Origin of the sequence: Streptomyces sp. NPDC047982 (assembly GCF_043204165.1) — a bacterium.
Taxonomy (GTDB): Bacteria; Actinomycetota; Actinomycetes; order Streptomycetales; family Streptomycetaceae; genus Streptomyces.
In genome coordinates, this window is sequence record NZ_JBIDBS010000011.1 from 115225 (window position 1) to 171237 (window position 56013).

Annotated in this window: 56 protein-coding genes and 2 tRNA genes (2 of these 58 cut by a window edge); 9 read left to right on the forward strand and 49 right to left on the reverse strand. The window is 71.4% G+C overall.

The genetic code is table 11. The features are described 5' to 3' along the window. The 14 genes from ACGF2V_RS16070 to ACGF2V_RS16135 form a co-directional block, all read right to left on the reverse strand. Positions 1–454, reverse strand: the 5' portion of a protein-coding gene (locus ACGF2V_RS16070; protein ID WP_362618727.1) for a YifB family Mg chelatase-like AAA ATPase. Its footprint begins 1172 nt before the window's first position; the window shows 454 of its 1626 coding nt (coding positions 1–454); it begins with the start codon at positions 452–454; its stop codon lies beyond the left edge, outside the window. After that, positions 454–810 carry a YraN family protein gene (locus tag ACGF2V_RS16075; RefSeq protein ID WP_362618730.1) on the reverse strand — a complete coding sequence of 119 codons (357 nt, stop codon included), beginning with the start codon at positions 808–810 and terminating at the stop codon, positions 454–456. The genes ACGF2V_RS16070 and ACGF2V_RS16075 overlap by 1 nt, the downstream gene beginning before the upstream one ends. A 248-nt stretch (positions 811–1058) precedes the next feature. After that, positions 1059–1367, reverse strand: coding sequence for a DUF2469 domain-containing protein (locus ACGF2V_RS16080; protein ID WP_362618733.1), 309 nt, complete (start codon positions 1365–1367; stop codon positions 1059–1061). 63 nt (positions 1368–1430) lie between these two features. Continuing rightward, on the reverse strand, positions 1431–1919 hold the full coding sequence (locus ACGF2V_RS16085) for an NUDIX hydrolase (protein ID WP_362618735.1): 489 nt from the start codon (positions 1917–1919) through the stop codon (positions 1431–1433). Next, complete coding sequence (gene lepB / locus ACGF2V_RS16090) at positions 1909–2712, reverse strand: signal peptidase I (RefSeq protein WP_362618737.1); 804 nt, start codon at positions 2710–2712, stop codon at positions 1909–1911. The genes ACGF2V_RS16085 and lepB (ACGF2V_RS16090) overlap by 11 nt, the downstream gene beginning before the upstream one ends. Positions 2713–2764: 52 nt before the next feature. Next, complete coding sequence (gene lepB / locus ACGF2V_RS16095) at positions 2765–3670, reverse strand: signal peptidase I (RefSeq protein WP_362618957.1); 906 nt, start codon at positions 3668–3670, stop codon at positions 2765–2767. After that, positions 3570–4664: a signal peptidase I gene (gene lepB, locus ACGF2V_RS16100; RefSeq protein WP_362618738.1), complete on the reverse strand. Its 1095-nt coding sequence runs from the start codon at positions 4662–4664 to the stop codon at positions 3570–3572. The genes lepB (ACGF2V_RS16095) and lepB (ACGF2V_RS16100) overlap by 101 nt, the downstream gene beginning before the upstream one ends. Further along, positions 4657–5436, reverse strand: coding sequence for a signal peptidase I (gene lepB / locus ACGF2V_RS16105; RefSeq protein ID WP_362618740.1), 780 nt, complete (start codon positions 5434–5436; stop codon positions 4657–4659). Before lepB (ACGF2V_RS16105) ends, lepB (ACGF2V_RS16100) begins: the two co-directional genes overlap by 8 nt. A gap of 45 nt (positions 5437–5481) precedes the next feature. Continuing rightward, positions 5482–5832: a 50S ribosomal protein L19 gene (rplS, locus tag ACGF2V_RS16110; RefSeq protein WP_362618742.1), complete on the reverse strand. Its 351-nt coding sequence runs from the start codon at positions 5830–5832 to the stop codon at positions 5482–5484. A 163-nt stretch (positions 5833–5995) separates the two neighbouring features. Next, positions 5996–6817 (reverse strand): tRNA (guanosine(37)-N1)-methyltransferase TrmD, encoded by an 822-nt coding sequence (trmD, locus tag ACGF2V_RS16115; protein ID WP_362618744.1) that lies wholly within the window; start codon positions 6815–6817, stop codon positions 5996–5998. Beyond that, a complete protein-coding gene (rimM, locus tag ACGF2V_RS16120) occupies positions 6817–7425 on the reverse strand; it encodes a ribosome maturation factor RimM (protein ID WP_362618746.1) in 609 nt (202 codons plus the stop codon). The genes trmD and rimM overlap by 1 nt, the downstream gene beginning before the upstream one ends. Before the next feature lie 79 nt (positions 7426–7504). Further along, positions 7505–7744 carry an RNA-binding protein gene (locus ACGF2V_RS16125; RefSeq protein ID WP_005311361.1) on the reverse strand — a complete coding sequence of 80 codons (240 nt, stop codon included), beginning with the start codon at positions 7742–7744 and terminating at the stop codon, positions 7505–7507. Between the two features lie 2 nt (positions 7745–7746). Then, entirely contained in the window at positions 7747–8184 is a 438-nt protein-coding gene (rpsP, locus tag ACGF2V_RS16130) for a 30S ribosomal protein S16 (protein ID WP_362618750.1), read from the reverse strand. Positions 8185–8340: 156 nt separating this feature from the next. Then, positions 8341–8934: a hypothetical protein gene (locus ACGF2V_RS16135; protein WP_362618753.1), complete on the reverse strand. Its 594-nt coding sequence runs from the start codon at positions 8932–8934 to the stop codon at positions 8341–8343. Between the two features lie 656 nt (positions 8935–9590). On the opposite strand from ACGF2V_RS16135, the gene ACGF2V_RS16140 reads away from it, so the two are divergent. Beyond that, entirely contained in the window at positions 9591–10451 is an 861-nt protein-coding gene (locus ACGF2V_RS16140) for a class I SAM-dependent methyltransferase (protein WP_362707963.1), read from the forward strand. Between the two features lie 213 nt (positions 10452–10664). Here ACGF2V_RS16140 and ftsH read toward each other — a convergent pair whose 3' ends face one another. The 6 genes from ftsH to ACGF2V_RS16170 all read right to left on the reverse strand — a co-directional run bounded on the left by ftsH (position 10665) and on the right by ACGF2V_RS16170 (position 21080). Beyond that, positions 10665–12578 (reverse strand): ATP-dependent zinc metalloprotease FtsH, encoded by a 1914-nt coding sequence (gene ftsH, locus ACGF2V_RS16145; protein WP_362707960.1) that lies wholly within the window; start codon positions 12576–12578, stop codon positions 10665–10667. A gap of 267 nt (positions 12579–12845) precedes the next feature. Continuing rightward, positions 12846–14393, reverse strand: coding sequence for a signal recognition particle protein (ffh, locus tag ACGF2V_RS16150; RefSeq protein WP_362707957.1), 1548 nt, complete (start codon positions 14391–14393; stop codon positions 12846–12848). 328 nt (positions 14394–14721) lie between these two features. Continuing rightward, positions 14722–17259 (reverse strand): [protein-PII] uridylyltransferase, encoded by a 2538-nt coding sequence (locus ACGF2V_RS16155; RefSeq protein ID WP_362618760.1) that lies wholly within the window; start codon positions 17257–17259, stop codon positions 14722–14724. 150 nt (positions 17260–17409) lie between these two features. Continuing rightward, on the reverse strand, positions 17410–17748 hold the full coding sequence (locus ACGF2V_RS16160; protein WP_362618762.1) for a P-II family nitrogen regulator: 339 nt from the start codon (positions 17746–17748) through the stop codon (positions 17410–17412). Continuing rightward, a complete protein-coding gene (locus ACGF2V_RS16165; RefSeq protein ID WP_362707953.1) occupies positions 17745–19133 on the reverse strand; it encodes an ammonium transporter in 1389 nt (462 codons plus the stop codon). The genes ACGF2V_RS16160 and ACGF2V_RS16165 overlap by 4 nt, the downstream gene beginning before the upstream one ends. A gap of 471 nt (positions 19134–19604) precedes the next feature. Next, positions 19605–21080, reverse strand: coding sequence for a hypothetical protein (locus ACGF2V_RS16170; RefSeq protein WP_362618764.1), 1476 nt, complete (start codon positions 21078–21080; stop codon positions 19605–19607). A 444-nt stretch (positions 21081–21524) separates the two neighbouring features. Here ACGF2V_RS16170 and ACGF2V_RS16175 point away from each other — a divergent pair, with 444 nt between their 5' ends. Further along, a complete protein-coding gene (locus ACGF2V_RS16175) occupies positions 21525–22184 on the forward strand; it encodes a bifunctional DNA primase/polymerase (RefSeq protein WP_362618765.1) in 660 nt (219 codons plus the stop codon). A 234-nt stretch (positions 22185–22418) separates the two neighbouring features. On the opposite strand, the gene ftsY is transcribed toward ACGF2V_RS16175, so the two are convergent. After that, positions 22419–23630: a signal recognition particle-docking protein FtsY gene (gene ftsY, locus ACGF2V_RS16180; protein ID WP_362618767.1), complete on the reverse strand. Its 1212-nt coding sequence runs from the start codon at positions 23628–23630 to the stop codon at positions 22419–22421. A gap of 404 nt (positions 23631–24034) precedes the next feature. Here ftsY and ACGF2V_RS16185 point away from each other — a divergent pair, with 404 nt between their 5' ends. Next, the gene (locus ACGF2V_RS16185; RefSeq protein WP_362618770.1) at positions 24035–25003 is read left to right on the forward strand and encodes an LLM class flavin-dependent oxidoreductase; all 969 of its coding nucleotides are present in this window, start codon (positions 24035–24037) and stop codon (positions 25001–25003) included. A gap of 59 nt (positions 25004–25062) precedes the next feature. Here the strand turns inward: ACGF2V_RS16185 and ACGF2V_RS16190 are convergent, their stop codons facing one another. From ACGF2V_RS16190 to ACGF2V_RS16255, 14 genes are all read right to left on the reverse strand, one after another. Beyond that, a complete protein-coding gene (locus tag ACGF2V_RS16190) occupies positions 25063–26481 on the reverse strand; it encodes a sugar porter family MFS transporter (protein WP_362618773.1) in 1419 nt (472 codons plus the stop codon). Positions 26482–26725: 244 nt separating this feature from the next. Further along, positions 26726–30343, reverse strand: a complete 3618-nt coding sequence (gene smc, locus ACGF2V_RS16195) for a chromosome segregation protein SMC (protein ID WP_362707950.1) — start codon at positions 30341–30343, stop codon at positions 26726–26728. A gap of 410 nt (positions 30344–30753) precedes the next feature. Beyond that, positions 30754–30966, reverse strand: coding sequence for a hypothetical protein (locus tag ACGF2V_RS16200; RefSeq protein ID WP_362019063.1), 213 nt, complete (start codon positions 30964–30966; stop codon positions 30754–30756). A gap of 179 nt (positions 30967–31145) precedes the next feature. After that, the gene (locus ACGF2V_RS16205; protein ID WP_362618780.1) at positions 31146–31286 is read right to left on the reverse strand and encodes a hypothetical protein; all 141 of its coding nucleotides are present in this window, start codon (positions 31284–31286) and stop codon (positions 31146–31148) included. Positions 31287–31407: 121 nt separating this feature from the next. Then, positions 31408–31689, reverse strand: coding sequence for an acylphosphatase (locus tag ACGF2V_RS16210; protein WP_362618783.1), 282 nt, complete (start codon positions 31687–31689; stop codon positions 31408–31410). 675 nt (positions 31690–32364) lie between these two features. Continuing rightward, entirely contained in the window at positions 32365–33225 is an 861-nt protein-coding gene (mutM, locus tag ACGF2V_RS16215; protein WP_362618786.1) for a bifunctional DNA-formamidopyrimidine glycosylase/DNA-(apurinic or apyrimidinic site) lyase, read from the reverse strand. A gap of 82 nt (positions 33226–33307) precedes the next feature. Further along, positions 33308–34129 carry a ribonuclease III gene (gene rnc / locus ACGF2V_RS16220; protein ID WP_362707947.1) on the reverse strand — a complete coding sequence of 274 codons (822 nt, stop codon included), beginning with the start codon at positions 34127–34129 and terminating at the stop codon, positions 33308–33310. A gap of 19 nt (positions 34130–34148) precedes the next feature. Beyond that, on the reverse strand, positions 34149–34322 hold the full coding sequence (gene rpmF, locus ACGF2V_RS16225) for a 50S ribosomal protein L32 (protein WP_003965982.1): 174 nt from the start codon (positions 34320–34322) through the stop codon (positions 34149–34151). Positions 34323–34324: 2 nt separating this feature from the next. Further along, complete coding sequence (locus tag ACGF2V_RS16230; RefSeq protein WP_362618792.1) at positions 34325–34996, reverse strand: DUF177 domain-containing protein; 672 nt, start codon at positions 34994–34996, stop codon at positions 34325–34327. A 183-nt stretch (positions 34997–35179) separates the two neighbouring features. Beyond that, positions 35180–36262: a cell division initiation protein gene (locus ACGF2V_RS16235; RefSeq protein WP_362618795.1), complete on the reverse strand. Its 1083-nt coding sequence runs from the start codon at positions 36260–36262 to the stop codon at positions 35180–35182. Positions 36263–36360: 98 nt separating this feature from the next. Beyond that, positions 36361–36840, reverse strand: coding sequence for a pantetheine-phosphate adenylyltransferase (gene coaD, locus ACGF2V_RS16240; RefSeq protein ID WP_362618960.1), 480 nt, complete (start codon positions 36838–36840; stop codon positions 36361–36363). A 26-nt stretch (positions 36841–36866) separates the two neighbouring features. Beyond that, positions 36867–37451 (reverse strand): 16S rRNA (guanine(966)-N(2))-methyltransferase RsmD, encoded by a 585-nt coding sequence (gene rsmD, locus ACGF2V_RS16245; RefSeq protein WP_362618799.1) that lies wholly within the window; start codon positions 37449–37451, stop codon positions 36867–36869. A 172-nt stretch (positions 37452–37623) separates the two neighbouring features. After that, positions 37624–39930, reverse strand: coding sequence for an ATP-dependent DNA helicase RecG (gene recG / locus ACGF2V_RS16250; protein WP_362707943.1), 2307 nt, complete (start codon positions 39928–39930; stop codon positions 37624–37626). Positions 39931–40380: 450 nt separating this feature from the next. Further along, positions 40381–42003, reverse strand: a complete 1623-nt coding sequence (locus tag ACGF2V_RS16255; protein WP_362707941.1) for a DAK2 domain-containing protein — start codon at positions 42001–42003, stop codon at positions 40381–40383. 255 nt (positions 42004–42258) lie between these two features. On the opposite strand from ACGF2V_RS16255, the gene rpmB reads away from it, so the two are divergent. After that, entirely contained in the window at positions 42259–42444 is a 186-nt protein-coding gene (gene rpmB / locus ACGF2V_RS16260) for a 50S ribosomal protein L28 (protein WP_030928661.1), read from the forward strand. Positions 42445–42565: 121 nt separating this feature from the next. Here the strand turns inward: rpmB and thiD are convergent, their stop codons facing one another. Beyond that, positions 42566–43381: a bifunctional hydroxymethylpyrimidine kinase/phosphomethylpyrimidine kinase gene (gene thiD / locus ACGF2V_RS16265; protein ID WP_362618808.1), complete on the reverse strand. Its 816-nt coding sequence runs from the start codon at positions 43379–43381 to the stop codon at positions 42566–42568. A gap of 80 nt (positions 43382–43461) precedes the next feature. Then, on the reverse strand, positions 43462–44433 hold the full coding sequence (locus ACGF2V_RS16270; protein WP_362618810.1) for a thiamine-phosphate kinase: 972 nt from the start codon (positions 44431–44433) through the stop codon (positions 43462–43464). A 324-nt stretch (positions 44434–44757) separates the two neighbouring features. On the opposite strand from ACGF2V_RS16270, the gene ACGF2V_RS16275 reads away from it, so the two are divergent. Together ACGF2V_RS16275 and ACGF2V_RS16280 are read left to right on the forward strand one after the other, a co-directional pair. Continuing rightward, positions 44758–44991, forward strand: a complete 234-nt coding sequence (locus tag ACGF2V_RS16275; RefSeq protein WP_362618812.1) for an Lrp/AsnC ligand binding domain-containing protein — start codon at positions 44758–44760, stop codon at positions 44989–44991. 20 nt (positions 44992–45011) lie between these two features. After that, on the forward strand, positions 45012–45500 hold the full coding sequence (locus tag ACGF2V_RS16280; protein ID WP_362707939.1) for a DUF3515 domain-containing protein: 489 nt from the start codon (positions 45012–45014) through the stop codon (positions 45498–45500). A gap of 121 nt (positions 45501–45621) precedes the next feature. On the opposite strand, the gene ACGF2V_RS16285 is transcribed toward ACGF2V_RS16280, so the two are convergent. From ACGF2V_RS16285 to ACGF2V_RS16300, 4 genes are all read right to left on the reverse strand, one after another. Further along, positions 45622–46779, reverse strand: a complete 1158-nt coding sequence (locus ACGF2V_RS16285; RefSeq protein WP_362618818.1) for a D-alanine--D-alanine ligase family protein — start codon at positions 46777–46779, stop codon at positions 45622–45624. Positions 46780–46968: 189 nt separating this feature from the next. Then, positions 46969–47979 (reverse strand): NAD(P)H-dependent glycerol-3-phosphate dehydrogenase, encoded by a 1011-nt coding sequence (locus ACGF2V_RS16290; RefSeq protein ID WP_362618821.1) that lies wholly within the window; start codon positions 47977–47979, stop codon positions 46969–46971. Then, entirely contained in the window at positions 47976–48728 is a 753-nt protein-coding gene (locus tag ACGF2V_RS16295) for a lysophospholipid acyltransferase family protein (protein WP_362618824.1), read from the reverse strand. The genes ACGF2V_RS16290 and ACGF2V_RS16295 overlap by 4 nt, the downstream gene beginning before the upstream one ends. A 121-nt stretch (positions 48729–48849) precedes the next feature. Next, entirely contained in the window at positions 48850–48978 is a 129-nt protein-coding gene (locus ACGF2V_RS16300) for a hypothetical protein (protein WP_362618827.1), read from the reverse strand. Here ACGF2V_RS16300 and cofC point away from each other — a divergent pair. Continuing rightward, complete coding sequence (gene cofC / locus ACGF2V_RS16305; RefSeq protein WP_362618964.1) at positions 48932–49561, forward strand: 2-phospho-L-lactate guanylyltransferase; 630 nt, start codon at positions 48932–48934, stop codon at positions 49559–49561. The genes ACGF2V_RS16300 and cofC overlap by 47 nt on opposite strands. Before the next feature lie 10 nt (positions 49562–49571). Next, positions 49572–49775 (forward strand): hypothetical protein, encoded by a 204-nt coding sequence (locus tag ACGF2V_RS16310; protein ID WP_362019105.1) that lies wholly within the window; start codon positions 49572–49574, stop codon positions 49773–49775. Between the two features lie 278 nt (positions 49776–50053). Here the strand turns inward: ACGF2V_RS16310 and ACGF2V_RS16315 are convergent, their stop codons facing one another. The 4 genes from ACGF2V_RS16315 to leuC form a co-directional block, all read right to left on the reverse strand. Next, positions 50054–50668 carry an HU family DNA-binding protein gene (locus ACGF2V_RS16315; protein WP_362618830.1) on the reverse strand — a complete coding sequence of 205 codons (615 nt, stop codon included), beginning with the start codon at positions 50666–50668 and terminating at the stop codon, positions 50054–50056. A gap of 143 nt (positions 50669–50811) precedes the next feature. Beyond that, on the reverse strand, positions 50812–51039 hold the full coding sequence (locus ACGF2V_RS16320) for a hypothetical protein (protein ID WP_362618832.1): 228 nt from the start codon (positions 51037–51039) through the stop codon (positions 50812–50814). 104 nt (positions 51040–51143) lie between these two features. Further along, complete coding sequence (leuD, locus tag ACGF2V_RS16325) at positions 51144–51737, reverse strand: 3-isopropylmalate dehydratase small subunit (RefSeq protein ID WP_362618834.1); 594 nt, start codon at positions 51735–51737, stop codon at positions 51144–51146. A 5-nt stretch (positions 51738–51742) separates the two neighbouring features. After that, a complete protein-coding gene (gene leuC, locus ACGF2V_RS16330; RefSeq protein ID WP_362618836.1) occupies positions 51743–53173 on the reverse strand; it encodes a 3-isopropylmalate dehydratase large subunit in 1431 nt (476 codons plus the stop codon). A gap of 174 nt (positions 53174–53347) precedes the next feature. On the opposite strand from leuC, the gene ndgR reads away from it, so the two are divergent. After that, positions 53348–54064, forward strand: coding sequence for an IclR family transcriptional regulator NdgR (gene ndgR / locus ACGF2V_RS16335; protein ID WP_362618838.1), 717 nt, complete (start codon positions 53348–53350; stop codon positions 54062–54064). A gap of 245 nt (positions 54065–54309) precedes the next feature. Here ndgR and ACGF2V_RS16340 read toward each other — a convergent pair. From ACGF2V_RS16340 to gltX, 4 genes are all read right to left on the reverse strand, one after another. Next, positions 54310–54382: transfer RNA gene (locus ACGF2V_RS16340), tRNA-Glu, on the reverse strand. Between the two features lie 26 nt (positions 54383–54408). Beyond that, a tRNA-Gln gene (locus ACGF2V_RS16345) sits at positions 54409–54480 on the reverse strand. Positions 54481–54567: 87 nt separating this feature from the next. After that, on the reverse strand, positions 54568–55287 hold the full coding sequence (locus ACGF2V_RS16350) for an HAD family hydrolase (protein ID WP_362618841.1): 720 nt from the start codon (positions 55285–55287) through the stop codon (positions 54568–54570). Positions 55288–55875: 588 nt separating this feature from the next. Beyond that, positions 55876–56013, reverse strand: partial view of a glutamate--tRNA ligase gene (gltX, locus tag ACGF2V_RS16355; RefSeq protein ID WP_362618844.1) — the 3' end only. Its footprint extends 1338 nt past the window's final position; 138 of the gene's 1476 nt are visible here — the last part of the coding sequence; the start codon falls outside the window, past its right edge — the gene reads right to left on this strand; the stop codon is at positions 55876–55878.

The following is a 56013-nucleotide window of genomic DNA, read 5'->3' on the forward strand; positions in this document are numbered from 1 at the left end:
CGGGCACCAGCGCCGCCTCCCCCGCGGTCTGCTCGGGCACGACGACCTGGCGGTATCCGGCCTCCGCCGCCGCGAGCACGGCGGGCAGCACACCCCGCACCGGCCGAACCCGGCCGTCGAGCCCGAGTTCCCCGATCATCACCACATCGACGATGGACGCCGGGTCGATCCGCTCCGCCGCGCCCAGCACCGCGCAGGCGACCGCCAGGTCGAAACCCGAGCCGCCCTTCGGCACGGAGGCCGGCGAGAGCCCGACCGTGAGCTTCTTCTGCGGCCACTCGGCCCCGGAGTTCACCACCGCGGCCCTGACCCGGTCCCGGCTCTCCACCAGGCTCTTGTCCGGCAGACCCACCAGGGTGAACGCGGCCACCCCCGCCTCCAGGTCCGCCTGCACCTCCACCACCACGCCCTCGACGCCCACCAGCGCCACGGAGCACGCCCGCGCGAACCCCATCAGGCCACCCCCCGCACGTGCTCCATGACAGGTGCCCCGCGCCTGGGCAGCAGCACACCGACCAGGTCGATCCGGACCCCGCCGGCCGGACCACCGTGCCGGTGCAGCCAGACCTCGGCCAGATGGCGCAGCCGCTCCGCCTTGGCCGGCGTGACGGCGGCCATCGGGTGTTCGAACAGGCCCGCTCTGCGCGTCTTCACCTCGCACAGCACGAGCACGTCGCCGTCCAGCGCGACGATGTCGATCTCGCCGGCACGACAGCGCCAGTTCCGTTCCCGTACGGACATACCGGCGTCGGTCAGCAGCCGCGCCGCCAAGTCCTCGCCGTACCGTCCGAGTGCTCCCCGTGCGTTCATGTCGAAACCACCTCCGGGACCGACTCTGACGCGCCCGGTCCCGGCCTGTGGATCTTGGTGGACAACTCCGGGATTGTGGATATCCCGGCCACTCGTGCGGGGGAATCGGCCCCGGAAAGGGGTCACTGCCCCAAGGAGCGGGCAGTCCGGGGACGCGGGCGGCCCCGGCGAGGACCAACCTGGCAGACGTTCTCCGCACGGGGGACGCGGTCGCCGCACGGACGGACGGCCCCCGGGGGAGAGCGGGCTCAGCCGCCCGGAAGTTCGAGATCGCTCTTGTTGAGCTCCTCGACGTTGACGTCCTTGAAGGTCAGCACGCGCACCTGCTTGACGAAGCGGGCGGGCCGGTACATGTCCCAGACCCAGGCGTCCGCCATCGACACTTCGAAGAACACCTCGCCCTGAACCGAATGCACCTGCATCTCGTAGTCGTTGGTGAGGTAGAAGCGCCGTTCGGTCTCGATCACGAATTTGAACAGACCGACGACGTCTCGGTACTCCCGGTAGAGCTTCAGCTCCATCTCGGTCTCGTACTTTTCGAGGTCCTCGGCGCTCATTGGCATGTTCCCCTTCAGCCGTGCGTCCCCCCATTGTGCGCCAGGGCCCGGCTCCCCGGGCGCTCAGGCGAATTCGGGGGACAGAACCACCGGCGTATGCGGAGGACCGTCGTCGAGCAGCGTGCGCAGCAACTCGGCGAGTCTGGTCGGGTACACCGTCTCACGCGCCGCCGACAGTTCGGCGGAAGTCCACCATCTCAGCCCCGCGACGCTGCGCTGTTCCAGCCCGGTCAGCCCACGGGTGTCGGTGGCGGTCTGCGTCGTACGGGCCAGGTAGTACCACTCGTCCTGTTCCCAGCGGCGTCCGTCGAAGGGGAACGAGCACATCCGCTGCCAGAGCAGCGGCCCCAGTCGGACATCGGTGATGCCGGTCTCCTCCGCGAGCTCGCGCAGTGCGGCCTGTTCCCGGGTCTCCTCGCCCTCCAGGCCGCCGCCCGGGGTGAACCACCAGGTGGACGCGGGATCCTCCGGTTCGTACCCGTGTATCAGGAGGATGCGGTCGTCGGGGTCCAGCAGCACCACACGAGCGACCCTCCGCTTCTCAATGCGCACCCGTCGCCGTCCCTTCACGCTTCTCCCGTGTCGAACGCTCCCGCTGCGCCGATCGCTTCCCCTGCTCCGATCGTCGCTCCCGGGCCGCCCGTCCGGACCATGCCGCGATCGGGCCGTACACGGCGCCGCCGAGGATGAGTACCGCGCCCGCCGCGACAGCACCCAATTGCAGTCGCAGGGGGCCGGGGGACGAGACTCCGCCAGGCAGGGCGGCGAAGGTCTCCGGCCGCTCGACCATGCCGTCCATGGGCCAGGCGATGGCGTCGACCCGGGCCCGTACCGCGCTGCGCGGCACGGAGCCCTGTCCCGGGTCGCCCAGGTGGACCCGCGAGTCCAGGGAGGACCTGCGTTCGTCGCCGAGCAGGAAGAGCTGCCCCTCGGGCACGTCGGCCGTGAAGATGTTCCCCGAGGCGGGCTCGTTCTGCTGCAGATACGGTTCCTCAATGGCCTTGCCGTTGAGGGTGAGCCGACCGCCCTTGTCGCAGCAGGCGAGGGTGTCCCCGCCGATTCCGACGACCCGCTTCACCATCGGCATGTCGCCCCAGGCCGGATCGGTGAAGACCACCACGTCGCCGCGGCGCACCTCGCCGCCATCGATCCGCTGGGCGAGCACCCGGTCGCCGGCGTCCACCGTCGGGGTCATCGACTCGGTCGGCACCGTGTACGGCTGGTAGACCACGGCTCCCCAGGCGAAGCCGCCGAGGAAGAACACACAGCCGACGGCCACGGCCAGCCCCGACAGCATGCTGCCGAGCCGCCCGTGGCCGTTGCTCGTACGCCCTGTTCCACCCATCGCAGCGTCCCTCCCCGTCGGAGATCGGCAATCGCTGATCCGAGTCGGCACCCTACCCGGCGGTACGCCCGCCGGTCAGCCTCCTGCGGCGCCACAGGACGAGGGGCACCGCACCGGCCAGGCCGAGGGCCCCGGGAGCCAGGCTCATCGCCGTGTTCACCGCCGTGCCGATGCCGGGCTGGTCGAAGGTCTTCGGGACGGGCAGGGTCGCCCAGCGGTTGATCGGCCACGCCACGACGATGGCGCGTCCGACGACCTCGTCGTTGGAGACCGTGCCGCCTCCGGGCAGCTCCTGGTGGTAGCGGGAGTCGAGGGAGTTCTGGCGGTGGTCTCCCATCACCCAGATCCGGCCCTCGGGAACCGTGATCGGACCGAACGGCTCGTCGTTGCAGGGCGTGTCCCCCGGGAAGATGAAGGACTTGTCGTCGAGGGCCTTGCCGTTGACCACGACCGGGCCGTCCTTCTTGCACTCGACCGTGTCGCCACCGACCGCGATGACCCGCTTGATCAGGTCCTTCTCCTCGGCGGACGGCATCAGGCCGATGAAGCTGAGGAACTTCTGGACCACGTTCGGCTCGGGGGCCTGGGTGTCCTCCAGCCAGCCGCCCGGGTCGTGGAAGACCACGACCTCGCCGCGCTCCGGTTCCGCGCCGAACCAGGGTGTCAGTTTGTCGACCAGCACCCGGTCGCCCCGCTGCAGTGTGTTCTGCATCGAGTCCGAGGGGATCGAGAACGCCTGCACCAGAAACGTCTTGATCAGCAGCGCGAGGACCAGCGCGATGCCGATGAGCAGGGGCAGCTCCTTCCAGAAGGAGCGCGGCTTCTGCTGTCCCGTACCGCGGTGCGAGGAGCCGCCGTCAGTCCCCGCTGCGTCCGCCGTCCCCCCGGCGGACACGACGTTCTCCGGCTTGTCCGGCCGGTCCTCGGGTTCGTGTCCGGATCGTGCGCCGACCGCCAAGTCCCCCACATCCACTCCTTACTCCGTGCCACCGCCTGCGCCCCAGCCGACGCAGGCCCACCACTCCCATAACGAGCGGGAGTTCCGCAGGGGTCGGGAGAGGGATCATTCCTTCGGGATCCCTGGACGACACACTATTCGACGGGCCCGGAACCGGGACCGTCCCGGCGCGCGCGTCAGGGACCGAGTCGAATGTCGCCGGTTCGTCCAGCTTTCGCCAGTGGGCGACGGGCCAGGCGATCACCACCGCCCGTCCCACGACGCTGTTCTCGGACACCGTGCCGTGTTCCGGCTCGTCCAGGTGATAGCGGGAATCGGCCGAATCCGAACGGTGGTCGCCCATCACGAAGATCCGCCCGGCCGGAACCTTCACCTCGAATTCTCTGTGGGAGGGCAGGTCGCCGGGGTACAGATAGGGCTCGTCGAGCGGTACGCCGTTGACGGTGATCCGGCCATCCTCGCCACAGCATCGCACCGTGTCGCCGCCGACCGCGACCACACGCTTGATCAGGTCCTGCTCGTCGTCGGACGGCAGCAGCCCGACGAACGTCAGCGCCGCCCTCACGTGCGTGACGACGGGCGAGTGCTTCTCGCCGGTGTCCTCCTGCCGCAGCCAGCCGCCCGGGTCCTTGAAGACCACCACGTCGCCGCGCTCGGGCCGGGACCCGAACCACGGCGTCAGTTTGTCCACGAGCACCCGGTCGCCGATCCGGATCGTCTGTTCCATGGACCCCGACGGGATCACGAACGCCTGCACCAGGAAGGTCTTGAGGACGAGCGCGATCAGCAGCGCCACGACGACGAGCAGGGGAATCTCCCGGACGGCCGCCCCGCGCCGCCGCCGCTGGGCCCTCCGCGCCCGCTTGCGGCGCTCCGCCCTGGTCGGCAGGGGGCGCGCGGACGTCTGCGCAGGACGCGCGGACGCCGACCGGGTTTCGCCCGGCCGTGCCGTCCCCGGGTCTTCGCCGCCCTGCGGTCGGCCGTGGTCACCCATGGGCGCCGCCCGTGGGTGCCCGTACGCCGGTGAAGGCGCCACTCTCCACGAGCGAGCCCATCCGGCGCGGTGGCCAGCCGATCCAGTCCACCCGGCCGATCACCATGTCGACCGGGACCATGCCGCCACCGGGATCACCCAAGTGGTCGCGCGAGTCGCGGGAACGGGAACGGTGGTCGCCCATCACCCACAGCGTGCCGTCGGGGACGACGATGTCGAAGCGCACCTGGGACGGCTCGTCCCCCGGGTACAGGTACTCCTCCGTGACCGGGCTGCCGTTCACCTCGATCCGCCCACTCCGGTCGCAGCAGATCACCCGGTCCCCTCCCACGCCCACCACCCGTTTCACGTAGTCGGTCTCGGCGGGCTCCACCAGCCCCAGGGACGCCGCCGCTCCGTGCAGCAGACCGGTGACGGGATTCTGCGGCGGCGGTTCGCGCACAAAGGATCCGGTGCCGTCGAAGACCACCACGTCGCCGCGGCGCGGAACGGAGCCGAAACGATACGCCAGCTTGTTCACCAGCACCCGGTCCCCCACCTCGAGGGTGGGCTCCATCGAGCCGCTGGGGATCAGGTAGGGCTGCACCACGAAGGTGCTGAGGAGCAACACGAAGGCCAGGCAGACGGCTCCGAGCACGGTGGTGCGCCGCCATGACATCGAGGCGGCCAGCCGGACCAGCCGAGGAATACGCGCGGAGCGCGACCGTTCCTCCGACCCTGCTGCGGGTGCGGAGGAGCGGTCGCGCTCCGAGGGCTTGGCTTCCGTGTCCATCGGGGCCAGAGCTTAACCGGCCGTCCTGTGGACCCGGGAGTCCGTTCAGTTGTCGCGCTTCTCCTTGATCTTCGCGGCCTTGCCGCGCAGCTCACGGAGGTAGTACAGCTTGGCGCGACGGACGTCACCGCGGGTGACGAGCTCGATCTTCTCGAAGATCGGGCTGTGCACCGGGAAGGTGCGCTCGACGCCGACGCTGAAGGAGACCTTGCGGACCGTGAAGGTCTCGCTGACACCGGAGCCCTGGCGGCGGATGACGACGCCCTTGAACTGCTGGATACGGGAGCGGTTGCCCTCGATCACTCGCACGTGGACGTTGACGGTGTCGCCGGGGCGGAACGCGGGGATGTCGGTACGCAGCGACGCGGCGTTGACGTCATCGAGCAGGGAAGACATGTTGTCTGCTTTCTTCGCCGATGCCACAGGTCATCGACGGGAGGTCGTGAGGATGGGGATGCCGCGCGCGCCGGGCGGGCGTCTGGACCGCTCCCCCGCGTACGGGGAAGGCGACGGCCGCTCCCCCTGTGGCAGGGGCGCACGCCGGACGCACAGCAGCGGCCTATTCTTCCACGGCCTTCGGCCTGCACCAAAATCGGCCCTCTGGTTCCGGGGACCAGCCGAGGATGGAGAGGATCTCGCGGTCCTTCTTGTCGAAGGCGCTCGCCTCGCAGCGCTCGATGAGGTCGGGCCGGTTGAGCGCGGTGCGGCACAACGCCTCGTCCCTGCGCCAGCGCGCGATCCTGCCGTGGTGGCCGCTGAGCAGGACCTCCGGGACACCCCGGCCGCGCCACTCGGGCGGCTTGGTGTAGACGGGCCCCTCCAGCAGGTTGGCCATCGCGCCGGGGGCGAAGGAGTCGTCCTGGTGCGATTCGGCGTTGCCGAGCACTCCGGGCAGCAGCCGGGCCACCGCCTCCGTGATCACCAGCACTGCGGCTTCCCCGCCGGCCAGGACGTAGTCGCCGATGGACACCTCGACGACCGGTATGCGGGTCGCGTACTCGTCCATCACCCGTCGGTCGATGCCCTCGTAACGGGCCGGGGTGAAGATCAGCCACGGCCGCTCGGAGAGCTCGACGGCGACCTCCTGGGTGAACGGACGACCGCTGGGCGTGGGCACCACGAGCACGGGGGCGTGCGCCCCCGCCTCGTAACCGCTCGCGAGGACGTCGTCCAGCGCGTCCCCCCAGGGCTCCGTCTTCATGACCATGCCGGGGCCACCGCCGTACGGGGTGTCGTCGACCGTGTTGTGCCGGTCGTACGTCCAGTCGCGCAGATCGTGGACGTGCACGTCGAGCCGGCCGCGGGTGCGGGCCTTGCCGACCAGTGAGACGTTCAGCGGTTCCAGGTACTCGGGGAAGATCGTGACGACGTCGAGCCGCATCAGGCGTCCTCTCCGGAGCCGGGCGCCCGGGTCCCGTCCGCCCGGCCCCCGTCCGGCGCGTCCGCCTCCTCGTCCCTCGGGGAAGCGATCACGGCCTGGGTCTCGTCGATCAGACCCGGCGGCGGAGCGATCACCGCGCGCTGCTCCTCCAGGTCGATCTCGGTGACGATCTCCTCGACGAACGGGATCATCACCTCGCCGCCGTCCGGCCGCTCCACGATGAGCAGGTCCTGGGACGGCAGATGCGTGATCTCGGTGATCCGGCCGATCCCGGTGCCGTCGGCGAGGACCACATCGAGGTCGATGAGCTGATGGTCGTAGAACTCCTCGGGGTCCTCGGGGAGTTCGTCCGGGTCGACCTCGGCGATCAGGAGCGTGTTGCGAAGGGCCTCGGCGGCGTTGCGGTCGCGCACGCCCTCGAAGCGCAGCAGCAGCCGCCCGCTGTGCACCCGGCCGGTCTCGATCGTCAGCGGCCCGGCGGAGGCCGGATCGGTGACGAGCACGGCTCCGGGCGCGAGCCTCAGCTCCGGCTCGTCCGTACGCACCTCGACGGTGACCTCGCCCTTGATGCCGTGGGCACGGCCGATCCGCGCGACTACCAACTGCACCTTGTGTCTCTCCTGTCGTACGACGACGGGCCGGGGCGGGCGTATGGCCCTCCCCGGCCCGTGCCGGTGTTCAACTCTCTCAGCGAACCTGGTCCACATCGACGAGGTCGACGCGGATACCACGACCACCGATGGCGCCCACGACGGTACGCAGCGCGCGTGCGGTGCGGCCGTTGCGGCCGATCACCTTGCCGAGGTCGTCAGGGTGGACCCGGACCTCCAGCACGCGACCGCGACGCAGGTTGCGCGAAGCGACCTGCACGTCGTCGGGGTTGTCGACGATGCCCTTCACGAGGTGCTCGAGAGCCTCCTCGAGCATGCTCAGGCCTCGGTCGACTCGGCGGAGGCGGCCGCGTCAGCAGCCTCGTCCGCCTTCTTGTCGGACTTCTTCGCCTTCTGCGTGATGGCTTCGCCCTTGGCCTCCTCGCCGTCGCCCAGGCTCTCGAAGAGGGCCCGCTTGTCGGCCTTCGGCTCCGGCTGCAGCAGTGGCGCGGGGGCCGGGAGGCCCTTGTGGGCCTGCCAGTCACCGGTGAGCTTCAGGATCGCGAGAACCGGCTCGGTCGGCTGGGCGCCGACGGAGAGCCAGTAACGCGCGCGCTCCGAGTTGACCTCGATGCGCGAGGGGTTCTGCACCGGGTGGTACAGGCCGATCTCCTCGATGGCCCGGCCGTCACGGCGGGTACGGGAGTCGGCGACGACGATGCGGTAGTGAGGCGAACGGATCTTGCCCAGACGCTTCAGCTTGATCTTGACTGCCACGGGAGTGGTGTCTCCTGGTCTATGACGTGATTGGGCACGACGAAATGCCACGTGGGGTTGCGGTACTCGGGTGCCCGATGGACGCGTCAGCCGGAGGAGAGAGGGGTCCTGTGCGGCTGTCGAGTACAGCTAGCCATTGTGCCACACCCCATGAGGTCACCTCACTGCGACCGCCGGCTCCGGGATACGGAAGGGCTTTCCGCAGCCACCGCAGACGATCGGCGCCTGCGCCAGCACCGACGGAACGACCCGTACGTTGCGTCCGCAGTCGCAGACGGCCTTGACGCGCACGCCTCCCCCGGAGGAGCCGTGCCGGGCGGCGGGCCCGCGGAACGAACGCTTGGTGTCGGCGGCGGTGGCGACGGTGTGCGCCTTGAGGGCGCGCTGCAGCCGCTCGATCGTCGGGCGGTACCGGCGCTTGGCCTCGGGGTTGAGCGTGACCAGCGAGAAGCCGCTGCTGGGATGGGGCTCCTCGGTGTGGTCGAGACCCAGCTCCTCGGCGATCGCGAGGAATCGACGGTTGTGATAACGGCCGGCCCGCGAGGTGTCGCGCACACCTCGCGCGGCGGCGATGCCATGGACTGCCTCGTGCAGCAGTCGCTCGAATGAGAGTTCGGCGCCACAGGCGGACGAGGACTCTCCGATCAGGGACTCGGGAGCGGCTAGATCCGGCAACTCGGGGTGGTACCGCTGAATGTCGGCCCACGCCTGCGCCAGCTCTGCGGCAAGTACAGGTGGTGTCGTGCTCACGTCGTGACAACGAGCGCGAGTGCCCCGGTGTTCCGATTCCGGGCCATCCCAAAATAATTTGCACGTACCAGTCAGTTGCCGTTGATGCGTCCTGACGAGGGCGGGTGCGCAGATCTGCGGAGAAGTCTCACAGCTCACACCAAGGTGGTACGTAGTGGCGTGTACGCACGGACGTGTAGACGCGTGTGTAGACGGCAACCGTACGCGGGCCGCCGAGCGGCCTCCGAGGCGGGTGCGTGTTCCCGAATACGGCGGGTAGGGCGTCGGCGGGGCTGCCCCCGACGGGGGTGCGTTCCGGGCCGGGACGCGCCCTGGCCACCGTGCGCCACCGGCGCGGCGTCCTCGACGTGCCCGGTCTCGCGTGTCGGGTAAGACTGGGGAGGAACGGGCAACAGGCGTACGGGACACCCGCTTTGCGCTGTCCGTCCGTCGGTGACCGCCCCGCGTGCCGACGGGGCGGCCGTCCCCCGTCCCCCGTGCCGACGGGGCGGCCATCCCCCGTTCTGCGTGCCTCGACGAGGAGGCCGCCTTCCCGAGGTGGGTGGCGGGCGCACGGTTTCCCGGTCCGTGGAGGGGCGGCGCGGACGCGACGTGGGGCACCACTCGGGCACGACCGATCGCACAGGACCGACCTCTCGGCGGATTGGGGCGCTTCCATGACACCTACGCTCGTCCGGCACCACGGCCACACGGACACGGCCACCGCGGTGACCCCCGGCACTCGCGCCCGGGACTGGGCGGAGATCCAGGAACGCATGCTCGCGCCGCTGTACGAGGCGGTGTACGAGCGGCTCGAAGTGGGGAGGGGGACCCGTCTGCTCTCCCTCGGCTGCGGCTCCGGTCTCGCGCTCCTGATCGCCGCCGCGCGCGGGGCGCGCGTCACCGGCGTCGACACCGACCCGGACCGGCTGGAGCTCGCCCGGACGCGGCTGCTGCGCGGTGCGTCGGGCGGCGACGGGATCGAAACGGCGGGCCATCGGCTCGTGGCCGGTGATCCGTCGGAGGCGGTCGCGGGGGACGGGACGCCGTACGACGTGATCACGGCGTTCGCCCCGCTCGGGTGCTCGGACGGCGACGACGAGCGGCTCGTGGCGACGCTGCGTGCCGCCGTACCGCTGGCCGCCCGGGGAAGCGCGGTGGTCCTGACCGGGTGGGGCCCGCCGGAGCGGTGCGCGACGGCGCCGGTGCTGCGGGCGGCGGGCCGGGGGTCCGACGGAAGCCGGGCGTCCCGTTCCGGCGGCTGGCGTCCGCCGCGCCGGGACGACCTCGAAGAAGCGGCGTTCCGGGCCGGTCTGATGCCGGACGGATCCGGACGGGTGGCGTGCCCGTTCGGCTACACGGACATGGAGAGCGCGGTCCGGGGACTGCTGTCCACCCGGCCGTTCGACCGGGCGGTGCGCTCGACGGACCGACGCCGGGTGGAGAGCGCGGTGGCGCGGGCCCTGCGTCCACACCGGCGCCGGGACGGCAGTGTCTGGATGCCGAACGTCTTCCGATATCTCGTGTGCACCGTCTGAGGCGTCCGTCTCGTCATCGCCCCGTGGACCGTCGGCCTCCCGCACCGTTCGGAGCGTCCCGGCATCGTTGCGTCTCCGAATGTCTCCGAGTCGCCGGCCCGTGCGCTGCTGAAGCGTCTGTCCTCTGCGCGCCGTCCGGGGCGTCCCGGGGCCCCGGACGTCTCCGCCGTGGCCCCGAGACCTCGGCGCCGTGCCACGTCCGGGTGGCGGTCGCTACTTGCCGAACCGAGTGATGCCCGCCGCCCGGTACGCCTCCGCCTCGTCCAGCGTCTCCTTCGCCAGCAGGGCCGTGGCCAGCGCGTCCAGCCGGTCCCGGTTCTCGCGCAGCAGCCCGCACGCCGCCTCGTAGCACTCGTCGACGATGCGCCGCATCTCGGCGTCCACGGCGTCCAGCGTCGCGGGGGCGGCCGACAGCCCGTACGCCTGCTGGGCGTCGCCCGGGATCGCGGTCAGCCTGCCGACCCGGGGGCTCATGCCCCACCGGCCGACCATCCCCCGGGCCAGTCGGGTGACCTGTTCCAGGTCGCTCTCGGCCCCGGTGGTGACGACTCCGAAGACGACCTGCTCGGCGGCCATCCCGCCGAGCGCGCCGATGATCCGGCCGCGCAGGTACTCCTCCGTGAACGCGTACTTGTCGGCCTCCGGGGTCGAGAGGGTGACGCCCAGCGCCCGGCCGCGCGGCACGATGGTGACCTTGCGGACCGGGTCGGCCCCCGGCTGGACCATGCCGAGCAGGGCGTGTCCGCTCTCGTGGTACGCGGTCCTGCGGCGTTCCTCGTCGGACATGACCAGCGAGCGTTCGGCTCCGAGCTGGATCTTCTCCAGGGCGTCCGAGACGTCGGACCGGTTCACCTCTGCCTGCCCGCGCTTGACGGCGAGCAGCGCGGCCTCGTTGGCGAGGTTGGCGAGATCGGCACCGGTCATGCCGGGAGTCGTCGCGGCCACCTGGCCCAGGTCCACGTCGCCGGCGAGCGGGATCCGGCGGGTGTGGATCTCCAGGATCGCCTCCCTGCCGTTCCGGTCGGGCGGGCTGACCTGGACGATCCGGTCGAAGCGGCCGGGACGGGTCAGGGCGGGGTCGAGGACGTCCGCGCGGTTGGTGGCGGCGAGGACGACGACACCCTCGGAGCCGGAGAAGCCGTCCATCTCGGTGAGGATCTGGTTCAGCGTCTGCTCGCGCTCGTCGTGGCCGCCCATGCCGGAGCCGCCGCCGCGGGCCCGGCCGATGGTGTCGATCTCATCGATGAAGATGATCGCGGGGGCGACCTTGCGCGCCTCCTCGAACAGTTCCCGGACCCGGCTCGCGCCGACGCCGACGATCATCTCGATGAACTCGGAGGCCGACGCCGAGAAGAACGGCACCCCGGCCTCGCCCGCGACGGCACGGGCGAGCAGCGTCTTGCCGGTGCCGGGCGGTCCGGCGAGGAGCACGCCCCCGGGCATCCGGGCGCCCATCCTCCGATACGCCTGCGGGTTCTTCAGGAAGTCCACGACATCGTTGAGTTCGCTCTCGACCTCGTCGATCCCGGCCACGTCCTCGAAGGTGGTGCGCTTGCCTGCTTCCGGCTCGACGGGCTTGGGCGGGGCCTTGCGGCCGAAGCCGCCGAGCCCGCCGCCCGCGCCCCGGGCCATCCGCCGGGCGATGAACATCCAGAGCAGCACGAGCAGCAGCATCGGGGCCAGCGAGATCAGCAGATTCGCGAGGACGCTCCGCTGTTGGACGACGGGCTCGGCCGTGACCGTGACATCGCCCTTGACCAGTTCCGCCCAGAGGTTGTCGTTCGCGAAGGCGGGGCGCTGGGTGACGAAGCTGGTGTACTTGCGATCGCTCCCCGGGACCTTCGCCTCCTTCTTGAGCTGCCCTTCGATGGCATCGCCCTTGGAGTAGATCTTGGCGACGTTCCCCGAGGTGACCTGCCTGCTGAACTCCGTGTAGGAGATCGGGCGTCCCCCCGCGCCGTTGAAGAAGGACAGCACCAGGTTCGCGATCAGGTACACGGCGAGCGCGGTCAGTATCAGTCCGCGCCAGCCTCCCGGCATCTTCCGGCCCTGCGGCGGGGGCGGCGGGGCGCCTTCGGAGCGCCACGGCTGGTCGGTGCGATCGCGCGGAGGTACGGGGCTGGTCACGCAGGCTCCTCTTCTGACAGCCGTTGAACGCGATATTAGATGAAAAATCGGATCGCGGCTTCTCGCGAGCCCGCCCGGTAGGTCCATGGCAGCGACAGGCCACAGGGGAACACCGCAGAGGGACCCCCAGCACACACACCCGGAGGGTGACAACCGCAGAGGGCCTCCGGAGCGCATGAGCAAGGGGCGCCCGCCGCCCCCGGGCTCCAGGAGTCGTTCGCTGGAGACCGGGGTCGGCGGGCGCCCCTCATGTGGATCGTGGGGCGATCAACCCATGAACTTCTTGAACTCGTCCGGCAGCTCGAAGCCCTTGTCGCCGGGGGCCGGCAGAGCGGGCGCACCACCCTGCGCGGCCTGGGCACGACGGGCCGCGGCGGCCTGCTCCTCGGCCTTGCGCTTCATCGGGTTGCCGCTCTTGCGCTTGCCCTTGGCCTGCTTCACCTGCTTCTTCTGACGGCCGGGGCCACCACCCATGCCAGGCATGCCCGGCATGCCGGGCATGCCGCCGCCCTGTGCCATCTTCGACATCATCTTGCGCGCCTCGAAGAACCGCTCCACCAGGTTCTTCACCGCGCTGACCTCGACACCGGACCCCTTGGCGATGCGCGCCCGGCGCGAACCGTTGATGATCGTCGGCTCGGCCCGCTCCTTCGGGGTCATCGACTTGATGATCGCGGCCGTGCGGTCCACGTCGCGCTCGTCGATGTTGTTGATCTGCTCCTTGATCTGCCCCATGCCGGGCAGCATCCCGAGCAGCTTGGAGATGGAGCCCATCTTCCTGACCTGCTCCATCTGGGCCAGGAAGTCGTCGAGCGTGAAGTCCTGCCCCTTCTTGGACGCCAGCTTGGAGGCCATCTTGGCGGCCTCTTCCTGGCTGAAGGTCTTCTCCGCCTGCTCGATCAGGGTGAGCAGGTCACCCATGTCGAGGATGCGGGACGCCATGCGGTCGGGGTGGAAGGCGTCGAAGTCGTCGAGCTTCTCACCGTTCGACGCGAACATGATCTGCTTGCCCGTGACATGGGCGATCGACAGGGCCGCACCACCGCGGGCGTCACCGTCGAGCTTGGAGAGCACCACGCCGTCGAAGCCGACGCCGTCGCGGAACGCCTCGGCGGTGTTGACCGCGTCCTGACCGATCATCGCGTCGACGACGAAGAGGATCTCGTCGGGGCTGACGGCGTCGCGGATGTCCGCGGCCTGCTGCATCAGCTCCTGGTCGATGCCGAGACGGCCGGCGGTGTCGACGATCACGACGTCGTACTGCTTGGACCGGGCGTGCTCGATCGAGTCCTTGGCGACCTGGACCGGGTCGCCGACGCCGTTGCCCGGCTCGGGGGCGTACACCGCGACCCCGGCCCGGTCGGCGACGACGCTGAGCTGGTTGACGGCGTTGGGGCGCTGGAGGTCACAGGCGACGAGCAGCGGCGAGTGGCCCTCGCCCTTGAGCCAGCGGCCGAGCTTTCCTGCCAGGGTGGTCTTACCGGCACCCTGGAGGCCCGCGAGCATGATGACGGTCGGCGGGTTCTTGGCGAACCGCAGCCGCCGGGTCTCGCCACCGAGGATGGAGACGAGTTCCTCGTTGACGATCTTGACGACCTGCTGGGCCGGGTTCAGCGCCTGGGAGACCTCGGCGCCGCGCGCCCGCTCCTTGACGTTGGCGATGAAGGCACGGACGACAGGGAGGGCGACGTCCGCTTCGAGCAGGGCGATACGGATCTCGCGCGCCGTGGCGTCGATGTCCGCCTCGGACAGGCGGCCCTTGCCCCGGAGGCTCTTGAAAGTCGCGGCAAGGCGGTCGGAGAGAGTATCGAACACGGCGCTCGTCGGTCCTCGGGGTCGGGGGTGTACGGATCGTTCCTAGGGTAACCGGCCCGAGCGGGCGTCCACCCTTGCCGGTCGTCCTCCGCTCCTCCCGGTCGTCAGCGCCCGGAGCGGGCGGGCGGCGGCACCACGACGACGGACACCGGGTCCCGCAGGGCGTACGCGTACGAAGAACGGAAGGCGGAGGGCAGGGAACGGAAGGCTGGGGGCAGGGAGCGGATCCCGGAGGACGGCGAACGGGTCCCGCAGGACGCAGGAGGCGACGGAGAGGGGGAGCGGAAGCCCGATGAGCCCCGGAACGCGAAGCCGCGTCCGGCCCGCCTCACCTCAGCGCGTCCTCCACCGCCTTCGCCAGCGCCGCCGCCTCCGCGTCCAGCAGCGGGGTTCCGTCGGCCCGGACGACGTAGAAGGCGTCCACCGCGTTCGCCCCCAGGGTCGACACATGCGCGCTGCGCACCCGCACCGCGCTCCCCTGCACCGCGTTCCCTTCGAGCGCACGGCCGATCCGGTGCAGCAGCCCGGGGGCGTCCTCGGCCCGTACCTCGATCACCGTCGCCAGCCGTGAGGCCGCCGGCGCGACCGTCACTCTCGGCGGTGGGGTCTTCACCCCGCGCCGCCTCGGCCGGGCCGCCTCGCGTTCGGCGAGGCGGGCGCCGATGTCCAGGGTGCCGTCCAGGGCCCTGACGAGGTCGGCGCGGAGCCGGGCGGCCTGCGGCAGGGAGCCGTACTCGGCCGCGACCCGCCAGCGGAGCAGAATCAGTCGCGGCCCGCCGGATGCGCCGACGGCGGCCCCGGCGGGGGGTTCCAGCATGCGCAGGTCGGCGGCGCGCACGGTGAGGCGGTGCAGGGCGAGGACGCCCGCGGTGACGGGAAGCGCCCCGGGGCGCTCGGGCAGGGCGACGAGGAGTTCGACGCCGACGGGCTCCGGTTGGCCTTCCCCGCCCGGCACGTGGTCCTGGAGCCGCGCGTCGTCCCGGGTCGGGGCCCCGACCCGGGCGTGCAGGGCGAGGGCGGGCCCGCCGGTGCGCAGGGCCTCGGCGGCGAGCCGTTCGTGTTCGGCGTCGGGCTCGACGGGTTCCGGTTCCTCGGGCTCCCGGCCGGCGAGCACGGCGGCGACGCGCCCGACGAGGTCGTCGACGAGGGAGGCGCGCCAGGCGGACCATGCGGCGGGTCCGGTGGCGAGGGCGTCCGCCTCGGTGAGGGCATGCAGGAGCTCCAGGGTGGACGGGGCGGAGACGGCCTCGGCGACGGAGCGGACGGTCGCGGGGTCGTCGAGGTCGCGCCGGGTCGCGGTGTCGACGAGCAGCAGGTGATGGCGCACGAGGGTGGCGATCACGCCCACGTCGTGCCGGTCGAAACCGATCCGGGCTGCCGTGTCACGGGCGATGACCTCCCCGGCGACGGAGTGGTCGCCGGGCCAGCCCTTGCCGATGTCGTGCAGGAGCGCGGCGACGAGCAGGAGGTCGGGCCGTTCGACGCGCCGCGCGAGCGAGGAGGCCCGGACCGCCGTCTCGACGAGGTGGCGGTCGACGGTCCAGGTGTGGACGGGGTTGCGCTGGGGGCGGCAGCGGACGCGTTCCCAGTCCGGGAGCAGTCGGCCGATCAGCCCCTCGGCGTCGAGCGCCTCCCATACGGGGATGGTGGCCTCGCCCGCGCCGAGGAAGGTGACGAGTTCCTCGCGGGCCTCGGCGGGCCAAGGCACCGGAAGCGGGCGGGCGGCGGCGAGACGGCGTACGACGTGGCGGGAGAGCACGAGCGCGGACCGGGCCGCCGCCGCGGCGGCGCGCAACGGCAGCACCGGGTCGCGTTCGGGGCGGGCGGCGCGGGCGAGGACGGCCTCGCCGTCGGCCTCGACCACTCCGTCGGCGAGCGGGGTGCGCTCGGCCACCGCGGTCCCGCCGCCACCAAGGAGGGCGCGGAGCCTGGGGCGTGCGGAGCGGGCGCGCAGGACGCGGCCGACCTCGCGCCAGGTGATGTCCGCCGCGTACGAGACCGTGCCTGCGGCCTCGTACGCCTGGCGGAGGAGGGCGTCCGCGTCGAGGAGCCCGAGGGCGGCGGCGACCTGGTCCTGTTCCTGGAGGGCGAGGCGGTCGGTGGCGCGGCCGGTGGTGAGATGAAGGGCGTCGCGGATGTCGAGGAGCGCGCGGCGGGCCTCGGCGAGGCCCTCGCGCGGGGCGTCGGCGACCCACGAGGCTGCCACGGCCCGCAGGGCGGTGAGGTCACGCAGTCCGCCGCGCGACTCCTTGAGGTCGGGTTCGAGCAGGAAGCGCAGCTCGCCGTGGCGTTCGGCCCGTGCGCGGCAGAGTTCGGCGAGGGCGGGGAGCCGCCCGGGGGCCTGGTTGCGCCAGTCGGCGAGGATCGCGGTGCGCAGGGCGGCGACGAGCCCGAGGTCCCCGGCGACCGGCCGGGCGTCCAGCAGGCCGAGCTGGACCTTGAGGTCCTCGCCGGCCGTCCGGCGGGCTTCGGCGGGGGTGCGTACGGAGTGGTCGAGCGCGATGCCGAGGTCCCAGACGGGGTACCAGAGGTGGTCGGCAAGGGCTGCGACGGCTCCGGTGTCGGCCCTGCCGTCGTGCAGGAGCAGCAGATCGAGGTCGCTGCGCGGGGAGAGTTCGCCGCGTCCGTGGCCGCCGACGGCCACGAGGGCGGCGCGCCGGACGCCGGTCCGCTCGGCGGCGGCGGTGAACAGCGCGGCGAGCCAGCCGTCGGTGAGCGCGGCGAGGGCGGTACGGCGCTGCGGTCCGGACCGCCCCGTCGCCCGGAGGAGGCGCAGCCGGGCCGCCGCGTAGCCGCCGGTCCCCGAGTCCGCGGGTCCACTGGTCACATCAGTGGTCACGTCAGTGGTCACTTCGGCGCTCGTCATCCGGCTGCCTTTCGTTTCGGGCTCCGGGCGGCCCCGGGGCTGCCCTGCGAGCTGCCCGGGGGTCCGGAGCGGTCCCGGGGGTCCGGAACGCGCCCGGTCCTCGGCCGGCCGGAACGCGCCCCAGCACGCGTCCGGCAGGAGTGGATCCGCTCAGAGCGCGTCCGGACCGCGTTCGCCCGTCCGGACACGTACGGCGGTGTCGACCGGCACGCTCCAGACCTTGCCGTCGCCGATCTTGCCGGTCCGGGCCGCCTTCACGACGACATCGATGAGCGGTTCGGCGTCCTCGTCCTCGACGAGCACCTCGATGCGGATCTTGGGGACGAGGTCGACGGTGTATTCGGCGCCCCGGTAGACCTCGGTGTGGCCGCGCTGCCGCCCGTACCCGCTGGCTTCCGTGACCGTGAGTCCCTGGACGCCGAATGCGTGCAGGGCCTCCTTGATCTCATCGAGCCGGTGCGGTTTCACGACCGCCGTGACGAGCTTCATGCGTCCACCTTCCTGGTCTGCTGCGGTGCCGCCGCGGCGCCGGACGCGGTCCCCCGGGGCGCGGTAGCGGACGCCGTCGCCGGGGCCGTGGTGCGCGGCGCCGTTCCGCCGCCCGCTCCGCTGAAGTCGTACGCGGTCTCGGCGTGCTCGGCCCGGTCGATGCCGGAGGTCTCGTCGTCCCCGTCGACCCGCATCCCGATCGTCCGGTCCAGGAGGAAGGCCAGGGCCGCGGAGACGACCAGGGAGTACACGAGGACGGAGAAGACCCCGACGGCCTGCTTGCCGAGCTGTTCGAGCCCACCGCCGTAGAAGAGGCCCTTGGCGTGGGACTGGACGCCGCCGGTGGCGAAGAGGCCGACGAGGAGGGAGCCGACGACGCCGCCGACGAGGTGGACGCCCACGACGTCCAGGGAGTCGTCGTAGCCGAACCGGTACTTCAGGCCGACGGCCATGGCGCACAGCACCCCGGCGACGGCGCCGACCGCGATGGCGCCGAGCGGGCTGACGGCGCCGCCGGACGGTGTGATGGCGACGAGACCGGCGACGGCGCCGGAGGCCGCGCCGAGCGTGGTGAACGAGCCGTGACGGAGCTTCTCGTAACCGAGCCAGGCGAGCATCGCGGCGGCGCCGGCGACCTGGGTGTTGACGAACATGACCGCGCCGACCCCGTCGTCGTTGCCCAGCCACGACCCGGCATTGAAGCCGAACCAGCCGAACCAGAGCAGTCCGGCGCCCAGCATCACGAGGGGCAGGCTGTGCGGCCGCATCGGGTCCTTGCCGAAACCGGCGCGCCTGCCGATGACGAGGATGACGCCGAGCGCGGCGGCGCCCGCGTCGATGTGGACGGCCGTGCCGCCCGCGAAGTCGATGACACCCCTCTCGTGGAGCCAGCCCCCCGAGCCCCAGACCCAGTGGGCCACGGGGAAGTACACGACGGAGGCCCACAGCGTGATGAACAGGGCCCAGGAGGTGAACTTCACCCGGTCGGCGAGAGCACCGCTGATCAGCGCCGGGGTGATGACCGCGAACATGAGCTGGAAGACGGCGAAGACGTACACGGGGATCGTGGAGCCGTCCCAGAGCTGGTTCAGCCCGATCCCGCTCAGGCCCGCGTAGTCCGAGGCCCAGCCGGCGACCGAGCCGATGTCGTCGCCGAAGGCGACGCTGAAGCCGTAGAGCACCCACAGGACGGTGACGATCCCGAGGCTGATGAAGCTCATCATCAGCATGTTGAGGGTGCTCTTGACGCGGACCATTCCGCCGTAGAAGAAGGCCAGGGCCGGAGTCATGAGCATCACCAGGGCCGAACAGACGAGCATGAACCCGGTGTTGGCGGCAGACAGGGTCGGGGTGTCTGCGGCGAGCGTCGTGGTGCCTGGGGGCATCGGCGCCTCCTCGTCGTCAAAGCGGCCGCGGCGGGATGAACGGGCCGCGTGCGGGACCGCTGGGAAGGACACGTGCGGGACCGCTGAGAGGGATGCGGGCCGTTGTGCACCACGAGACTCGCCCGGCACGGTTTCCATCGGGGCCGCACGGTGTTTCACAGCGGTGACGAAAGGGTCCGGCGTGTTACGTCCCCATGAACCGGTGATGGCGCCCGCGCCGTCGGGCGCGTGGTGCGCGGCGCCGCATACGGACCGCGGGCGGGCGGCCCCGCCCGCGTTCCGGCGGCACCTCTTGCGCGTCCTGCGCTCCGGGCTCGCGCACCGGTCGCCCGTAGGCGTTGCGCGCCGGCTCTCCGCGCCGGGACGGCAACGCCAACCGGCCACGCCGGCCGCCCCGCGACCTGGCGTTTGGGGGAGCCGAAGTCGATGTGTGCGGGGCGGCCGTCGTGGCCGGCGTCCTGGTACCGCCCGTCAAACCGCCTCGGCGGTTTCGGGCAGCTGCTCGGTGAGGAGGTCGGTGAGCCTGGCGACGTCGGGGATGTCCCCGAAGTCCCTGGCCGCGGTGTCGACGGTCTTGCGGAGCCGGGTGTTGACGCGTTCGGAACGGATCTTCCTGGCGATCCGCAACGCCTTCTCCGCGAGCACCGTGGACTCCTCGGGCTCGCGTTTGAGCAGGTGGACGGTGGCGAGGCCGATCAGGTTGAGCGCGTACGACCGTTGATGCTCGCCGTCCTCGCTGAACAGCTGGACCGCCTTGCGCATGCGCGGTTCGGCGAGCCCGGCGTACGTGGGCCTGCGGCCCGCGACGTAGGCGAGGTCGCGGAACGAGTGGGAGTTCTCGCCGTTGAGCTCGGCCTCCGAGAAGAAGCGGATCCAGTCGGGTTCGGGCTCGTCGTCGATCCCGACGTCGAGGAAGGTGTCCTCGGCCATCCGGACGGCCCGCTTGCACTTGGCGGCCTGACCCATGTTGGCGTACGCGCGGGCCTCCATCGCGTACAGCATGGCCTGGGTGCGCGGGGTGGCGCAGTCCCGGCTGCCGTACTGCGCGAGGTGGATGAGTTCGAGGGCGTCGTCGGGCCGCCCGAGGTGGATCATCTGCCGGCTCATACTGGACAGAACATACGAACCGAGCGGTTTGTCGCCGGCCTCTTTCGACGCGTGAAGCGCCAGAACGAAGTATTTCTGGGCCGTGGGCTGGAGGCCGACGTCGTAGCTCATCCAGCCCGCCAGCTCGGCCAGCTCGGCCGCACAGCGGAAGAGGCGCTTGGCAGTGGCCGCCGGCTGCGGCTCCTGCAGGAGGTCGGTGACCTCGTGGAGCTGACCGACGACGGCCTTGCGACGCAGGCCGCCGCCGCACTGCGCGTCCCACTGGCGGAACATCACCGTGGTCGACTCCAGCAGGTCGAGCTCGGGCCCCGAGAGCTTGGAGGGGCGACGGGCCGTCGTGGCCGGCTCGGGCTCCGCCGGTCCGGTGGCGGCCACGGGCACCAGCCAGCGCTGCATGGGTTCGACCAGGGCGGGTCCGGCGGCGAGGGCGAGCGAGGAACCGAGGAATCCGCGCCGCGCGAGCATCAGATCGCTGCGGGAGAACTCGCTGAGCAGGGCGACGGTCTGCGGCCCCGCCCACGGCAGGTCGACCCCGGACACGGAAGGCGACTGGCGCGCGGAGCGCAGTCCGAGATCCTCGACCGCGACGACCGAGCCGAACCGTTCCGAGAACAGCTCGGACAGAATGCGCGGAATCGGCTCGCGCGGCTGCTCGCCGTCGAGCCAGCGCCGCACCCGGGAGGTGTCGGTGCTGATGTGATGCGCGCCCATTTGCCGCGCCCGCCGATTGACCTGCCGCGCCAGCTCGCCCTTCGACCAGCCGCTGCGCACGAACCACGAGCTCAATTGCTCGTTGGGGCGCTTACCGGCATTCGTATCGCCTGCGCCGCTGCCACTCACTGGAACGCCCCCATCCCGCTGAAACCATCGCGATCCCGACGAACACCGTCGCGCGAACCGCTGCCAGAATGCCCTGATCCGATGACGCCCATACGGAGATTGCACGCGATCGAACAGGAAATCGGGTTGCCTCCGGCATACCCGTGCGCGCACATACTTCCACGGTTCGTGTACCGACGGTAATCCTACGATCACCACCTCCGCGAGGGCGCCTAGGGAAACGCCACCATTCGCCACCCCTTCGGATGAACGCGAACGCCACAGGGCGCGATTCACTTGACACACGGTCGATCAATTGTGGTTGCAGCGATGCACAAAAGGGGCGCACGGCTTACGGCGCACCACCGCGTGTGCACCGGAGCATCACGGATCGCGACGACGACGGAGCGTCATACGTGCATTCCTCGTCGTAACCACCGATGAGTCGGACCCGTTGGAGGGGGCATGGGCTTCACGATCGGCGGCATCCGTGAGATGCGCACCGGCTCACGACGCCGCGGCCGTACGGCCGAGAGCACGGCGGCGGCCGAATACACAGGACTGTGGGGCTGGACCGTCGTGCCCGGAGCGCGCGCCGTGGACGACCGCTGCTCGTGCGGCAAGGACCGGTGCCCCTCCCCCGGCGCCCATCCCCTGGACTTCGCGCCCGAGATCCCGCCGGGCGCCGCGCTCGACGCGGCGGTGGAGTCATGGGCCCGGGTGCCGGGCGCCTCGCTGCTGCTGCCGGTGGGGCGCGGTTTCGACGTGCTGGACGTCGCCGAGGCCGCCGGGCGCCGGGCGCTGGCACGCATGGAGCGGATGGGGCTGCCGCTGGGCCCGGTCGTACTGACGCCGTCGGGGCGGGCGCAGTTCTTCGTGGCCCCGGGCGCCGCCGCCGAGCTTCCGCGCCTGCTCTACCGGATGGGCTGGGACGACGCGGGTCTGGACCTCCGGGCCCTGGGCCCCGGCCACCACATCACCGCCCCGCCGTCCGACGAGGGCGGCCTCGGCCCCGTCCGTTGGCTGCGCCCGCCGGTGCTGGACACGGCGGCGGCGCCGCCCCCGGCCCGGCTGCTGCTGGGCACGCTGGCGTACAGCTGCCATCGCGCGCCGCTGCGCGGCTGACTCCGACGCGCACCCCGGCGTCGGGCCGGGTCGTCCCGAAGACGCCCCGGCCCGACGGACCCCCGGCGGGAAGAGCGGGAAGAGCCCCGCACAGGCGCCCCCGTGCGGCAGGCCCCGCACGGGAGGACCCGGCGCACAAGAACCGCGCACGGAAGAGCCCGACCGCCTGATGCACCGGCGGTCGGGCTCTTCCGTGGGAGTCGGGGCTCTTCCGTGAAATGGGTGGTGCGGACGTCAGTCTCCGATCAGGGCGTCCACGAACGCCTCCGGCTCGAACGGTGCCAGGTCGTCCGGCCCCTCGCCGAGGCCGACCAGTTTCACCGGTACGCCCAGTTCGCGCTGCACGGCGACCACGATGCCGCCCTTCGCCGTACCGTCCAGCTTCGTCAGCACGATGCCGGTGATGTCGACGACCTCGGCGAACACCCGGGCCTGGACCAGACCGTTCTGCCCGGTCGTCGCGTCGAGGACGAGCAGGATCTCGTCGAGCGGCCCGTGCTTCTCGACGACCCGCTTGACCTTGCCGAGCTCGTCCATGAGGCCGGTCTTGGTGTGCAGCCGCCCGGCGGTGTCGATGAGGACGACATCGGCGCCCTCGGCGATGCCCTCCTTCACCGCGTCGAAGGCGATCGACGCCGGGTCGCCGCCCTCGGGTCCGCGGACGGTACGGGCGCCGACGCGCTCGCCCCAGGTCTGGAGCTGGTCGGCGGCGGCGGCACGGAAGGTGTCGGCCGCGCCGAGCACGACGCTGCGGCCGTCGGCGACGAGCACCCGGGCCAGCTTGCCGGTGGTGGTGGTCTTGCCGGTGCCGTTGACGCCGACGACCATCACCACACCGGGGGTCTCCAGGCCGCTCTCGGTCCTGACCGCACGCTCGACGTCGGTGCCGATCAGCGTGAGGAGTTCCTCGCGCAGCAGGGCGCGCAGCCCTTCGGGGGTACGGGTGCCGAGGACGCGGACGCGTTCGCGGAGCCGCTCCACCAGTTCCTGGGTGGGCGCGACACCGACATCGGCGGTGAGAAGGGTGTCCTCGACCTCTTCCCAGGTCTCCTCGTCCAGGTTGTCCCGGGACAGGAGCGTGAGCAGCCCCTTGCCGAGGGAGTTCTGCGAACGGGCGAGCCGGGCGCGCAGCCGTACCAGCCGGCCGGCGGTGGGCTCGGGCACTTCGAGGGCCGGGGCGACGGGCGCCTCCGGCTCGACGAGCTCGGGGGCCTCCGCGACGGGCGCCTCGGCCGTGGGGGGAGCGACCTCCTCGATGGTGCGGCGCGGTTCCTCGCGCGGCGTCTCGGCTTCCTCGCCGACTTGGGGCTCGGCGGGAGGAGTGATGGTCGGCGTGCTCGGCGGCGCCGGGGGCAGCTGCTTCTTCTTGCGGCCGCTGACCACGAGCCCGCTGATCACGCCGACCGCGACCAGGGCGATGACTACAGCAAGGATGACGAATTCCATAACCCACCCAGTATCGGCCACACCCGGACGTGCGGGCCGCCCCGAGGATCCGGCCGCGCTGGCGGCCCCGAAGAATCACCCGCACCCCACTCGGCCGTTATGCGCTTTTTCATGGCATATGCGGCGTCATGGTCGGACGGCAAGGACGCGAGCCCGCCCATGGAGACCCGCGGCCCGGACCCCCGTCCCCGGCGGCGAACGCAGCGGCCGGGTCCCGGCCCTGTTCCCCACCCGGGTCGGCGGGAACCCGATCGCACTGTCGCCCACCAGCGGCACTCGCGGTCCGGCCACGGCCCGCCACCGGGCACGCGGGCGGACCGCGAGGCGCCATGCCCCTCCACTTCTGACGAGACGTCAGCTAGTGTCCGGCCTCGCCGCGCCCGACCGAGAAGAGGACACGCGTCATGGCCTTCACAGTGGTCCGGTTCAATCTCGTCGATCCCGCCGCCACTCCCGAGTCGCTCTCGGCCCGCTACCGGGCCGCGCTGGAGATGGCCGCGTACGCCGACGAGCACGGCGTCGACACCGTGCAGACCGAGGAGCACCACGGCGTCGAGAACTCCTGGCTGCCCTCCCCCTTCGTCTTCGCCGGGTCGGTCCTCGGCGCCACCCGCCGTATCGCCGTCACCGTCTCGGCGATCATCGGCCCGTTGCACGACCCGCTGCGGCTGGCCGAGGACATCGCGGTCCTGGACCTGCTGAGCGCGGGCCGGCTGATCACGGTGGCGGGGATCGGTTACCGACCGCAGGAGTACGAACGGGCGGGCGTCGAGTGGACGCGGCGCGGCAGGCTCCAGGACGAACTCCTGGAGACCCTGGTGCGGGCGTGGACCGGGGAGCCGTTCGCGTACCGCGGCCGTACGGTCCGGGTCACGCCGCGCCCGTACACCCGGCCGCACCCCCCATTGCTGGTGGGCGGCAGTTCGCGGGCGGCGGCGCGGCGTGCGGCGCGGTTCGGGCTGCCGTTCTTCCCGAGCGCGCATCTGCCGGAGCTGGAGGCGTACTACCACGAGCGGCGGGCGGAGTTCGGGACGGACGGCTTTTGCATGATGCCGTCGGCCGAGACTCCTCTGCTGCACGTGTCCGAGGACCCGGACCGTACGTGGGCGGACCACGGCGCACACTTCCTGCACGAGGCGCGCACGTACGCCTCCTGGCAGTCCGCGGACATCCGTTCCGCCGTGCGTTCGGCGGCGGGCACGGTGGGCGCGCTGCGGGACGAGGGCGTCTACCGGGTGGTCACCCCGCAGGAGTGCGCCGGGCTGGCCGGAAAGCTCGACAGTCTGGTGCTGCATCCGCTGTGCGGCGGGATGCCGGTCGAGGAGGGGTGGCGCAGCCTGCGGCTGTTCTGCGAGGCGGTCGCGTCGCGCTGATACGGCCCGCGGCTCCGTGCGCCCGGGGCGGGGCGCACGGAGGGACGGGCATGGACGGGTCAGCCCATCTCCTCCAGCGCCTTGCCCTTGGTCTCCCGCACGAACCGGAGCACGAACGGGATGGAGAGCGTGGCGAAGCACGCGTAGATGATGTACGTGCCCGAGAGGTTCCAGTCGGACAGGCTCGGGAAGCTCGCGGTGATCAGCCAGTTGGCCATCCACTGCGCGGAGGCGGCGATCCCGAGCGCCGCCGCGCGGATCCTGTTCGGGAAGATCTCGCCGAGGAGGACCCAGACGACCACGCCCCACGACAGGGCGAAGAAGAGCACGAACACATGGGCCGCGACGAGCGCCACGACGCCCTCGGAGTGCGGGAGTTTTCCGCCGACGAGCGGGGCGGAGAAGGCCCATGCCTCGAAGGCGAGGGCGATGGCCATGCCGGTGGAACCGACCAGCGCGAGCGGCTTGCGCCCCACCCGGTCCACCAGCGTCATCGCGATGACGGTACCGATGATGTTGATGATCGACGTGGTGAACGAGTAGAGGAACGAGTCGGTCGGGTCGATGCCGACGGACTGCCACAGCGTCGCCGAGTAGTAGAACGCCACGTTGACGCCGACGAGTTGCTGGAAGGCCGAGAGGCCGATGCCGATCCAGACGATCGGCAGGAAGCCGAGGCGGCCGCCGAGCAGGTCCTTGAACGTGGACTTGTGCTCCCGGCGCATGGCTGTCTCGATCTCGGCCACCCGCGCGTCGAGGTCGACGCCCTTGCCCTCGACCTCCTCCAGGATCTTCCTGGCCCGGTCCTTCCGGCCGATCGAGATCAGGAACCGGGGCGATTCCGGGATCGCCAGCGACAGCAGCCCGTACAGGGCAGCGGGAACGACCATCACACCGAGCATCCACTGCCACGCCTCCAGACCGCCGATCCGGCCGCGCTGGTCCCCTCCGGCGAATTGCAGGATGCCGTAGTTGACCAGCTGCGAGATGGCGATGCCCACGACGATCGCCGCCTGCTGGAAGGAACCGAGGCGGCCCCGGTAGGCGGACGGCGAGACCTCGGCGATGTACGCGGGGCCGATCACGGACGCCATGCCGATGGCAAAGCCTCCGATGACGCGCCACATGGCCAGGTCCCAGAGCGCGAACGGGAGCGCGGAACCGACGGCGCTGACGGTGAAGAGCGCGGCGGCGATCTGCATGCAGCGGATGCGGCCGATGCGGTCGGCCATGCGTCCCGCGGTGGCCGCGCCGATCGCGCAGCCGATCAGGGCGATGGCGATGACCTGGGCGAGTGTCGCCGAGCCGATGTCGTACCGGCTGCGGATCGCCTCCACGGCGCCGTTGATGACCGAACTGTCGTAGCCGAAGAGGAAGCCGCCCATGGCTGCGGCGGCCGTGATGAAGACGACATGGCCGAGGTGCTCCGGGTGGGCGGCGCGCGCTCCGGACGCCGGTCCCTGCGCGGTGTCGGTCACATGAACTCCTGATGCCTGGACGCGTCGTCAGGTGCGGCAACGAGCCGTGCGGGGAGTGTGCTCCTCCGCAGGGGGCACCCCCAGTGGGGCACAACTTTCCGGCTGCCACCACTTGAAGGAGTGAGACGGGCCGCGCGACCCTCGCGTTCGATTCCCGAAGGCGCTGTCGCCGCACTGGCGCTCATCCGTTCAAGAGAACGCGAGCAATGGGTTGGAGTGTCGAAGGCCGATGGCCTCTCGGGGTTCAGCGCAGCCGCTGGCTGATGACCTTGGAGACCCCGTCCCCCTGCATCGAGACGCCGTACAGCGCGTCGGCGACCTCCATCGTCCGCTTCTGGTGCGTGATCACGATGAGCTGCGAGCTCTCCTGGAGCTCCGCCATGATCCGGATGAGCCGCTGCAGATTGGTGTCGTCGAGGGCCGCCTCGACCTCGTCCATCACATAGAACGGGCTCGGCCGGGCCTTGAAGATCGAGACCAGCAGCGCCACCGCCGTGAGCGAGCGCTCCCCGCCGGACAGCAGCGACAGCCGCTTGACCTTCTTGCCCGGCGGCCGGGCCTCGACGTCCACGCCGGTCGTGAGCATGTTGTCCGGATCGGTCAGGACGAGCCGTCCCTCGCCTCCCGGGAACAACCGCGAGAACACGCCCTCGAACTCCCGGGCCGTGTCCCGGTACGCCTCCGTGAACACCTGCTCGACCCGCTCGTCGACCTCCTTGATGACCTGGACCAGATGGGCACGGGTCTTCTTCAGGTCTTCGAGCTGCTCGGAGAGGAACTTGTGCCGCTCCTCCAGGGCCGAGAACTCCTCCAGGGCGAGCGGATTCACCTTCCCGAGTTGCTGATACGCCCGTTCGGCCGCCTTCAGCCGCTTCTCCTGCTCGGCCCTGACGAACGGCCTCGGCCGGTTGCGCGGGTGCGCGGGGTCGTCCGGCAGCTCCTCGCCCACGGCGGCCGGCGAGGGGGGTACGAGCTGGTCGGGGCCGTACTCGGTGACCAGGGCGGCCGGCTCGACGCCCAGCTCCTCCAGCGCCCTCGTCTCCAGCTGCTCCATCCTCAGCCGCTTCTCGGCGCCGAGCACCTCTCCCCGGTGCACCGAGTCGGTGAGCTTGTCCAGCTCGTCCTTGAGGGCGCGGCCCTGGTCGCGCTCGGTCGTCAGCTCGCGTTCGCGCTCCGCCTTCGCCTCCTCGGCCGCGGACCGCTCGCGCTCGGCCCGTGCGACGGACACCTCGACGTGGGCCAGCAGCTGGCGCGCCCCGGACGCGACGGCGGAGGCCACGTGGGCCTCGTGCCGCCGCCGGGCGCGGCGCCGCTCGGCGCGGGCCCGGGCCTCGCGTTCGGCGCGGGCCGCCCGGTCGAGGGAGTCCGCGCGGCCCGCGAGCCCCTTGACCCGTTCCTCGTGGGTACGCACCTGGAGGCGGGCCTCCATCTCGGTCTGGCGGGCGTTGGCCCCGTCGGCGGCGAGCCGGTCGCGCACGGAGGTGTCCGGCTCCTCCTCGACCGGTGTCTCCTGGGCGACGAGGAGCCGTTCGGCCAGTTCCTCGGCCTCCTCCGTCGCCCGGTCGAGCGCTTCCTGGGCGCGCGCGGCGGACGCGGTCGTCCGCTCGGCCTCGCCCGCCGCGCCGCGGGCCTGCCCGGCGAGCCGTCCCAGCTGCTGGGCCACCCCGGACTTCTCCCGTTCGGCGGCCCGCCGCCGTTCCCCCAGTTCCTCGACCTGCCGGGCGCACGCACCGCGCCGCTCCCCCGCGAGCCGCTGGATCTCGGTCAACTCCGCGCACCGAACGGCCAGTTCCTCCATCTGGGCAGCGGCCTCGTCGACCGATGCCTGCACTTCGAGGAGGCTGGGCGCCCCGGCGGAGCCGCCGTGCGCGAAATGGGCCGAGAGAATGTCCCCCTCGACGGTCACGGCCGTCAGCCCGGGACGCGTGGCGACGAGTTCCTCGGCGTCCTCCAGCGTGCCGACCACCACCGTCTCCCGCACCAGCCTGCGCACGGCGTCCACCAGTTCGACGGGACCGCGGACGAGATCGGCCACGGCCGGGGGCGTCCCGGCCGGTCCCGAACCGGCCCCTTGGACCGGACCCGCGCCGGGCTCCTCCCCCGGATTCGCCGCCGGGCCTTCGACGGAGCCGCGGGCGCCCTCCGCCGCGCCCAGCAACAGGGCCGCCCGTCCCGCGTCCTGCTTGCGCAGCAGCCGGATCGCCTCCGCCGCCGTGGCCGGGTCCGTCACCGCGACCGCGTCCGCCGCGGCGCCCAGGGCGGCCGCCACCGCCACCTCGTACCCGGGTTCCACGGCGAGGAGTTCCGCGGCCGGTCCGAGCAGACCGGGCAGCTGGTCCCGCGCGCCGAGCAGCGCGCCCGTGCCGTCCTTGCGGCGCAGCCCGAGGGCCAGGGCCTCGTGACGTGCCGCGACGGCCGCCCGCTTCCGTTCGGCGGCGGTGGCGGCCTCCCGAGCGACGGAGAGCGCCGCCTCCGCCTCCGCGAGTTCCCGCCTGGCCTCCTCATGCCGCTCGCCGAGCTCCGCGTCGCCCGCGTCCAGTCCCTCGACCTCGGCCCTGAGCTGTTCGTACTCCTCCTGGGCGGCGACCGCCCGCTCCTGGGCCTCGTCGCGTGCGGCGGCCAGCCGGTCGATCTCGGCCTGGGCCGAAGCGGCCCGGCCACGGGCCGCATTGACCTGTCCGCCGAGCCGGGCGAGCCCTTCGCGACGGTCGGCGATGGCCCGGGCGGCGTCCTTGAGCGCGCGTTCCTCGGCGGCCAGCCGGCGTTCCAGCTCGGCACGGTGGGCGGCGGTGTCCTCCAGCGCGTGTTCCGCCGCCTCCAGGGCGGCCCTCAGTTCCGCCTCCTGCTCACGGATGCGGGCGGCCTCCCGCTCCATGTCCTGCGGATCGCGGCCGCGCCGCTCCTCCTCCACGGGCGCGGTGGCGCTCTTCACCCGGGCGTCGGCCAGTGAGATCGTGCCGCGCACCCGTTCGGCCAGCTGCGACAGCTCGTACCAGGTCTGCTGGGCTCGCTGGAGTCGCGGTGCCAGCCGCCGCACCTCGTCCTCCAGCCGCGTCTCGCGGGCCAGAGCGGACTTGAGTTCCGCCTCCGCGGCCTGCCGGCGTTCCTTGAGCGCCGCCTCGTCCGCGAGCTCGCTGCGCAGCGCGGCGCGCAGCGCGACCAGGTCGTCGGCGAGCAGCCGCAGCCGCGCGTCGCGCAGATCCGCCTGGATGACGGCGGCCCGGCGTGCCACGGCCGCCTGCCTGCCCAGGGGCTTCAACTGCCGGCGCAGCTCGTCGGTCAGGTCCTGGACGCGGGCCAGGTTGGCTCCCATCGCGTCCAGCTTCCGCAGCGCCTTCTCCTTCCGCTTGCGGTGCTTGAGCACGCCAGCGGCTTCCTCGATGAACGCGCGCCGCCCGGAGGGGTCGGCGTGGAGCACCGAGTCCAGCCGGCCCTGTCCGACGATGACGTGCATCTCCCGGCCGATGCCGGAGTCCGACAGGAGCTCCTGGATGTCCAGGAGCCGGCAGGTGTCACCGTTGATCTGGTACTCGCTGCCGCCGTTGCGGAACATGATCCGAGTGATCGTCACCTCGGCGTATTCGATGGGCAGCGCGCCGTCGGAATTGTCGATGGTCAGCGAGACCTCGGCGCGTCCCAGCGGCGGCCGGCCGGTGGTGCCGGCGAAGATCACGTCCTCCATCTTCCCGCCGCGCAGGGATTTGGCTCCCTGTTCCCCCATGACCCAGGAAAGCGCGTCCACCACATTGGACTTGCCCGACCCGTTCGGGCCGACGACACACGTGATACCGGGTTCGAACCGCAGCGTCGTGGCGGAGGCGAAAGATTTGAAACCACGCAGGGTCAGGGCCTTGAGATGCACGCCGCCGGACTCTACCTTTCGCTCTCGGTTTCACCGATGAAGGTGCAGGGCACATCAGGCGGTAAGGGCAAGGCGTGTGTCCGGGGGACCGTCACGCACAGCCTCCGGGTTCCGGTGAACGGCCCGGGCCGGGAGAGCGTGCGGCGGGTTCCGGAGCGAAGCGGTCGGGGGCGCCGGAAAGGCCCGGTCGGGGGAACGGAAAAAAGAAGGGACGCCGGGGCGCCCCTTGTGAGATCTTGCCGCGTTGGTGCGTATGCGATCTCGCTGGTACAGCGGCACATGGCGGACCACGGACTTGTCACGCGCGTGACAGATCAAGAGCGATGATCTTCAATGATCCGGCGACGATCCGGGTGATGATCTCGAACGGTTGGCGCGAGCGTCCCGACCGGGCCCCGGGGGCCATGCGGTCAGGTCAGCGCCGGCTGCGCCCGAGGTACGTCGATGTCCATGCTGTCGAGCAGCGACTCTTGGTGCTGGGCGGCGGCGTTGAGCGCGTCGTTCTCGTGCTGAATCCGTACAAGCTCGGATTCGAGGTCCTGCACGCGCTGCTGGAGCCGTCGCATCTCGGCGAGGAGTCGCGGGTCGGAACCGCCGACGTAACCGAGAAGCGCCTTTGCCATGATGGATGGTCCTCCACACTGAGTGACCGACCGATGCGGTGTGGGTCGTGAGGGAATCGCACCCGCGGCGCTCGGCAGTGCTTCCATCCACTGCTGTGCTGCTGCCGAACAGCTCTGCCGAACAGCTCAGGTGCGCGGGGATTTCAGCGTCTCACCAAAAAGTTTGACGGTCAACACGATCACACCCCGTAGAGCCGCGCGACACCGGGGGCGCGCGGCTTCACGATCATGCGGCGCGACTCTTCGGCGGGAGCCTCGGGAGGCGTGGAGATCATCCTTACTGCCGCAGCCTGGCATGCCAACCGATTCTTGGCAACCATCCGGTCATTCCGCAGGTCATTTCATGTGCACGCGGAGGGGGGCGGCCTCCTGCCACGGCAGGCTACTTATCGAACACAGACCGAACACCCTCCCCTGTAAGAATGACGAATCAGGGCAAGGTCAGCGGATCTCGAAGCCTTTGTATCCACCGCGTGGCGTGCCCCATATCTCAGTGACCCCGTCCACGTGCCCGGGCGTGTCGTCCGAGCGCAGCCACTCCAGCAGACGATGGCAATTCTCACGCCGGCCCTCGGCCACGACCTGCACCCTGCCGTCGTCGAGGTTGAGGGCGAAGCCGGTGAGCCCTCCGATCTCCAGGGCGTTCTCCCTGGTGAACCAGCGAAAGCCGACTCTCTGCACCCGACCGCGCACCCATGCGGTGAGCCGTGCGTCATCGTCCATGCATGAACGCTAACCGGTCGGTCGTCCGCCGCCGACCGGCCGATCGTCCTCGGAGCGCCACTGGTCGAATGGTCATGGCGTACAGTCCCCCACGCACATGACCTCACCCCATCGGGTGATGGCGCGCTGCTGACGCCGAAGGTGGCGTCCACACTCCAGAAGGGCTCGGCAGATGGGACGTCATCGACGCTCCGCCGCAACTCCTGTCGTCCAGGACCGCACGGCGGGCGCCCCGGACCGGCACCAGAGCGCGTGCCACGGAAAGCGACGCGGCGCCCCGGTCCGCACGGGGGTGGTCGGCGCCTGCGCCGCCCTCGCGGTGGGAGCGGTGGCGGTCGCCTCGGGTCTGCTGCCCGGCGACGACACCGACGCGCTCGGTGGCACGCCTTCCGACCGGGTACACACCGAGGCGTCCTCGGACCTGCTGGACCAGGGCGGATCCACTGCCTCCTCCTCCGGCCGCTCCGAGCCGACCGCAGGTCGGGGTACCGGGCGTACGGACGCCCCCGGGACGCAATCACCCACCACTTCCCCGTCGTCCGCTTCCCCGTCGTCCGCCTCCCCGTCGTCCGCCTCCCCGGCGTCCGACTCTCCGTCGGACCCGTCCGGCGCCCCCCGGACGTCCGCTCCGAGCGGCCGGACCGAGCCGTCCCGGCTTCTGACCTGCCCGACGGTTCAGGAAGCGGCGCGCGGGGGCCGCTGGCAGCGCGGGCAGAAATAGCTGGAGCGGTTCATCCACGCCCGGCGGCGTATCGGCGTACCGCAGCGCCCGCAGGGCTCGTCCTCCCGGCCGTACGCGTCCAGCGAGCGGTCGAAGTAGCCGGACTCGCCGTTCACGTCGACGTAGAGGCTGTCGAAGCTCGTGCCGCCCTGGTCGAGCGCCGCGTTCATCACCTCGCGCACATGGCCGAGCAGCTCGGCCGACTTCGGGCGGGTCAGCGTCGCGGTCGGCCGGTCGTAGTGGAGCCTGGTGCGCCACAGCGCCTCGTCCGCGTAGATGTTGCCGACCCCGCTGATCAGCGACTGGTCGAGCAGAGCACGCTTGATCGTCGTACGGCGCAGGCGCAGGGCCGTGTGGAACGCCGCGTCGTCGAAGGACGGGTCCAGCGGGTCGCGCGCGATGTGCGCGATGGTGTCGGGCAGCCCGTCGGGGGTGTTCCCGTGGACCGAGAGACCGCCGAAGGTTCGCTGATCGACGAAGCGCAGCTCGGTGCCGAGGTCGTCGTCGAAGCGGATCCGGATGCGCAGGTGCTTCTCGTCGGGGGCGTCCTGCGACTGCACGAGGAGCTGGCCGCTCATGCCGAGGTGGCCCAGCAGCGAGCTGGAAGCGTCGTTGAGCGGCACCCAGAGATACTTGCCGCGGCGCATGGCCGTTCCGAGACGGGCGCCGCCGAGCCGGGCCGCGAAGTCGGCGCCGCCCGCGAGGTGACGGCGGACCGCACGCGGGTGCAGCACCTCGACGTCCGTGACCGTGCGACCGGAGACCCAGCGTTCCAGTCCCCTTCGTACGACTTCGACCTCGGGCAGCTCGGGCACGTTGTGGCTCCTCAGGGACTTTTCCAGGGTATCCGGGCAGGGAAAAACCCCTCGGTGCGCGGGGCGCCGAGGGGTTTTCGAGTCAGGCGGGAGCGATGCCCGCGGACGACAGGTCGGCAGGGGTGTCGGCGACCCCTCCGCCGGCGGCGGACCCGGCCGCCGCCTCCCGTGCTTCCACAGTGGCGCTGATCGCGCGCCACGCGGACTCCGCCGCCTGCTGCTCCGCTTCCTTCTTGCTACGGCCGGTGCCGGTGCCGTACGAGACACCACCGACGCGGGCGGCAGCGGTGAAGGTCTTCTCGTGGTCCGGTCCGGTCTCCGTGACGACGTACTCGGGAACGCCGAGGTTCTCGCTCGCGGTGAGTTCCTGGAGGCTGGTCTTCCAGTCCAGGCCGGCGCCGAGGTTCGAGGACCTGTCGATCAGCGGGTCGAAGAGCCGGTGCACCAGCTCCGAGGCCGCGTCGAGGCCCTTGTCGAGATAGACCGCGCCGATCACCGCTTCGAGGGTGTCGGCGAGGATGGATGCCTTGTCCCTGCCGCCCGTGCCCTCTTCACCGCGGCCGAGCCGGATGAAGGAGCCCAGTTCGAGGCCGCGGCCCACTTCCGCAAGTGCACGCGAGTTGACCACCGCGGCCCGCAACTTGGCCAGCTGCCCCTCGGGCAGATCGGGGTGGGTGCGGTACAGCGTGTCCGTGACCACCAGGCCGAGCACCGAGTCCCCGAGGAACTCGAGCCGTTCGTTGGTGGGCAGACCGCCGTTCTCGTACGCGTACGAACGATGGGTCAGCGCACGCACCAGAAGGGCGGACTCAAGGTGATACCCGAGCCGCCCTTCCAGAAGCGTGTGGGACGAGGCCGAGTTGACGTTGTCTGTCTGCTTCTTGCCGTTCGACAACTCAGACATCGAGCCTCTCACCAGCCGCTCAGACCTCGAGGACCTGGCGCTTGTTGTACGTGCCGCAGCTGGGGCACGCGATGTGCTGCAGCTTCGGCTCCTGGCAACGCTCGCACGAAACCAGGGTGGGGACCGCAGCCTTCCACTGCGACCGGCGGTGGCGCGTGTTGCTGCGCGACATCTTCCGCTTCGGAACAGCCACGGCTACTTCTCCTGCTTCTCGTCGACGCCCGCTTCGGCGCCGCCCATGTTGTCCTTCTCGCCGTCCTGAACGGTGTCGGCGAGTCCTTGCAGTGCCGCCCAGCGAATGTCGACGGCATCGTGGTGGTGACCGGGGTTCTCGTCCAGCCTGACTCCGCATTCGGAACACAGACCGGCACAGGACTCCCGGCACACCGGCTGCATCGGCAGTGCGAGCACCACCGCGTCACGCAGCACTGGTTCGAGGTCGAACAGGCCGTCCTCGACGAAGAGCCTGTCCTCGTCGTCCTCGGCGTCGTCGCCCGGTTCCGGCTTGATCGCACGGCCCCGGTCGTCGGCGTCAGGGTACGAGAACAGCTCCTGGAAGTCCGCCACGACCTCCTGGCGCAGCGGCTCCAGACACCTTACGCACTCCCCCTCGGCCGACGCACGGGCGGTGCCTGTGACAAGCACCCCTTCCATGACCGATTCAAGGCGGAGTTCGAGCTCCACGGGCGAGCCCTCCGGCACGCCGATGACTCCGTCGATGCCGAGAGCCGGTGAACCGGGTGCGTCCACCGTGCGGGTCAGCCGCTGGAGCGCACCTGGCCGACGACCCAGCTCGTGCGTGTCGAACACGAGGGGGCTGCGGTGGTCGAGGTGGCCGTTCAGGGGTTTTCCTGCTTTCGAGATCATGAGCGTCACGCATCGTGGGAGGCCGACCGGTTCCGGATCCGAAACGGGCAGCCAGGATCGCGGACATAGCGCGACCGAAGAGCCAGGATACTGGACACACCGCCCAGCTCCCAATCCGGTCCGCCCCGCCGCAGACCCGTCCCGGCCCACGGGGCGGGACGGGCGGGGCGCCTCACCGCCCGGTCAGCGCTCCTGCTCGTACTGCCGGAGCCGGTCCAGGTCGATCATGCTGGTGTCGAACAGGCTGGTCTCGTCGAGCGCGCTCCCGCCCTGCGCCTGCTGGGGCTGTACGGGCTGGTGCTGCTGCCAGCCGTCGTAGCCCTGGCCCGGCAGCTGGGCCCCGCTCTGGTCGTAGCCCTGCTGCTGGTGCGGTTGCTGCTGGTAGGCGGCGTACGGGTCCGGCTGCTGCTGGTACCCGTAGGGGTCCTGCTGCGGCTGCTCCTGGTACGTGTAGGTCTCCGCGTAGGCGGGCTGGGCCTGGGCCGGGAAGTGCGACGGGGGCTGCTGCCGGTCGGCCTGCGGCTCCGGGGTGGCCAGCTCGGCGAGGCCCGCCCAGTGGTCCTCGTCGCTGACGTGCACCGGGTTGCCCGCCGCGTCCTGGGCCGCCATGTGCGCGCCGAGCTCGTCGGTGGCGACCCGGCCGTGCAGCTTCTGCCTGCCCCGGCCAACCGCTTCCAGGGTCTTGGCGAGCACCGCCTCGAAGGCGCCGAGCTTGGTGTCCACGTACTCGTCGGCACGGCGCCGGAGGGTGTCCGGGTCGGTGCTGCGCTCGGGGGCCTCGGCGAAGTCCGGGTCCTCGTACCCCTGCGCGTCGTACGCCTGGCCGCGGCCGAGGAGCTTCTCGCGGCCCCGGTCGACGGACCCGATGGTCTTGGTGAGGACGACCTCGAAGTTGGCGAGCTTGCTGTCGACGTACTCGTCGGCCTCGGCGCGGACCTCGGCGGCCTCCCGGCGGGCCTCTTCGAGGATGCGGTCGGCCTCGGCCTGCGACTGCCGGGCGACCTCGGTACCGGAGATCAGCGAGTTGCGTTCGGCGTGCGCGGCCTCGACGATCCGTCCCGCCTCCTGGCGGGCCTGCTCGACCATCTGTTCCTGGCCGCCGATGAGCTCCCGTGCCTGGGCGAGCGAGCCGGGCAGGGCCTCGCGAACCTCTCCGAGCATCGCGAGCAGTTCGGCGCGGTTGACCACGCACGAAGCCGACATGGGCATGGACCGGGCGCTGCCCACCACCTCGACGATCTCGTCGAGTCTCTTCTGCACGTCCACCGTGTGCTCGCCACTCTCTACAGCCGATTGGAGACGGACGGGACGACTGTACGGCCAGTCGGCAGCCACCCGACACCCGGTGACGGGTCGTCAGCCGGTCAGCGGGACCGCAACCGTTCGGCGAGGGCCTCCTGGACCACCGGGGGAAGCAGGTGGGAGACGTCGCCGCCCCAGGCGGCGACCTCCTTGACCAGGGAGGACGACAGGAAGCTGTAGGTGGGATTGGTCGGCACGAAGAGCGTTTCGACGCCGGACAGGCCGATGTTCATCTGGGCCATCTGGAGCTCGTAGTCGAAGTCGCTGACGGCCCGCAGACCCTTCACGATCGCCGGGATGTCGCGCTGCCTGCAGAAGTCGACCAGGAGGCCATGGAAGGACTCGACCTGGACGTTGTCGAACTCCGCGGTGGCCCGGCGGATCAGGTCGATGCGCTCGTCGACCGTGAACAGCCCCTGCTTGGACTTGTTGATCATCACCGCGACGTGTACGACGTCGTACAGCTTCGAGGCGCGGCCAATGATGTCGAGATGTCCATTGGTGATGGGGTCGAACGACCCCGGACAGACGGCGCGGCGCAACGTGATTCCCTCGCTCTCCGGTGCGGTCATCGTGCGTCTTCGCACGTAGAGGCGGCGTGACCGTACCAAAGCGTGCCCTCGCCGTAGCGACGGGATCGCAGTGGCTCGAACCCCGCGGGCCAGCCGAATTCTCCGCCTCGGGTGCTGCGTTCCACGGTGACGAGTGCGTCCGCCGTGAGCCAGCCCTGAGCACGGAGTGTGATCAGGATCTCGCAGAGGTCGCCGTCGGTCACGGCGTAGGGCGGGTCGAGGAACACGACGTCGTACGGCTCCACGGGCGGGGGACCCGAAACGATCTGCTCGGCCCTGCCGGTGCGGACCTCGGCGCCGGGCAGTCCGAGGGCACGGACGTTGTCCCGGACGACGCGGACGGCCCTGGGGTCGGCCTCCACGAGCAGGGCGTGGGCCGCGCCTCGGGAGAGCGCCTCCAGACCGACGGCGCCGGACCCCGCGTACAGATCCGCGATCCTGGTGTCGTGGAGGCTGCCCAGGAGGGACTCCCAGGTGGAGAAGAGGCCCTCGCGCGCGCGGTCGGAGGTGGGGCGGGTACCGGTGCCGGGCGGGACGGCCAGGAGGCGTCCGCCGGCCGCGCCGGCGATCACGCGGGTCATGGGTGTCTGAATCCTCGGTTCGTGGGTGGTCCGCAGGGTGCCGCGGTGCCGTGCCACCCACCACGATATGGCGTCGGCGCTGATCGGGCCCGCGCGCCCGTCCTCCCCGCCTTCTCCTCGTCGCCCACCGTCCCCGGTCCCCGGTCTCCCGTCCCTCGCTCCGGCCGACCCCTCAGCCCTTGTCCAGGTACTGCTCGCGTTCCTTGTCCAGCAGGGCGTCCAGCGCGGTCCGCAGCTCGGGCAGGTGCGCCAGCTCGGGGTCGGCGGCGACGATGGTCGTCGCCTCCTCGCGGGCGGCGGCGATGACTTCCTCGTCGTCGATGACGGTGAGCACCCGCAGGGAGGAGCGCACCCCGGACTGGGCCTGGCCGAGGACGTCGCCCTCGCGCCGCTGTTCGAGGTCGATCCGGGACAGCTCGAAGCCGTCGAGGGTGGACGCGACCGCGGAGAGCCGGGCGCGGGCGGGACTGGCCTCATGGGCCTCGGTGACCAGCAGACAGAGGCCGGCGGCCGACCCGCGGCCGACCCGGCCGCGCAGCTGGTGCAGCTGGGAGACCCCGAACCGGTCGGCATCCATGATCACCATGGCGGTCGCGTTGGGGACGTTCACCCCGACCTCGATGACGGTGGTGGCGACGAGGACGTCGACCTGGCCCGCGGCGAAGCGGCGCATCACCTCGTCCTTGTCGTCGGGGTTCATCCTGCCGTGCAGGATCTCGACGCGCAGACCGGCCAGGGGGCCCTTGGCGAGTTGTTCGGCGATCTCCAGGACGGCGAGCGGCGGGCGCTTCTCGCCGTCGTCCCCGCCGTCCTTGCCGTTCTCGGCGCTGTCCGCGCCGTCGGCGGCCTTCTTCCGGGGCCTCGCCTTCCCGGCCGGCGCCTCGTCATCGGCGTCGTCCCCGATGCGGGGACAGACCACGTACGCCTGGTGTCCGTTCTCCACCTCCTCACGGACCCGCTCCCACGCGCGGGTGAGGAAGTGGGGCTTGTCCTTGGCGGGCACGACATGGCTGGCGATCGGCGAACGCCCGGCCGGCAGCTGGTCGAGCACGGAGGTCTCCAGGTCACCGAAGACGGTCATGGCGACCGTGCGGGGAATCGGGGTGGCGGTCATGACCAGCAGGTGCGGCGGCTGCTTGCCCTTGGAGCGCAGGGCGTCGCGCTGTTCCACCCCGAAGCGGTGCTGTTCGTCGACGACGACCAGGCCCAGGTCGTGGAACTTCACCTTGTCCTCGATCAGGGCATGGGTGCCGATCACGATCCCGGCCTCGCCGGTGACGAGATCCAGCAGGGCCTGGCGGCGGGCGCCGACGCCCATGGAACCGGTGAGCAGCACCACCTTCGTGCCCTGCCCGGCGCCGCCCGCCACCCGCCCGTCGCCCGCCCGCTGCTCCTTCTGAGGAGGCGCTTCGCGCCATAGTCCCCAATTCTCGGCCAGCTCCCCCATCATCTCGGTGATGGAGCGGTGGTGCTGCTGGGCGAGCACCTCGGTGGGGGCCAGCATGGCGGCCTGCCCGCCCGCGTCGACGACGCCCAGCATCGCGCGCAGCGCGACCATCGTCTTGCCCGAACCGACCTCTCCCTGGAGCAGCCGGTGCATCGGGTGTTCGGTCGCCAGATCGCCGAAGATCTCGGCGGAGACCTTGCGCTGCCCCTCGGTGAGGGTGAAGGGCAGCTTGGCGTCGAAGGCGTCGAGCAGTCCGCCGGGCCGGGGCCTGCGGGCCACGGCCGGAAGCTGGGCGTCCGTGTACCGGCGGCGGGCCAGCGCGACTTGGAGGACGAACGCCTCGTCCCACTTCAGACGGTCCCTGGCCAGGGCGATGTCCGCCTTGGTCTGCGGGCGGTGGATCTTCAGCAGCGCCTCCGGGAGCGAGGCGAACCCGCGGCCCTCGCGCAGCGCGGGCGGCAGCGGGTCGACGGCCTCCTGGGCGCTGGGCAGCACGGTGTCGACGGCCTTGGCGATCCGCCACGAGTCCAGTTGCTTGCAGGCGGGGTAGATGGGCAGCAGCCGCCCGGCGAAGGCGTCCACCGCCTCCGCCGCCTCGTCGGTGTCCTGGACGTCCAGCAGCTGGTACGTGGGATGCGCCAACTGGAGCTTCCGGTTGAAGACGGACACCTTGCCCGCGAACATGGCCCGCCGCCCCGGCAGCAGCTCTTTGTGCGGCTTGTGGACCCCGTGGCCGAAGAAGACCAGCTGAAGACGGCCGTGGCCGTCGGTGAGGGTCACCTCGAGCCGCCTGCCGCGGCCGTTGTTGAACGTCAGCACGCGCGCGTCCGCGACCTGGGCGACCACCGTCACGTGCTCGTCCAGCGGGAGGTCGGTCAGCGCAGTGAGCCGGCCGCGCTCCTCGTACCGTCGCGGGTAGTGGTGCAGCAGATCACCGACCGTGTGCAGGTCGAGGTGGTCGGCCATCACCTTCGCGGTGGCTCCGCCGAGCAGCTTCCTGAGTGGTTCATCGAACGCAGACACGCGATCCATTGCACACCACACCAGTGACAGATGCCGGCCACGCACCACCCGGAGTGCCGGATTGGGCCGGTCGGGGCGGTCACCGCGCACCGACCGCGCTGAGCCCGGCCGCGCCCCGGTCCAGTTCCTGCGCCACCGCGAGCCCGGAGGGCCGCTTCGTGTTCTCCGGCCCCGACAGGCAACCGGCGGCAGCCCTTGAAAAATCGTTCCGGGCCTTCTCGGTGAGCCGCCCGGCGGCTTCCCCGCCATTCCGGCGCAGACACGGCGACGCGCCCTCCCCCGGCGTCGCGGCCCCGACTCCTCGTCCGCGTCGGCGGGTTCGGACATGTCCGCCCGCTTTCCACGTCCCGCGCACGCGCATGAGCGCGGGGCGTGGGACGTGGCCGGGAGGCGTGCCCGGTGATCAACCCTTGCGGGCGCTCCCGGCACCGCACCGTCCGGCGGGCCGCAGTCGCGCGGCTACTCCACCCCGATCAGCAACGGCGCGCTCTGCCCGCCGCCCCGGTACACCACCGTGTCCACCGCCAGATAGCCCTCGCGCACGTGCTCCTCAAGCGCGTCGGCCAGGCTGTGCGGGACGTCCTCGCCCAGGACCAGGGTGACCAGCTCGCCACCAGCCGCGAGCATGCGGTCGAGCACGCCCCGGGCGGTCTGCGGCACGTCCTGGCCGATGACCGCGACGTCGCCGTCGATCAGGCCCAGCACGTCGCCGGCCTGGCAGATGCCCGCCATGGTCCACGACTGCCGCTCGGCCACGGCGAGTTCGGCGTAGCGGGTGGCACCGGCCGCGGCGGTCATGGCCACCACGTCCTCGTCGAAGCTGCGGCCGGGTTCGTGGACGGCGAGGGCGGCGACGCCCTGGACGGCGGCCCGGGTCGGGATCAGGGCGATCCTGATCCCCTCCGCGCGGGCCTGCTCCGCGGCGGCAGCGGCGGTGTGCCGCAACTCGGCGTCGTTGGGCAGCAGTACGACCTCGCGGGCATGCGCCCGGCGGATCGCGTCGACGATCTCGCCGCTGGCGGGCGGCTCCCCGGGGCGCGCCAGAACCGTCGTCGCCCCGGCCTCCTCGCACAGGTCGCGCAGCCCGTCGCCGGGGACCACCACGACGACGGCGCGCTGGACGGGTTCGACGTGGGGCGGCACCCGGTCCGCTCCGAAGTGGGTGATCCGGATGCGGTACGGCCGCCCGGCCTCGACGCCCGCCTCCACCGCCGCGCCCGCGTCGTCGACGTGCACGTGGACGTTCCACAGTCCGTCGCCGCCGACCACGACCAGCGAGTCGCCGAGCCCGTCGAGCCGCGCGCGCAGCCGGTCCACGGCGTCGTCGCCCGCCTCCAGCAGGTAGACGACCTCGAACGCCGGTCCGCCCGCCGCACAGTCCCCCGGCACCGGAGCGGCGGGCAGCGGGGCCACCGGCCCTGCCGCGTACGCGGGTTCGGGTGCCTTCCCGGAGACCGCCTCGACGAGCGCCCCGAGCACCGTCACCAGGCCCCGTCCCCCGGCGTCCACCACCCCGGCCCGGCCCAGCACCGCGAGTTGCCCGGGCGTCGCCTCCAGGGCCGTTCGCGCCCCCTCGTACGCCGCCAGCGCCACCGCCGCGGTCCCGGCCGCGCCCGGCGTGCGCGCGGCGGCCTCGGCGGCCCGGTCGGCCACCGTGAGCACGGTGCCCTCGACGGGGTGGGCGACGGCCTGCCGGGCGGCGGCGGCCGCGGCGGACAGCGCCCGGCGCAGGTGGCGCGCGTCGTGTCCGTCGGCCAGCACCCCGGCCATCCCGCGCAGCAACTGGGCCAGGATCGTGCCGGAGTTCCCCCGGGCGCCGATCAGCGCACCGTGCGCCATGGCCCGTACCGCGTCGACGGTCGCGGGCGCGGTCGTACCGGTCTCGTGGGCGGCGAAGACGGCCTCGACGGCCTGCGTCGCGGACTCGACGGTCAGATAGAGGTTGGTGCCGGTGTCCCCGTCGGCGACCGGGTACACGTTGATCGCGTCGATCGCCGCGCGCTCCCGGCCCAGCGCCTCCAGGGCCAGCGAGCACCAGGTGCGCACCGCGACGGCGTCCATGTCGTCGGCGGGCTGTGGCACCTGTGGTCCTCCTCGGGATCGGCCGGTGGTGGCCGGCTGCACCGCAGGGTAGCCCCCGCGCGGCCGGGACAGGCGGGACAGGCGGGACGGGGGCGGCGAAAGCCATGGTAGTTTCGTTCTGCCGACGCGGTCGTTGTATGCTGCTTCGGTTGCCCGATGCGAATCGGGCCATTCCTCCGGTACCGCCACTTCAGTCATATGATTCCGGCGCGCCGGAATTCACTGTAAGTGCATCTGAAGTCTTTGGAGTGACCCGTGGCTGCCAACTGCGACGTCTGCGGCAAGGGGCCGGGCTTCGGCAACAACATTTCGCACTCGCACCGCCGTACGTCCCGTCGCTGGAACCCCAACATCCAGCGCGTGCGTGCCGTGGTCGGTCGGACGCCGAAGCGGCTCAACGTCTGCACCTCGTGCATCAAGGCCGGCAAGGTCGCGCGCTGACGTTCCCGTCGCAGCGCAGCCTCCCGGTTGCCCGAAAAGCCGGTCCATCTCGGTGGACCGGCTTTTCGTTGTGCGCCGGGCTGCGAGCACCGACCGCGCCGTGAGGTGCCCGTCGGTACGTTCAGCCGCGCGCCCGCCAGCCGTGGTCGACGGGCCCGACGCCGGCGCCCAGCGGGAAGCCCGCCGCGATCGCCCCGGTGACGTACTCCTTCGCGTTCCGTACCGCCGTGGGCACGTCGTGCCCCAGGGCCAGCCCACAGGCGATCGCCGAGGCGAGGGTGCAGCCGGTTCCGTGGGTGTGGCGGTTGGAGTGCCTCGGTGCGCGCAGCCAGTGTTCCCGGTCGCCGTCCGTCAGCAGGTCGACGGGGTCGCCGGGCAGGTGCCCGCCCTTGATGACGACCCAGCGCGGCCCGAAGCCCAAAACCGCCTCGGCGGCCCGCCGCATCCCGGACTCGTCCGCGACGGTCAGCCCGGTGAGCTGCGCCACCTCGTCCAGGTTCGGGGTGGCGACCGCGGCGAGGGGCAGGAGCCGCGTGCGTACGGAGTCGAGCGCTTCGGCGGCCAGCAGGGCATCGCCGTGCTTGGAGATCCCGACCGGGTCGACGACGACGGGGGCGTCCGTACCGGCGAGGAGTTGGGCCACGGTCTCCACGAGCGCGGCCGACGACAGCATGCCGGTCTTCACCGCCTGCACCCCGATGTCGTCCACCACGGCGCGGTACTGGGCGCTCACGGCCTCGGCCGGCAATTCCCAGGCGCCGCGCACGCCCAGGGAGTTCTGCGCGGTGACGGCGGTCAGCACGCTCATTCCGTGCACGCCGAACGCCGTCATCGTCTTCAGATCGGCCTGGATGCCCGCGCCGCCGCCGGAGTCGGATCCGGCGACGGTGAGCACGCGGGCGGGCACGGTGACGGGCGCGGCGGCGGGCACGGACATGTACCGAATCTACTGGGCGCTCTTCGTACCCCTGCCACTGGGCGACGGCCGGTGGCAGGGCGGCGCCTTCGGCACCGCAGTCACTGGGCGTCCTCTATGCCTCCGAAGTGATCCCAGCCGCTCTTGCTGGTCCAGGGCGCCCCGTCGACCGTCACCTGGGGCAGCGCCGAGGAGTTCAGGACCTCCCCGATCACCTTCCAGCGAGCGGGCAGCTTCACGTCCGGCGGGAACGTGGCCACGATCGCGTGGTCCTCTCCCCCGGTCAGCACCCACTGGAGCGGGTCCACGCCCACGGCCTGACCGATGTCGGCCATCTGCGAGGGGATGTCGATGAGGCCGGAGCGCACGTCGATCCGCACCCCGCTGGCCTCGGCGATGTGCCCGAGGTCGGCGACCAGTCCGTCGCTCACGTCGGTCATGGCTGTGGCGCCGAGCCCGGCGGCCGCGGGGCCCGCATGGTACGGCGGTTCGGGGCGACGGTGGGCCTCGACGAAGGCGCGGGGCGAGCGGAAGCCGCGCGAGAGCACGGCGTAGCCGGCGGCGGACCAGCCGAGCCAGCCGGTCACGGCGACGACATCGCCGGGCCGGGCCCCGGACCGGGTGACCGGCTCGTGGTTGCGCAGATCGCCGAGCGCGGTGATCGAGACGGTGATCGTGTCACCACGCACCACGTCCCCGCCGACCACGGCCGCTCCGGCGACCTGGCACTCGTCGCGCAGGCCGTCCATCAGCTCCCCGGCCCAGGTGACCGGAAGTTCGACCGGGACCACCAGGCCGAGCAGCAGCGCGGTGGGCACGGCGCCCATGGCGGCGATGTCGGCGAGATTCTGGGCGGCGGCCTTGCGGCCGACGTCGTAGGCCGTCGACCAGTCGCGGCGGAAGTGCCGTCCCTCCAGCAGGATGTCCGTGCTGGCCACGACCCTGCGGTCGGGAGCGGAGACGACCGCGGCGTCGTCGCCGGGGCCGAGCCGTACCGCCGGGGTGGTGGTGAGTCGGGACGTCAACTCCCTGATGAGACCGAACTCCCCCAACTCGCCCACGGTTCCCTTCACCGAGTCTCACCTCTCATCTGTCGCGCCGGACGGTCGTCCGGGCCGCTTCGGCGGCCCGGGATCCGGTTCGTGGACCGGCCGCCGCCGCAGGGAGCAGTCTGCACCGGTTCCCGTCGGAGCGCCCCATCCCCCTGCCGCACCGGCACGCCAGCGGTCGCGGGCCGTCACTGCTGTCGGTACTGTCAAGAGATACGTCAACTGGAGCTGTGCCCGCGCCACGTTGTGGGCGGCAACCGGCACCTGGGTCTCCCCGCGACCCGCGGCAACGCGATACCGTGGCGTCCCCTTCCCCCACATGATCCTCGTGGCCGCCCTGGAGGTTCCGTGGTACAGGCGTACATCCTCATTCAGACCGAGGTGGGCAAAGCGTCGACCGTCGCCGAGACCATCTCCCATGTGACGGGAGTGATCCAGGCGGAGGACGTCACGGGCCCCTACGACGTGATCGTGCGCGCCCAGGCCGACACGGTGGACGAGCTCGGCCGCATGGTGGTCGCCAAGATCCAGCAGGTGGAAGGCATCACGAGAACGCTGACCTGCCCGGTCGTCCATCTGTAGTCCCCGTCTACGCTGGTCCGGTGACGTCATCATGCCGCCGGTTCGGCCATCCCGTCCTTCTCGGTCCGTCCGTCGCCGCCCTGCTGCTGGCCGCGGTCGGCTGTTCCTCGACGGACGCGGCACCGTCGATCACGGATCCCACGCCGTCCGCGGAAGCCGCGGCGTACTGCCGCGCGCTGCACGAGGAACTGCCGAGGACCGTCGCCGGACTCGACCGCGGTAGCACCGGGACGGAGTCCGGACTGACCGCCCAGTGGGGGGACGGAGCGATCGTACTGCGCTGCGGCGTCCCCCGGCCCGCGAAGATGGACGACCCCTCGTCCAAGGCCATCGAGGCGAACGGCGTCAACTGGATGCTGGAACAGCCGGACGACGGCGGCCCGCTGTTCACGACCACCCACCGCAAGGCGTACGTGGAGGTGCGGCTCTCCGAGGCGTACGCCCATGACGCGAGCCCCTTGGCCGCGTTCGCCCCGGCCGTGCGGAAAACGGTGCCCTCCGCCTTGTGACCCCGGCAGGGGCTACCACCTGCTCCAGGCGTGCGCCGGTGCGTACCGCAGGGCGTGCACGCCGTCCGCGGAGCACGTGCCCTGCAGGACGGCGCGCACGCCACGCGCGGACGGCGCCGTGTCAGCGCAGGCCGGTCGACCGGTTCAGAGCGGCCTGGATCAGCCGGTCCACCAGCTCCGGATAGCTCACGCCGCTCTCCTGCCACATCCGCGGGTACATGGAGATCGGGGTGAAGCCGGGCAGGGTGTTGATCTCGTTGATCACGAACTCGCCGTCCTCGGTGAGGAAGAAGTCGGCGCGCACCAGGCCCTCGCAGGACACGGCCTCGAACGCCTCGATGGCCAGGCGCTGGACCTCGGCGGTCTGCTCCTCGGTGAGCGGGGCGGGCACGATCCCGGACGCCGAGTCGATGTACTTGGCCTCGAAGTCGTAGAAGTCGTGCGAGGTCACCGGCGGGATCTCGGCGGGCACGCTGGCGCGCGGCCCGTCCTCGAACTCCAGCACCCCGCACTCGATCTCGCGGCCCCGCAGCAGCGACTCGACCAGGAACTTCGGGTCGTGGCGGCGTGCCTCCTCGATCGCCTCGTCGAGCCCGGACGGATCGTCGACCTTGGTGATACCGAAGGACGAACCGGCCCGGGAAGGCTTTACGAAGAGCGGCCAGCCGTGGTCCCCGGCGAAGTCCACGATGCGCTCGCGGACGGCGGACGGGTCCGCGTCCCACTCACGGGGGCGCACTACGAGGTACGGGCCGACCGGCAGTCCGAACGACGTGAAGACCCGCTTCATGTACTCCTTGTCCTGGCCGACCGCCGAGGCGAGCACCCCGGCGCCGACGTACGGCACACCGGAGAGCTCCAGCAGCCCCTGGAGGGTGCCGTCCTCGCCGTACGGGCCGTGCAGCACGGGAAAGACGACATCGACCTCGCCGAGCGCCTTGGGCACCGAGCCGGGCTCGCTGTACGTCACTTCGCGGCTTCCGGGGTCGACGGAGAGCACCACGCCGCCCTCGGTGGACTCGGCCAGTTCGGCCACGTCCGGCACCCTGCGGTCCGTGATGGCCATGCGTTCGGGTTCGTCGGCGGTGAGCGCCCAGCGGCCGTCCGTCGTGATGCCGATCGGCAGGACGTCGTACGTGGTCCGGTCGATGGCGTTCAGGACGGCGCCGGCCGTGACGACCGAGATGCCGTGTTCGGAGCTGCGGCCGCCGAACACGACGGCCACGCGCGGCTTGCGGAGCTGCCGCTCCGGGCTCTGGGGGAGATTCTCGCTGCTCATATCGCGTTGAGCGTACCTGCTGGTACGCGGGGCGTCAGCGCGGCCGGGGCCGCCGGAGCGGCGCCCGAGGGCGCCGTTCACCGCACTGCACGCCCCGGGACTCGCCCTTCGACCCGCCTTTCCCCCCGGTCGCCCACGACGCCTGCGCCACCAGGTCCGTCGCCGCTCGGATACCGGCGCCTTCGGGCCTCAGCGCCGCTCGGGCTTCGCGCTGCGCGACATCAGTTCCCGCAGCGCGACCATCGGCGGCTTGCCCCCGTGGACGATGTCGACGACCGTCTCCGTGATCGGCATGTCGACGTCGTACCGGCGCGCCAGATCGAGCACCGATTCACAGGACTTGACGCCCTCGGCGGTCTGCTTGGTGACCGCGATCGTCTCTTGGAGCGTCATGCCGCGGCCCAGGTTGGTGCCGAAGGTGTGGTTGCGCGAGAGCGGCGAGGAGCAGGTCGCCACCAGGTCGCCGAGGCCCGCGAGCCCGGAGAAGGTGAGCGGGTCGGCGCCCATCGCGAGCCCGAGCCGCGTCGTCTCGGCGAGCCCCCGGGTGATCAGCGAGCCCTTGGCGTTGTCGCCGAGCCCCATGCCGTCCGCGATGCCGACGGCGAGACCGATGACGTTCTTGACCGCGCCGCCGAGTTCGCAGCCGACGACGTCGGTGTTGGTGTAGGGGCGGAAGTACGAGGTGTGGCAGGCGGCCTGGAGGCGGCGGGCCACGGACTCGTCCCGGCAGGCGACGACCGCGGTGGTCGGGCGGCGTTCGGCGACCTCCTTGGCGAGGTTGGGACCGGTGACGACGGCGATGCGGTCCGCGGAGACCTTGGTCACGTCCTCGATCACCTCACTCATCCGCTTCGCGGTGCCGAGTTCGACGCCCTTCATCATCGAGACGAGGACGGTGTCGGAACCGAGGTGCGGTGTCCAGTCCGCGAGGTTGGCCCGCAGGGTCTGCGAGGGCACCACGAGCACGGCGAAGTCGGCGCCGTCCAGCGCCTCGACGGCGTCCGTGGTGGCCCGGACCGACGCGGGGAGTTCGATCCCGGGCAGGTAGTACGGGTTGGTCCGGGTCGTGTTGACGGCCTCGGCGACCTCGGCACGGCGGCCCCAGAGGGTGACCTGGCAGCCGGCGTCGGCGAGCACCATGCCGAAGGCCGTACCCCATGAGCCGGTTCCGAAGACGGCCGCCTTCGCGGGGTGCGTCACTGGGGTCCCTTTCCTTCGGCCCTGCGGCGCTGTTCCGCACGGGCTGTGGTGTGGTCGTACGGCTGCGCGGGGGCCTTCTCGCCCCGCAGGATCTCCAGCTGTTCGGTCACCGCGGCCATGATGACCTCCGTCGCCTCGCGCAGGATCTCGGGCGTCGGCTGCTCGCCGTAGAACCGGGAGAGGTCGACGGGCGGCCCGGCCTGTACCTGGAGCGTCTTGCGGGGGAAGAGCCGGAGCTTCTTCTCCTTCGCGTACGGCGGCATCGCCAGATTGGCGCCCCACTGCGCGACCGGGACGACCGGGGCCTTCGTGAGCAACGCCACGCGGGCCGCACCGGTCTTGCCGGCCATGGGCCACATGTCGGGGTCCCGGGTGAGGGTGCCCTCCGGGTAGAAGGCGACGCATTCGCCGCGTTCGATGGCGTCGACGGCGGCGCGGAAGGCGTCCAGCGCATTCGTCGTCTCGCGGTACACGGGGATCTGCCCGGTGCCGCGCAGCATCATCCCGACGAAAGGAGTCTTGAAGAGGCCCGCCTTGGCGAGAAGGCGCGGCACACGTCCGGTGTTGTACTGGAAATGAGCATAGGAGAGCGGGTCCAGATACGAGTTGTGATTGACCGCGGTGATGAATCCGCCGTCGGCCGGAATATGCTCCATTCCCCGCCAGTCACGCTTGAACAGAACCACCAGCGGCGGTTTCGCGATGGCCGCCGCCAGGCGGTACCAGAAGCCGATTCTGCGGCGGGACACTCGGACACCTTCCTCTAAGGACCTGAACTCTGCCTGGCTACCGACGGTCAAGTCTCGCCCCAGGCCCCTGCTCTGTCGAGAACACCGTACGCCCCGCTTTCGGGGCCGACTCCTCGGGTTCTCACGCCGGCAGGCGAGAATAAGCGGCGACGCGCAGCGAGGGGGAGATCGCCACGAACACCGACCCGGCCGGTCCTTGGAGCCTGATCGTCCCGTTGAAGCCCTTGGCCGTGGCCAAGAGCAGGCTCACGCCCGTGACCGGCGACGCGCTGCGCCCCCGGCTGGCTCTCGCCTTCGCCCAGGACACGGTGGCCGCCGCTCTTTCCTGCCCGGCGGTACGGGATGTGGTGGTCGTCACGGACGATCCCGAGGCCGGCGCGGCGCTCACGGCACTCGGCGCGGGCGTCCTGCCCGACGAACCGGACCGGGGGCTCAACGCGGCCCTGGCGCACGGTGCGCGGACGGTACGGTCCCGGCGGCCCGCGGCGCCCCTCGCCGCGCTCAACGCCGATCTCCCCGCACTCCGCCCCGCCGAATTGTCCCAGGTACTCGAATTCGCCGCCGCATTTCCGCGCGCATTCGTCACGGATTCGGCGGGAATCGGAACGACATTTCTGTCGGCCGCCCCAGGGGTGGAATTGCGTCCACTTTTCGGCGGTCTCTCCCGGTTCGGGCACCTCGACTCCGGCGCAACCGAAATCGGCCTGACCGGCATCGATTCGGTACGCCAGGACGTGGACACCGGCGAGGATCTGCGCACGGCGATCGGCCTGGGCGTCGGCCCGCACACGGCGGGGTGCTGGGCCACCGGTGCCGCACCGGCGGACCGATAGGCTGCCGCCCATGCAGGCGACCGCGTACACGTACGACCCCGAGACCCGCACCGGCAGCGTGCTCCTCGACGACGGCACCCCGGTGGAGTTCGACTCCCGGGCCTTCGACGCGGGCGGCCTGCGGCTGCTGCGCCCCGGGCAGCGGGTGCGGATCGAGGGCACCGGCGAGGGCGCGGAGCTGCGGATCACGCTGGTGACACTGCAGACGTTCTGAAAACGTCCCGAAGGCGTCCGAGAAGGCGTCCCGGTGCGGTGAGGCCGTGGGCCTTCCGGCCCACCGGCATCCCGGGTGTCCGGAGGTTCCGGCACCCGAGCCTCCTCGGCCTCTTCCGGCCCCACCGACATGCGCGGGCCGCCGGCACCATCGCCACCGCGGACGTTTTGAACCACGGCCCGCCCCGCGACAGGCCATGGGCTGCGCGACAGCCCGCGGGCCGGGCTCCCCGAGAGGAGCCCGGCCCGGCGTGTGTGAGCGGCCTGCGCTGCTCGGCCTCACTTCTTCCGTGCGGTGGCCTTCTTCGCCGTGGTCTTCCGCGCCGTGGTCTTCTTCGCGGGCGCCTTCTTCGCCGCGGCCTTCTTGGCCGGCGCGGTCTTCTTGGCCGCCGCCTTCTTCGCCGCCGCCGTGGTCTTCTTCGCCGCCGCCGTCGTCTTCTTCGCCGCAGCGGTGGTCTTCTTCGCCGCGGCCTTCTTGGCCGGCGCGGCCTTCTTCGCCACAGCCTTCTTCGCCGCGGCCTTCTTGGCCGCGGCCTTGGCCGTCGTGCGGGCGGAAACACCGCCCGTGAGGCTGCCCTTGGGCGCCTTCTTCACGGCCACGTCGTGCTTGGGAAGCTTCTTCGAGCCGCTCACCAGGTCCTTGAAGCCCTGTCCCGCGCGGAAACGCGGCACCGAGGTCTTCTTGACCCGCACCCGCTCGCCCGTCTGCGGGTTGCGGGCGTAACGGGCCGGGCGGTCGACCTTCTCGAACGAGCCGAAGCCGGTGACCGAGACCCGGTCCCCCGCGACGACCGCACGGACGATCGCGTCGAGCACCGCGTCGACGGCGTCCGCGGCCTGCTGACGGCCGCCGAGCTTGTCGGCAATCGCTTCTACGAGCTGCGCCTTGTTCACGTCTTCCCCTTCGGAGACATTGCCAGAACGAAAGTGTTCAAGCGTTTTCGCACGTTAGGCAGATATATACCGCAAATCAAACACGAAACGGGCTAATCACCCTAGTGCCGCAACGAAGTCGACCGCCGCGTTGTTCCGCTGAGTCACTCACCTTCGGGGAGTCGGCCCTCATCGAGGTCCTTCATCAACCGGTCCAGACGCCTTGCCGCATCCGGGAGATCGTGCTTAGCCGCGGCCGTGATGACCAACAGCTTCCGGGACAGCGCCATCCGTACGCCCTCCGGGACTTGCAGTGCGCGCACTCTTGTGTGCGCTTCCTTCAATCGGTCGGCGACTTGGCCGTAAAGCTCGAGTTGGCTGTCGCGTCCCATGCACCGATTGTGCCATCTGGGGCGAGTTGTCGCCCGACAGGGTCTCAACAAGCGACCGCGCCCCCTGCCGGGGGGCAGGGGGCGCGGTCGTGGAAACGTGCTGCTCAGACCTTGAGCGTACGCGGTTTGAAGGCCGGCCTGGCCGCCTCGTAGGCCGCGATGTCCGTTTCGTTCTGAAGGGTGAGGCTGATGTCGTCCAGCCCGTTCAGCAGTCGCCACCGGGCGTTCTCGTCGAGTTCGAAGTCCGCCGTGATGCCCTCGGCGCGGACCTGGCGGGTCTCCAGGTCGACGGTGATCTCGGCCGCCGGGTCGGCCTCGGTCAGCGCCCAGATCTCGTCGACGGTCTTCTGGTCGAGCACGACGGTCAACAGGCCGTTCTTCAGCGAGTTGCCGCGGAAGATGTCGGCGAACCGGGCGGAGATGACGGCCTTGAAGCCGTAGTTCTGCAGCGCCCACACGGCGTGTTCGCGGGACGAACCGGTGCCGAAGTCGGGTCCGGCCACCAGGACCGTCGCGCCGCTGCGCTCGGGGCGGTTGAGGACGAAGTCCGCGTCCTTGCGCCATGCCTCGAAGAGCCCGTCCTCGAAGCCGTCGCGGGTGACCTTCTTCAGCCAGTGGGCGGGAATGATCTGGTCGGTGTCGACGTTGCTGCGGCGCAGCGGGACGGCCCGGCCGGTGTGCGTGGTGAAGGCTTCCATGTCTCTCAGACTCCAGCGGGCGTACGGACGTCGGCGTCGGACAGATCGGCGGGCGAGGCCAGGTGACCCAGCACGGCGGTGGCGGCGGCGACCTGCGGGGAGACCAGGTGCGTGCGTCCACCCTTGCCCTGCCGGCCCTCGAAGTTGCGGTTCGAGGTGGAGGCGGAGCGCTCGCCGGGGGCCAACTGGTCGGGGTTCATGCCCAGACACATCGAACAGCCGGCGTGCCGCCATTCGGCGCCCGCGGCGGTGAAGACCTTGTCCAGGCCCTCCTCGACGGCCTGGAGTGCGACGCGCACGGAGCCCGGGACGACCAGCATCCGTACGCCGTCGGCGACTTTGCGACCGTCCAGGACGGCGGCCGCGCCTCTCAGGTCCTCGATCCGGCCGTTGGTGCAGGAACCCACGAAGACGGTGTCCACGCTGATGTCGCGCAGCGGCTGCCCGGCGGTCAACCCCATGTATTCCAGGGCCTTTTCGGCGGCGAGCCGCTCCGATGCGTCTTCGTACGAAGCCGGGTCGGGGACGCTGGCGGACAAGGGCGCGCCCTGGCCGGGGTTGGTGCCCCAGGTGACGAACGGCGCCAGTTCGGCGGCGTCGATGACGACCTCGGCGTCGAAGACCGCGTCGTCGTCGGTGCGCAGCGTCGTCCAGTACGCGACGGCGGCGTCCCAGTCCTCGCCCTGCGGGGCGTGGTCGCGGCCCTTCAGATAGGCGAACGTGGTCTCGTCCGGGGCGATCATGCCCGCACGGGCTCCGGCCTCGATCGACATGTTGCAGATGGTCATCCGGGCCTCCATCGAGAGCTTCTCGATGGCGGAGCCGCGGTACTCGATGACGTAGCCCTGGCCGCCGCCGGTGCCGATCCGGGCGATGATCGCGAGGATCAGGTCCTTGGCGGTGACGCCCTCGGGCAGTTCGCCGTCGATGGTGATCGCCATGGTCTTGGGGCGGGCCATCGGCAGCGTCTGGGTCGCCAGGACGTGCTCGACCTGGCTGGTGCCGATACCGAACGCCAGCGCGCCGAACGCGCCGTGCGTGGATGTGTGGGAGTCGCCGCACACGACCGTCGTACCGGGCTGGGTCAGGCCCAGCTGGGGGCCGACCACGTGCACGACGCCCTGCTCGACGTCGCCCAGCGGGTGCAGCCTCACCCCGAAGTCCGCGCAATTCCTGCGCAGGGTCTCCAGCTGGGCGCGCGAGACCGGGTCGGCGATCGGCTTGTCGATGTCGAGGGTCGGGGTGTTGTGGTCCTCGGTGGCGATGGTGAGGTCGAGGCGCCGCACCCGGCGTCCGGCCTGACGGAGGCCGTCGAACGCCTGGGGGCTGGTTACCTCGTGCAGCAGGTGCAGATCGATGAAGAGGAGGTCGGGCTCGCCCTCGGCGCGCCGGACGACGTGGTCGTCCCAGACCTTCTCCGCGAGTGTCCTACCCATCGCTTTCCCTTCGGCCGGCGTCTTCGCCGGCCCAACTAGAGATGTGGTGCGCCACCGTCCGGACCCCCGAGCGGGGCGGTGACCGCGGGCCGTTGTACGGCCGCCCCTCCAGGTTGGCAACTTCTGCCGAAAATTGAACTTGCGTTTCACAGAGTGAGACGGGAGTATCGTCGTATGGACAACTCTAGCGGCGTCGGCGTTCTCGACAAGGCGGCTCTGGTACTGAGCGCCCTGGAGTCCGGTCCGGCCACCCTCGCCGGGCTGGTCGCGGCGACCGGGCTCGCACGACCCACGGCCCATCGACTGGCCGTGGCACTGGAACACCACCGTCTGGTGGCGAGGGACATACAGGGCCGTTTCATCCTCGGCCCCCGGCTGGCGGAGCTGGCCGCTGCGGCGGGCGAGGACCGCCTGCTGGCTACGGCGGGACCGGTGCTCACGCATCTGCGCGACATCACGGGCGAGAGCGCGCAGCTCTACCGGCGCCAGGGCGACATGCGGATCTGCGTGGCGGCGGCGGAGCGGCTGTCCGGCCTGCGGGACACCGTGCCGGTCGGCTCCACGCTCACCATGAAGGCCGGCTCGTCGGCCCAGATCCTGCTGGCCTGGGAGGAGCCGGAGCGCCTGCACCGCGGCCTCCAGGGTGCCCGCTTCACGGCGACGGCGCTCTCGGGCGTACGGCGCAGGGGCTGGGCCCAGTCGATCGGTGAGCGCGAGCCGGGCGTGGCCTCGGTCTCGGCGCCAGTGCGCGGCCCTTCCAACCGCGTGGTCGCCGCCGTCTCGGTCTCCGGACCCATCGAGCGGCTGACCCGGCACCCGGGCCGGATGCACGCCCAGGCGGTCATCGACTCGGCCGCGCGACTCAGCGAGGCCCTGCGCCGAAACGGCTGACGGTACCCCGTCCCGTACTTCCCCCGCGTGACGCGCGACTCGTCCCCCGGCCGCCCCAGCGTCGTGGCGGCCCCGCCGAAGGCCCTGTCGGGTACCAAGTCCCCTTAGGAAACGCGCACATGACGGGACGGCACCCTCACCGCGAGGAAGGCGCCACGCGGCGCACAGGCACAGGTCGACTCCCCCTGCAGACAAGCAAAAAGGTCCTTCACCGAAGTGAAGGACCCTTGGTTTTCCTGCTGTTGTACCCCCGACCGGATTCGAACCGGCGCTACTGCCGTGAGAGGGCAGCGTGCTAGGCCGCTACACAACGGGGGCTTGTTTCCTGCGTTTGCATCTCTGCGCTGGGCTACCAGGACTCGAACCTAGAATGACGGTACCAGAAACCGTAGTGTTGCCAATTACACCATAGCCCAATGGAACGCAACCCCTTACGAGGTCTTTGTTCCGGCTGCGCTTTCCGTTCGGATCTTTCGTCCCGCTCGGGCGGCGCAGGAAGAACATTACCCGAAGGTGTCCGGCGCTCCAAAACGGGTATCGCCCGCCAGCAGTCCGGGCAGCTGATCGAGGGCGCTGATGCGGACCAGTTCGGGCCGTCCGCCGCGTCCGCCCCGGTCCAGCCAGATCCCCATGAGCCCAGCGGCGACCGCGCCTGCGGCATCGATGTCCGGCTCGTCCCCCACGTACGCGACCTCCCCCGGCTCCAGCGCGAGCGCGTCGCACGCGGCGTGGAAGGCGCCGGGCTCGGGCTTGGAGATGCCTAACTCCACGGCGCAGACCACTGCCTCGAACCGGTCGCGCACGCCGAGCGCGCGCAGCTTGCGGTCCTGGTTGTGGATGCTGGCGTTCGACAGCACCGCGTGCCGGAACCGGCCGGCCAGCCGGTCCAGGACGGGCAGCACGTCCGGGAAGAGCGACCAGGCGGCCTCGTAGTGGGCCGCGTGCCGAGCGAACCAGTCGTCGGCCTCGACGTCGTCCAGCGCCCGCGAGAGGAATTCCCGCACCCGGTCCCTGCGCTGCCCCAGGAAATCCGTCTCCCCGGCCGCGAACCGGTCCCAGTGCACATCGGTGATCGCCCGCCACACGACGAGGGCCTGCTCGACGGACCCGTATCCGTCGGGCAGGCCCTCCTGTTCGAGGTGCGTGCGCATGCCGACGCGATCGGCGGCGGTGTAGTCGAAGATCGTGTCGTCGATGTCCCACAGCACGGCTCGGATGACCATGCCTCCGAACCTACCCGCCCCGGGGCCCCGCCGTCCCTGCCGATGCCGGGGGCCGTCGGTACGGGCGTGGGTCGGGCGGACGGTCGTACGCCCACCCCGCGCCCCTTCCGCGCCCCGATCGCGGCCGGTGGAACGGAGAGGCGGGCCAGGTGGCCGAGCCTCCACATCGGGACTCACCACCGCGATCGGAATCGGGCACGTGCGGCCGGAGCCGATGCCCGCCCTCGCGCACAGAAATCGACCCGGGAGACATCCACGTGACGAGCCGTCACCACGACCGGAATGTTCCCGGTCCTCGGCCCGGCGGTCGGGTCCTGGCGCGTCGGCGCAGCCGCTCGGACCCGGCTCCGGCTTCCCGGCTCGGAGGGGCCCGCCCGCGGAACAACGCCTCGTGTGTCACCTGGGCACAGGGCTGCCGGCCGAGGGCCCGTTCCGGCAAGGCCGGGCACCGGCGGTCGGGGCCCATGAAGGCGTCCACGACGTGGCGCTCCCGGCCCGCCGGCCGGTGCGGCCCGGGGCCGGGGAACGTACAGGGGGCGGCGCCCGGAGGTGGTCCGGGTGCCGCCCCCTGCGGGCGTAAGGCGGGGCCTACGCGGCCGCCAGCTTCGCCAGGGCCGCGTCGATGCGGGCGATGGTCTTCTCGCGGCCCAGGATCTCCAGGGACTCGAAGAGCGGCAGGCCGATCGTGCGGCCGGTGACCGCGACGCGGACCGGGGCCTGGGCCTT

What these genes read in the sequence shown, in the direction of transcription:
- ACGF2V_RS16080 (WP_362618733.1), bottom strand. Translation starts at nt 1,367, where the DNA reads ATGAGCGCCGAGGACCTCGAAAAGTACGAGACCGAGATGGAGCTGAAG.
- ACGF2V_RS16310 (WP_362019105.1), top strand. Translation starts at nt 49,572, where the DNA reads ATGCAGGCGACCGCGTACACGTACGACCCCGAGACCCGCACCGGCAGC.
- ACGF2V_RS16125 (WP_005311361.1), bottom strand. Translation starts at nt 7,744, where the DNA reads ATGCTCGAGGAGGCTCTCGAGCACCTCGTGAAGGGCATCGTCGACAAC.
- ACGF2V_RS16230 (WP_362618792.1), bottom strand. Translation starts at nt 34,996, where the DNA reads ATGATCTCGAAAGCAGGAAAACCCCTGAACGGCCACCTCGACCACCGC.
- thiD (WP_362618808.1), bottom strand. Translation starts at nt 43,381, where the DNA reads ATGTCCGTGCCCGCCGCCGCGCCCGTCACCGTGCCCGCCCGCGTGCTC.
- ACGF2V_RS16160 (WP_362618762.1), bottom strand. Translation starts at nt 17,748, where the DNA reads ATGAAGCTCGTCACGGCGGTCGTGAAACCGCACCGGCTCGATGAGATC.
- ACGF2V_RS16350 (WP_362618841.1), bottom strand. Translation starts at nt 55,287, where the DNA reads ATGGTCATCCGAGCCGTGCTGTGGGACATCGACGACACGATCTTCGAC.
- ftsY (WP_362618767.1), bottom strand. Translation starts at nt 23,630, where the DNA reads ATGGAATTCGTCATCCTTGCTGTAGTCATCGCCCTGGTCGCGGTCGGC.
- ACGF2V_RS16185 (WP_362618770.1), top strand. Translation starts at nt 24,035, where the DNA reads ATGGCCTTCACAGTGGTCCGGTTCAATCTCGTCGATCCCGCCGCCACT.
- ACGF2V_RS16175 (WP_362618765.1), top strand. Translation starts at nt 21,525, where the DNA reads ATGGGCTTCACGATCGGCGGCATCCGTGAGATGCGCACCGGCTCACGA.
- lepB (WP_362618740.1), bottom strand. Translation starts at nt 5,436, where the DNA reads ATGGACACGGAAGCCAAGCCCTCGGAGCGCGACCGCTCCTCCGCACCC.
- ACGF2V_RS16155 (WP_362618760.1), bottom strand. Translation starts at nt 17,259, where the DNA reads ATGACGAGCGCCGAAGTGACCACTGACGTGACCACTGATGTGACCAGT.
- lepB (WP_362618737.1), bottom strand. Translation starts at nt 2,712, where the DNA reads ATGGGTGGAACAGGGCGTACGAGCAACGGCCACGGGCGGCTCGGCAGC.
- lepB (WP_362618738.1), bottom strand. Translation starts at nt 4,664, where the DNA reads ATGGGTGACCACGGCCGACCGCAGGGCGGCGAAGACCCGGGGACGGCA.
- ACGF2V_RS16075 (WP_362618730.1), bottom strand. Translation starts at nt 810, where the DNA reads ATGAACGCACGGGGAGCACTCGGACGGTACGGCGAGGACTTGGCGGCG.
- ACGF2V_RS16320 (WP_362618832.1), bottom strand. Translation starts at nt 51,039, where the DNA reads ATGGGACGCGACAGCCAACTCGAGCTTTACGGCCAAGTCGCCGACCGA.
- leuC (WP_362618836.1), bottom strand. Translation starts at nt 53,173, where the DNA reads ATGGGTAGGACACTCGCGGAGAAGGTCTGGGACGACCACGTCGTCCGG.
- ACGF2V_RS16140 (WP_362707963.1), top strand. Translation starts at nt 9,591, where the DNA reads ATGACACCTACGCTCGTCCGGCACCACGGCCACACGGACACGGCCACC.
- trmD (WP_362618744.1), bottom strand. Translation starts at nt 6,817, where the DNA reads ATGCGGCTCGACGTCGTCACGATCTTCCCCGAGTACCTGGAACCGCTG.
- ACGF2V_RS16165 (WP_362707953.1), bottom strand. Translation starts at nt 19,133, where the DNA reads ATGCCCCCAGGCACCACGACGCTCGCCGCAGACACCCCGACCCTGTCT.
- ACGF2V_RS16200 (WP_362019063.1), bottom strand. Translation starts at nt 30,966, where the DNA reads ATGGCAAAGGCGCTTCTCGGTTACGTCGGCGGTTCCGACCCGCGACTC.
- recG (WP_362707943.1), bottom strand. Translation starts at nt 39,930, where the DNA reads ATGGATCGCGTGTCTGCGTTCGATGAACCACTCAGGAAGCTGCTCGGC.
- rsmD (WP_362618799.1), bottom strand. Translation starts at nt 37,451, where the DNA reads ATGACCCGCGTGATCGCCGGCGCGGCCGGCGGACGCCTCCTGGCCGTC.
- ACGF2V_RS16210 (WP_362618783.1), bottom strand. Translation starts at nt 31,689, where the DNA reads ATGGACGATGACGCACGGCTCACCGCATGGGTGCGCGGTCGGGTGCAG.
- rnc (WP_362707947.1), bottom strand. Translation starts at nt 34,129, where the DNA reads ATGTCTGAGTTGTCGAACGGCAAGAAGCAGACAGACAACGTCAACTCG.
- leuD (WP_362618834.1), bottom strand. Translation starts at nt 51,737, where the DNA reads ATGGAAGCCTTCACCACGCACACCGGCCGGGCCGTCCCGCTGCGCCGC.
- ACGF2V_RS16285 (WP_362618818.1), bottom strand. Translation starts at nt 46,779, where the DNA reads ATGAGCAGCGAGAATCTCCCCCAGAGCCCGGAGCGGCAGCTCCGCAAG.
- ndgR (WP_362618838.1), top strand. Translation starts at nt 53,348, where the DNA reads ATGGACAACTCTAGCGGCGTCGGCGTTCTCGACAAGGCGGCTCTGGTA.
- rplS (WP_362618742.1), bottom strand. Translation starts at nt 5,832, where the DNA reads ATGTCTTCCCTGCTCGATGACGTCAACGCCGCGTCGCTGCGTACCGAC.
- ACGF2V_RS16205 (WP_362618780.1), bottom strand. Translation starts at nt 31,286, where the DNA reads ATGGTTGCCAAGAATCGGTTGGCATGCCAGGCTGCGGCAGTAAGGATG.